Consider the following 54587-nt stretch of genomic DNA (forward strand, 5'->3'; position numbering starts at 1 on the left):
TGCTCGTCCAGGCCATCCAGCCCGGACACGGGGTTCAAGTCCTCAGCGTTCTCCACGCCGGACATCATGTCGGTCATCAGGTGCACTTCCATGATCGGGAATTACACCGCTCGTTTTACAGTCCCACGCGCACGTTGTGGGTCAGTTGTGGGTCAGCACTCGAGCGACAACAGCGAAAGCTCAGCATCAGAGCGAAACAGGCTCTGCCACATTTCGCTGTTGTCGCAGGTCAGCGCCTGACCACAGTTCTGGGGGTCAGGGGGTCGCAGGTTCAAATCCTGTCATCCCGACGGTCGATCATACAGGGCTCGTGAGTCGCGAAACCGCAGCTCACGGGCCCTTTGTATTGTCAGAATGCGTCTTGAGATGTTGATCTACACCGCGCCCAGGTGTGGACCATTTGTGGACCAGAGCCCGCACAGAACCCCGGGGCGCATCATAGTGAGGTTGCGGAGTCCGAGTGCGGAGTCGCGCAGGTGCTCGAGCCAGCCGTCGATGGCCTCTGTCGGGCCGTTGGATGTACCGGGCTGGTCGAAGTCAGCGAGCACGTCAGCTGCTCGCTTGTTCAACGTGCGACCGAGCGTGGTGACCTCGGTGAGCGGCTTGGGGACGCCGGTGCTGTTCGAGTCGATGAGCTTGACCATCAGCTGCCGGGCATGGGCACGGTCGGCTTCGCGGTAGGCGGCGATCATGCGCTGGTAGATCCCCCGGGTCGCTTCGACGTCGACATGGGCGTCGTCAGCGAACAGCGCGGCGAGCCGGTCTTTCTGCTTGTCGGTAAGAAGGCCGGCGTCAGTGTGCAGAGTGCGTCGCACCCGCCGGCCCCACCCAGGTCCAACCTCAGGCGAGCATGAGCAGAGCGAGTCCGCCGAACCCTGCGATGAGCTGAATGAGCGCTATCTGAGCGGTCTGCTTGCGGGTCCGAGCACGCCAGGTTCCGACGATGCAGACCACCACAACCCCCGCGCACAGAAGCGGGAGCACCAGGAACGGGGTCGGGCGCTGCACACCCATCAGCACCACAGCCATGACGATGACGACGACAATGGGGATACCAGAGACCCGCCATCGGAGCGGCGCACGGAACGACTCAGCGTCCGACTGGTCCGTTTCATGTCCCGATGACTGCTGCACGGTCCCCGAATCTCCTTTGGGTAAGGCCTTCGCTACTCAAGTCAACTAGTCTAGCCCGGTCGGTATCCACGATTGCCGGTTTTTATGCTCCGGGAACCATAAAAGGGGGATGATGTCCGGGTTTGACATTGCTCCAGGTGCGCTCGATACATACGCCAAGACTCTCGGCGGTAATACTGGTGCCCTGAGCGCCAAGTACACCGATGATGCCAAACCGTACGTCGATAAGTGGGTCCGCCTTAAGGGCGGCGACGGCAGCCTCATCTTGAAACGCTCTGGTTGGCAAGGTCGGCGAGGTCTGCGACCGGCTCAACTCGGACTTCTCCTCGATCGCGTCTTGTCTGTCCGGTTCTGCGACCGGCCTTACGCAATCCGGTGCTGTCACTCCATTGAATGAAAGCGTTGACGCAAAAGCTCCTCGCGTTGATCCAGCATCGAAACTGAGTGATCCAAGCAATGAGGGTGCTGTGCCAGATATGGTGCAGCAAATCCTCGATGGAGCAGGCTTCTTCAGTGAAAGCGAACTCGTTCTCAAAATCCTCACCGTATGCGGCCTGGACGTGGAAGGGCGGGTCAAGGAACGATTCGTTGGCAACTTCGAAGCCGTCGCGAAGAGCCGAAACGCGCTGAAGAACTTGGGCGAATTCGAAACCGCGGCGGCAACGAACATCGCCGAAGGCGCTGCGGTGATGTTCGTTTCGTGGCGTGGCAACGCGGCCGACGCGGCGCGCAGCTACTTCGACCAACTCGCCAACGGCATCGAGGGCCATGCCAACGCCCTATCCCAGGTCGCGCAACGCTACGACGCGATTCTCATCGCCATTCAACAAGCAGGCTCCGCCATCATGGGCGGTCTCACCGCGCTACTCGACTACGGTGCTGAGGCAGCCGCTGCAATAGCTGCCGCCGGGTGCCTGCAAGAGGTCCCCGGCGTCGACGTGCTGATGGACATCATCGGCGCCTGGCGGGTCACGAAAATCATCACGAAGATCCACGAGATTGCCAGCACCTGGAACTACATCTGGTCCGGGAGCGAGGGCATGATGGGCCTGATCACCGGACTCGTCGGGGGTTTGGCGAGCTTCGACACCTCGGCCACTCTTCCGAAGATCGGTTATGCGAACGCTTCACAGACTCCCCAGCCGATCACCCCGGCGCCTCAGCCCGCGGGAAGGCCCCAATGACCGATTCTCGCGACGACGCCTCGGGCATCACCAATCTCGTCGGCGGAAACCCCGACGACGTCCGCGAACTGCGCGCCAACCTCGCCATCTTCGCCCGCAATGCGGACACCCCCACTCACGTCCGTCGCCTGGTATCCGACGTCCTCGCTGGCCGACGCAACGTCCGGGAAGTATTCCGGACACCCGAATTCGAGAAACTAGTAGGCAGCAGACTGGCCAACATCGAAACCGGTCTAGACCAACTCGGCGACGAGCAACGCGCCGAAGTATGGAACCAAGAACGACCGCGCACCTCTGCCGGAACCCTCGACTCCCTACGCGCTCCCTACAACCCAACAACCGAACCGGAAAACAGCGAACATACCGACGAATGGGATGACGAGGACTTCTCCCGCAACTCATACCTGCGCTGACCACAACCGACCAACGACGGCCCCGCACCTCCACATAGCGTCTCGGACGCAACTGGCCGACCGGAACGCGCCAATCAACACGGCGCCTCGGGGACAGGCTGGGGACAGCGACTCGCGCGACAGCAGCGAAAACCGCAGGCGGCCGACAAAGCAGCAGCGTCCACTTTTGCCGTTTTCGCAGGTCACACGATTGCCATGATCGTGGGGATCAGGGGGTCGCCGGTTCAAATCCTGTCATCCCGACGGTCTTCGAAGCCTCCCGATCCGGGTGAAAGCCCAGGTCAGGGAGGCTTTGTTGTGTCCGGGCAAGACCAGGTTGCCACTGGTTGACGGTTGGGGCTTGTGGGGCAGCCCGATTAGGTCGTGCCGACCCAAGCCGTCGTGTTCATGGCGGGCCGCTGCTGGGCGGTCCTGCGCCGGCCGTTGCGCGCCCTCGCGCATTGCCTGGATGACCTTCTGCACCTCGGGCGCGGTCATCGCGAAATCACCGTTGATCGCGACGCCGAACGTGGGTGGCAGGACGTGCCCGTCGGTGTTGGTCTCCTTTTCGGCGACGGTGAACTTGTAGATCCCGCCATGCGCGGTTCCCCTGCGCCCCAACGCTTTGTCGATACCAGCGGTGTCCAGGTGGATCGGCGGCTGCTGGTCCCGCGGCGTGGCGGCCGGTGGAATCGCTGGGGCCACCAGATCGGCGGGTCTTGTTGCAGCAGGGGCTTGTGCAGTGCGGTCTGCTTGATTCCGTGGGCCTGCAGCGCATCGGTGATCTTCGGTGGGTCCGCCTCCGTGACCACGAGGTCGCCCATGAGCATGACGCCGGCTTGCTCGCCACCCCGTACGACGTGACGTACAAATCGTTGCGCGGCAACGGGATCCGGCAGGTGGTGCTGTTGTCGTCGTTTCCCGCCCGCCTCGGCGCCCAACATCGGGGCCGCCAGCGGTACGGCCGCCCCGGCGATGACGCACGACATGTCGTGTCACTCCTCAGAGGTGTCGGTCGAGCGCACTGGATCAGCCATCGTCGCCGTCAGGGTCGCGGTCGGGAACGCCGGTACCTAGGACGTGGAAGTCCTTGTCGAGAAAGACCTCGACAGTGCCGTGGTCGGGTTTGGTGACCGTGACGCCGTAGGCGGCGTTACCGCCCTCGTTCTCCACCTCGACGGCGTCGGCCGTCCCGCCGGGTACCGTCCGCACCGCCGCTGCGCGGGCCCGGTCGGCCGCCGCGCCGGTGACCTCGTCTCCGTCACCGCCCACCGCGGAGGCAATGCTGACCGCACCGCCGGAGAGGACGAGAACGCCGGCCACGATACCGGCGCCGATCTTCGTCTTGTGGTTCACGTGTCCCTCCTACTCAACGTGCAACCGTGGTTGCATGACATGAGTAGTGAGCGGAGATGAAGCTGCGATGAAGACGTTTTCGTGATCACCCACCCGGGATGCGACCGTGTGCGGGACACGGATCGGAGGTGATGGTGATGCGGGTACTGGTCGTCGAGGACGAGCCGAAGATGGCCGGCCTGCTCCGCCGTGGCCTGGCCGAGGAGGGCTACGCCGTCGACGTCGCCACCGATGGGGCCGAGGGGTTCGGCGCGGCGGCCAGCCGCGACTACGACGCGGTGGTGCTGGACGTGATGCTGCCCGGGCTGTCCGGATTCGAGGTGTGCCGGCGGCTGCGCCGGAACCGGGTATGGGTGCCGGTGCTGATGCTGACTGCCCGCGACGCGCTGCCCGACCGGATCGTCGGCCTGGACGGCGGGGCGGATGACTACCTCACCAAGCCCTTCCACCTGGCCGAGTTGTTCGCCCGCCTGCGCGCGCTGACACGCCGTGGCCCGATCGCCCGGCCCATGACGCTGGCCGCCGGGGACCTGTGCATCGACCCGGCCTCCCAGCGGTGCTGGCGCGGCGAGACCGAGATTCCGTTGACGGCCAAGGAATACGCGGTGCTGGAGATGTTCCTGCGCCAGCCCGGCATGGTGCTCACCCGCGAGGCCCTTCTGGAGCACTGCTGGGATTTCGCCTACGAGTCCCGGTCCAACGTCGTGGACGTCCACATCCGCGGCGTGCGGGAGAAAGTCGACCGCGCGTTCGGGGTGATCTCGCTGGAGACCGTACGTGGCGTGGGCTACCGGCTCCGTGCCGACGGCGGACGTCCGGATCCGAGGCCGCAGTGATGCGGCGCTGGCCCATCCGGATCCGACTCACCGCGGCATTCACCGTGCTGATGGCGCTGGTGCTGCTCGGCGTCGGATTCGCGACCGTGACACATACCCGGTCGTCGTTGGACTCCTCGATCACCGAAGCGCTGACCTACCGGCTACGCGACCTGCAACCCGTCGCCGGCGCACCCGTTCCTGAGCTGTCCGGCATCAGCCGGGACACCGGCGAACAGGTCCTCGACCCGGCTGGGCGGGTCATCGCCAGCTCCCCAGAAGTCGCAGGCACGGCACTTCTGTCCCCCGCCGAGCTGGCCTCGGCCCACGGCGGGCTGCTCCTGGCTGATCACGCCGCAGCCGGGACCGTCGACGGACCCGCCCGGATCGCTGCCGGCCCGACCGGCGACGGCAGCCGGACCGCCGTGGTCGCGGTGACCCTGTCCGACCGTGACACGGCGGTCGCCGGCCTGCGTCGGGAACTGCTGATCGCGTTCCCGCTGGTGCTGCTGGCCGCCGGCGTCGGCGCGTATCTGCTGGCCGCCTTCGCGCTGCGCCCGGTCGAGCGGATGCGGGGCCGTGCCGCCGCGCTCACCGCCTCGACCTCCGAGCGCCTGCCGTTGCCGCCGGCACGGGACAAGATCTCCCGGCTCGGCACGACGTTCAACGACCTGCTCGACCGCCTCCACGCCGCGCTGAAGCGGGAACGGCGATTCGTCGCCGACGCCAGCCACGAACTCCGCACCCCCCTGAGCCTGCTCACCACCGAACTCGAACTCGCTCTCCGCCGCCCCCGCACCGCACACGAGCTGACCACCGCCCTCGGCTCGGCACTGGAGGAAACCGAGCGACTGTCCCGTCTGGCCCAGGACCTCCTGCTGCTCGCCCGCAGCGACCAGACCGACACCCCGGCCCCACCCGACACAGTCGTCGAATTGCGGCCTGCGCTCGAATCCGTCATCACCCGCTACCGCACCGCGGTCCGCGAGCACGACGTGATCCTCGACTGCGCCGCCGGACTGTCGGTGCGCGCCGATCCCGACGACCTGGATCGTGCCGTGAGCAATCTGATCGACAACGCGCTGCGGCACGGCGGGCCCCCGATCATCGTCATCGGCTGCCCGGCATCCGGCGAGGCCGCCGACGCCGTGACGATCACGGTCGGCGATCACGGTCCCGGCTTCGATCCCGATTTCCTACCGCGCGCCTTCGAACGCTTCACCCGCGCCGACAACGCCCGCTCCGGCGGCGGCACCGGGCTCGGGCTCGCCATCGTGGCCGCTCTCGCCGGGCGCAACGGCGGCCACGCCACCGCCGCCAACCAACCCGACCGCGGCAGCGCCGTCACCATCACCCTGCCCGCACCACCCACGTCCGGACGGCCATGATGCGCGGCTTCCTCCTTGACCACGTCACCGTGACCCGCGGCGACGCCCACCTGCTGACGGAGATCACCGCCGATATCCCAGCCGGCCAGTGCACGGCCGTCGTGGGGGCCAGCGGGGCGGGCAAGACCACGCTGCTGCGCCTGCTCAACCGGCTGGACGACCCCAGCGCCGGCCAGGTCCTGCTCGATGACGTGCCGCTCCCCGAGCTGGACGTGCTCGCGCTGCGGCGCCGGGTCGGACTCGTCGCCCAACGACCCGTGCTGCTCACTGATGACGTGGCCACCGACCTGCGCGTCGGGCGCCCAGAGCTCAGCGACGAAGCCGTCGACCAGCTGCTCAAGCATGTCGGGCTCCCCGCCGGTTTCGCGCAGCGCCGCACCAGCGAACTCTCCGGCGGCGAAGCGCAACGGGTCTGCCTGGCACGAGCATTGGCCGTTGAGCCCGAGGTGCTGCTGCTGGACGAACCCACCTCCGCGCTGGACGGCGTCACCAGCGCTGTGATCATCGACGCCGCCCGCGACCACCTCGCTGCGGACGGGACCGTCGTGTTGGTCAGCCACGACCTCGCGATCGTGCGCGGCATCGCCCACACCGTGCTCGTCCTCGACCACGGACACCTCACCGCTGAGGGCCGGCCCGACGAGATCGACTACCTGGAGGCCGGATAGATGACCGGAATCTCCGTACCCAGCTGGCCCGGCGTAGCCGCCTCACTGCTACTGGTCGCCCTCGCCGCCGCGGTGGCCTACCGGCAACGCCTCCACCTCACCCGCGAACTGATCATCGCTTCACTGCGCGCCGGGGTGCAGCTGGTCGCGGTCGGCGCGCTGCTGCTGGTGATATTCGCGCGCACCGGACTGCCGGGCGCGTTCGCCTGGGTCGCGATCATGATCCTCATCGCCGGGCAGGTCGCCGGCCACCGCGGCACCCGCCTGCCGCGCGCACGGTGGGCGGCCACCGCCGGAGTCGCCACCGGCAGCATCCTGACCCTCGGGACGCTGCTCGCGCTCGGCATCATCTCCACCCAAGCCCGCGTCGTCGTGCCGGTCGGCGGCATGATCGTCTCCGGCACGATGCAAGCCGCCGGAGTCACCCTGCGCCGCCTGCGCGAAGACACCTACACGGCACGTCCGGCCATCGAGGCCCGCCTGTGCCTCGGCCTGCCCGCCCGCGAGGCCTTCCTGCCCCACCAGCGCTCCGCGCTGCGCACCGCCCTGCTGCCCGCGATCGATTCCACCAAGGTCGTCGGCCTGATCAGCCTGCCCGGCGCCATGACCGGCCTCATCCTGGCCGGGGTCGACCCGCTGACCGCCATCCGCTACCAGATCGTCGTCATGTACATGCTGCTCGCCGCCACCGCCCTCGCCGCGCTGGCCACCGCCCGGCTGGCCGAACACGCCCTGTTCGACAACGCGCACCGCCTGGTCCCCGTCGCCCAACCACCCCAAGGAGCCCAGTAACCGTGGCCGCACTCGCCCCCATGACCAGCGAAACCCTCGTGAGCGCAGGAACCTTCGGCACCGGCCACATCGCGCTCACCGCGACGATCACCGGCATCCTCACCCTCGCCGCCGCGGCATGGCGACTGCCCCTCCGTGTCTGGCCGGACATCCTGGCGGTCGGCGTGCTCGCCGCCGGATCGGTGTTCCTCTGGCGGATCTCCGCGAACATGCCCCAGCTCAACAGCGACGGCCTACCCGGGTTCTCCGCCAACGACTGGCTCGCTCCCGTCGCGACCTACCTCTTCCTCACCGTCTACGCCGACCTGCGCCCATCCGCCGACCCCCGCCGCTACGGACAAACCCGAGCCCTCGCCGTGATCATCTCTCTCGCCGTCAACGTGATCACAATCTGAACCCGGCAGGCCGGCTCGATTCGCCGGTGATCAGTACCTACAGCAGCCGATACGACGCTCCCGCGGCGCTGGCCGCCGTCCCCGGTGCGGGATATCCTGTCGCATACGACGCGTCGCATACGACGGAATGGAGGGTGCCATGTCTGACATGGTCGTGCGGGCAGTGGTGCTGGCGTGCTGGGGGTTGTTCGCGGTGGTGTGGACGGTGGGCGCCGTGCTGGGTTGGCGCACTGGTGGTCGCGCCATTCGCATCTCGTTTCGGCAGTACGTGGTCGCGGCGCCGTTGATCGTGGCGGGGTGGGCGGTCGCGCGATGGCTGCCGCGATCTTGGTGGGCTGCGGTGACCGTCACGTCGAGGTGGCCGATCGTGCTGGGATTGGCCGTGTTGGTCGTGGGAACCGGCGTGACGTTGTGGGCTCGGCTGGCCCTGGGGTCAATGTGGTCTTCGGAGGTGCGCGTAGCCGAGAATCACCAGTTGCGGACAACGGGACCGTACGGCGTGACTCGCCACCCGATCTACTCTGGCCTGCTGACGATGGTGGTTGGCGCCGTGTTGGCGACGGGGTGGGCCGGGGACTGGTGGTGATCGCGGTCGTGTATCCGTGGATGGTGTTCAAGCTGCGGGAGGAGGAGCGGTTGCTGACAGAGGCGTTCGGCGATGAGTACCGGCGCTACCGCCAGCGTGTGCCGCGACTGATTCCTGGACTGAAAGGGCTTCCGCGTCGATGAGTCAGACGGATCCGCCGGGGCAGGCCGGCCGCCTCGATGCTGATCTCAAAGCGATCCACGAAGCCCTGCACGAGGCGGTCGCTGCCGAAGCCCAACGCTCTGCGGTCCCACTGACGCCGCAGCAGTACTCGGCCATGGAGCTTCTGGTGACCGACCCCGACCCTGCGCGGGGATTGTCGCTCGGTGAACTGGCACAGCGGATGGGACTGGCCCACAGCACGGTCTCCGGCATCGTCGACCGGCTCGCGCGGCGTGGTCTGGTTTCTCGCGCCCAGGCTGTCGATGATCGCCGTGTGACCCGTATTCGGCTGACCGATCGAGTGCGAGATTGGGCCGATCGCGATCGGCCCTCGATCCGACACTCACGGCTCGACAACGCGTTGCGCAAGCTCGACAGGACCACGCGGGAAGGATTGGTGGACGGCCTCACCGCACTCCGGCAAGCACTCGATGCGACCGGCGATGAAGAACACTGAACCACGTACGCCAGTACGAGGCCGGCGGCCGGCCGTCGTGCGGCACGGTCTCCAGCGCGCACGCAGCGAAGCGAGACGGATGTCAGAAAGCAGCGAGCTGGCGGCTACCGATTTTCGAGTACGCCGGCGGGCGGAATCGCGAATGTCCGCGCGTAGTCGATGGCTGCCCCCAAGGCATCTTTCAGCGGGGCGATGTCGCGGGCGACCTGGGCGAGGAGCATGCCGCCCTGAAAAGCGGAAAGCAGGAGAGAGGCCAGTCGAGTGGGATCCGCCTCTGCGCTGAGGCGGCCGAGCCGCTGCATCCGTTCGAGTCCGTCCCGGAAGATGTCTCTCCATTGCTCGAACGCGGTCGCGAGTTCCGTGCGAACGTCGAGGTCGGTCTTGATGATCTCGCTGGCGAGCGAGCCGAGGGTGCAGCCTTGCTGGTAGGAGTGCTCATAGGCGATGTAGAAGTCCGCCCATTCGCGCAGCGAGTCGAGGGCCGAGTTGACTGCGACTAGTGGGCTAGCTAGCCCAAAAAGCGGCACAGAGCCGGCGAACACGGGAAATTTGGAGGCACCAATGAAGGCAATCGTCGCGACGGACCAGGCCGCGGAAGCTGCTGGGATCACGCTCGCGGAACGGCCGGCGCCGACACCGGCGATCAACGACGTCGGCGTCGACGTCCACGCGTCGGGCTTCGTCCCCGCAGAGTGGGAATGGCCCTCGACGTGGGTCGACCGCTCCGGTCACGATCGGGCCCCGGCCATCATCGGCCACGAGTTCGCCGGAGTGGTCTCCTCCCTCGGCTACGGCACGACCGGATTCTCGCTGGGACAGCGGGTGTTCGGGATCACGGACCGGCACCGCGATGGAACCCTGGCCGAGCACACGGCCGTGGAGGCACGCAACCTGGCTCCGCTACCCGGGAACGTCGACTTCACGGTGGGCGCAAGCCTGCCGATCTCCGGCCTGACCGCGTGGCAGGGCCTTTTCCAGCACGGTCGTCTTCAAGCGGGGCAGAGCGTCCTCGCACACGGCGCCGCCGGCGCGGTCGGGTCCATCGTGACGCTAGCTCGCCCGCGAGTCCGGTGCCTACGTCATCGGTACCGGGCGGGCGGCGGACCGCGACGCGGCGGAACGCTGGTATCGGTGGTCGGACCTGCTGAGTCTCGCCCGGTCGATGACCTCGCGATCGACTTCGTCGTCGAGTCCGTTCCCAGTCAGCTGGTGGAGATCGTCGACCGGGTGCGCGACGGGCGCCTTCGCGCGCACATCGGAACCGTCACGACCCTCGACAACGGCGTCCCCGCACTCAACCCGACCGAGCGGCGCAAAGGCAAGACCGTCATTCGCGTGCGTCCCTGAGCGCTCCCGAACAGGCCGATGCACCGCTGCCGTGTGCGCGGCGCCCGGTCACCGAACCTTGCCCACCGGGCATAGAGCCGGCGCACCCACCTGCGTGTGGGTCAGGCGACGCCGATGGGGCCGTTGTAGATGTCGGCCGGGCTCGGCGCGGTCACAGTGAAGGCTTTGTTCCAGTCGATGAAGGTGAGCGCGCCCTGGCTGGTGGGCGGTGCGGTCATCCGAGTAAGGAAGTGGGGGCTGGTCGCCGTGACGTCGAGCGTTGCGCTTTCGTTGTCGTGATAGGCGAGCATCGATACTCCGTCAATCGTCTCCGTGCCGTTATCGGTAATGGGGTTCCTACGGATCGCATTCACGATGTTGCCCATGAAGCCCTGGTAATCGAGCAAAGTGACTACATCGCCGGGCATGTTCTTGAACAGGCTCATCTGGACCTTCGACGAAACCCACTTGCCGATCAGAGCCCGTCCAGCGGGACTGCTGGGCGCCAGTTTCGCTATCTGCACGTCGGCGGCGGTGAACTGAAAATAGTAGTCCCGGCCGGCGCGAACGACCGGCAGCACGAGTTCGCCGAGGGCGAGCGTGCCCGCCGCAGCGTCCCTGCTCAACTGGAGATCAATCGAGACGCTGCCGCCTTTCTGCTTCGGATTCGGCACCGTCCCCCGGACGTGAACCGTCGACGCGGACTGGTAGGCGGCGGTCACCGCATCCGCCACCTGAGCCCCCTGGAGCCGCTCCGTGGTCGCCGCGGCGACCGGCGCCGTCGCTGTCGGCTGTGCCGGGGCGGGCGAGGGCGAGCAGGCGGCACACGCGGCCAGCAGTGCGCACGCGGCAACAACCCGGGCAAGGCGGCGGCGAATCATGGATCTTTGTCCGTTCTAGAAGATTCAGCAGTCCACCTTGGACCCGCCTCGCATATCGTGGCGTGCATCAGTCTGTTACGTACAGCGGATTCGAGGTGATGAATCGGCGGGCCAAGAGCCGCGAAGCTCTCGCAGCAGCGCCGAGGGCGACGCGGCCACGGACCTGTGAAAGCCCGCCGGCAGGGCCCTTGTGGTCTGGACGTTGACCAGGTCAGACCGGCGGCGGCAAGGCGAGACCGGTGAGGGCGTGCTCGGTGTAGCGGGCGGCCAGTTCGAGGAGTTCGCGGGCTTTTTGTGGTGGTGCCTGGAAAGCCTGCTGGACTCCGGCGATGGCTGTGCCGACGGTGAGGCCGGCGACGGCGTGCAGGTCGCAGGCAGGTTCGTGACCGTGTGCGGCGAGCGCGGTGCGGATGAGCTCGGCAATCTTCGTGGTGATGCTCGCGGCGAGTTCGGTCACCACGGCGAGGTGGCCTTCGGCTTCGGTGGTGAAAATGAGCCGGAACCCGTCGGGCTGCTGCTCGGCGTAGTCGAAGATCGCGGCCATCGCCGCGTGGATCTCCTCATGCGGTGGCCGGCCGGCTGCTTCGTCGTACGCGCGGAAAAGCCACGCCTCCAGGCGGTCCACCTCGCGTCGCAGTGCCGCCAGGTAAATCGAGTGCTTCGACCGGAAATGCGCGTAGAGAGTCGGCTTCGTGCACCTGGCCGCGTCAGCGATTTGTTCCATGCTCGCCGCCGCGACCCCGACCTGGGCGAACACGGCACACGCACCGTCGAGTAGCTGGTCATCGCTCGGGCGGGATCCCCGGCTCAGGCGCGATGCGGGTTGCGGGCTCACGGTTGCCATCATCCCCCACCCCCTGTTTTACTACGAGTTAAACACGTCGGAATACCCAATGGGGGGTGGCGATGGCGGCACGCCGGGGCACGCGTCGACCGGTGCGGGCACTACTGGGATCGATCGCGCTGCTGGCTGCGGCGATGGTCGTGCCGGCTTCGGCGGAGGCCGCGCAACCTTGCGGGGCGCCGGCGGCAGGACAGTCGCCACAGCGAGCGGACCCGTCCGCGGTGGGACTCGACCCCGGCAAACTCGCCGAGGCGGTGGCTTTCGCCAGCAGCCGGATGCGATCGAACGTGCAGGTGTACCGGTACAACTGCCTGGTGGGCGAGGGGCCGCTCAACACGGCGACCGGCACGGTGCCGTGGAACATCTGGAGCGCGACGAAGAGCGTCGTGTCCATGCTGGCCGGAATCGCGGTCTCCGACGGAAGGCTCGATCTCGACGCCCCGATCGGACGCTACTTGCCCGCGGGCCAAGGAGATGCGGCGCACCGCGCGATCACCGTGCGGAACCTGTTGACCGAGACGTCCGGCCTGCGCCAGTCGATCGTGACCGAGGCAGCGCCGAGCGTGGCCGGGGCGGACCCGGACGTCGTCGCCCAGTCCCTCGCGCTGCCGCTCGACCACCAGCCAGGCACATACTTCGAGTACGGCCAGCGCACCCCCGATCTGCTCGCCCACATCGTGCAACTCGCGGTCGGCCAGGACCTGCAAACCTTTGCCCAGCAACGATTGTTCGGCCCGATCGGAATCCGGCCCGGCAGCTATTTCTGGCTCCGGGACAGGTCCGGCAACACCTACGGGCACGCCCACCTCTACCTGCCGCCGGACGCCTTCGCCCGGCTGGGCATGCTCATGCTCGGCAACGGCCGATGGAACTCCATCCAGCTCATCGACCCCGGCTACGTGCGGCAGGCAGCTCAGCCCACGACGACGAACCCGTGCTACGGCTACATGTTCTGGACCAACAACGCCCCCTGCGTCGGCCCCTCGGTCCCCTCGAGGCAGACCTTCCCCGCCGCGCCACTGCAAGGCCTGCCCGCCGACAGCTACGCCATGGTCGGATTCCTGCAGCAGAACAACTTCCTCATTCCCAGTCTCGGCCTTCAGGTCACCTGGACCGGCGTGCTCGGCGACGTCTCCCCCGACCCGCAAACCCTGATCTCGGCCAGCCCGAACAGCGAGCTCTACCACGACTTCCTGCGTCTGCTGGCCCAGGCCGTCACCAGCCCCCGCGTGCCCGATCCCGGCCCTTATCAACAGACTTTCAACACCGACGTCCGCCTCGATCAGTTCGCCGATCCCAGCATCCTGCTCGGCACCCTCGGCATCGGTGCGACCGCACCCCCGGACTGCAACATCCTGTTCTGCCACGGCAACATCCCCGTGCAGGGCAGCGTCCAGAACGGTGCGGCCGTCACGCGAACGCTGCTCACCGCCCTCGCCGGCCGGCCAGGCTCGTGACCGCTGCGGCCGGCAGCGGCCCTGCACCGCCACCCCGCACGGATCTGTGACTGGGGTTCGGCACGCGAGCGGACCAACAGAGGACGAATTCCTCTGCCCTCTCACGCGACGTTCAGCCCACAGTCGGAAAGCGCGGGGTGTGACCTCGGTGCCTCGCCGTCACCGACAAGGAGTCGTCATGAGGGTACTGACGATCTATGCGCATCACGATCCACGCTCGTTCTGCCACAGTGTGCTCGAGCGTTTCACCGCCGGACTCCGCGATGCCGGGCACACGAACGAGGTCGTCGACCTGTACGCGGACAAGTTCGATCCCGTGTTCCGCGACCGTGACGGGGCCAGCTACATCAGCGCCGACGTCCCGGCCGACATTCTCGACCGGGTGGATCTGCGTAGCCAGGTCATGGCGTCCTGCCGATGGCCGTTCCAGCGATGGCTCGCCGCACGCGCACTGCGCGGCAAGACCCAGGCGCAGATCGCCGCGCTGATTCGCAGCCGGATGCCCAAAGATGTGCTCGCCCAGCAGGCCAAGGTCGCCGCCGCCGACGCGTTGGCCTTCATCGCCCCGATTCACTTCTGCAGCTTTCCCTCGATTCTGAAGGGCTGGATCGATCGCGTGTGGACCTTGGATTTCGCCTTCGGGCTCACGTCCGAGGGCTGGCACGGAGACGTCAACGGCCGCATTCCTCTGCTCGAGCACCAGCGAGCGCTCATCATGACGTCCACAATCTTCAACAAGGAATCGTACGACGCCGGCGTCCGTGACAGCATCGGCACGGTGCTCGATCAATGGAGTTTCCAGTTTCCCGGAATTCAGGACGTCGAACACGTCTATTTCTACGCGGCCACGTCCGCGTCACCGGAACGGATTGGGGAATATCTGCGACAAGCCTATGACCTCGGCCGTGGCTTCGACCGTTCCCAGCCGGCCGCGGTAAGCGTGGCGGCTGAACACTGACGACGCGGCTCGCGAGCCGTCAGAGGAGTGGGCCGCATGGCAGCTGTTCTCGCCTACGTTGCCGCAGGAATGGTCGGCCTGTGGGGAGTCTCGCATGCGATCCCCACCATGAACGTGGTCGCCGGTTTCGGAGAAATCTCGACGGACAACCGCCGGGTGCTCGTACAGGAATGGCTGGCCGAAGCCGTGGCGATGTGGGCTTTCGCCGCGCTGGTCATCGTCGTTACCGCAACCGGCGTGGGCTTGTCCGTCACCGACTGGGTTTACCGCGCCATCGCCGGGGCGCTGCTCTTGCTCGCGGTGCTCACGGCTTTCACCGGCGCCCGCACCCCCGTCATCTGGTTCAAGATCTGTCCGGGGCTGCTGACCAGCTCGGCCGTGCTGTTGCTCGTGGCAAGCTTCACCTGAACCCCGCGACGGCGGACAGTGACGCAAGTCCCCCGAGTGCCGCGATGACCTGGACGAGTGCGAACACGGCCGTCTTCTTGCGGTTCGGGCACGCCAGACACGCCATCGGAGAGGCGCGCGGAACGGCGCGGTGTCCGACTCGCCTGTTTCATGCCTCGGTGACTTTCGCACGGCGTGCTGTTCTCCTCTGAGTAAGCCTCGACTTCAGGAATGTAGTCCGGGCCGAAGGAGCAGTCCCGGCGATCGTCTCGGCCAGTGCTCGTACTGGTCGGCGGTCCATCCCCGCTCGACGGTCAGAATACGGTGGACATCGGGGGAAAGCGCGGCATAGGTCAGGTCGGCCGCCTCCGCAAAATCCAGGCCGGGATCGAGCGCATCCAAAGAGGACAGTGCTGTCACGATTCGTTCCTGGCCGGTGTGCCGTTGCCGCCGGATGTCCTCCAGCAACTCCGCGGCTTCGGAATCGACCTGGGCGGCGGTCGCGAGCGCGTGCATGATCGAGGAGGACCGTTCCCGGACGGGCGCGAAGTCCGCCGGTGGACCACCTCCGACGCAGTCCGGCCCGGTTCCGGCCGGGCCCTCACCGATGCCCTGCCCTGCTAGCGGGCGCTCACATCCGTCAGCCCGCCGGCACGGGGCTCCAGCATCGATGCCAGCTCGCTGAGACCGTCGCGGAACAGGGCCGGCAGGTCCTGGTGCTCGCGGTCTCCGATCCAGCGGTCGAACGCCGACCGGAACACGACCACGGCGGTGTCCGCGACCAGCGTCGCGGCCGGCTCCGGCGTGCCGCGCTCACGCAGCGCATCGGCCATCGCGGTGGCCAGTTCGGCGTGCTTGCTCAGGTCTCGCTCGCGTAGCTCGGCGTTGGCCGTGACGAGATTGTGCCGGGTCAGTGCGGCGTCCGGGTGCTGCTGGATGATCGCGCAGCGCTGCTCCAGCGCGGCGGCGACGGCGTCGATGGGCGCGGCATCCTCGGGGGCGTCGGCGATGGCCGCCACGGCCTCGCGCTGGGCCGTTTCCACCGTGTAGAAGAACACCTCGCGCTTGTCGGGGAACAGCCGGAAGAACGACCGCTCGTGCATACCGGCACGCGCCGCGATCTGAGCTCCCGTGGTCTGGTCGAAACCCTGCGCGGCGAACAGCTCGACCGCCGCCTTGGCCAGTCTGCCGCGCGAGTTCGGCTCCCATCGACCCATGACCCCAGTCTAGGTGATGGCAGTAACTGCCATGGCGGTGCTATGGTGATAGCAGTAACTGCCATCACGGAGGTTTCGACATGAAGGTGTTCGTCACCGGGGCCAGCGGCGGGATCGGCTCCCTGCTCGTGCCCGAACTGATCTCGGCCGGACACGAGGTGCTGGGCCTGGCCCGCTCCGACGCCTCGGCGAAGAAGGTCACCGACGCGGGCGCGAGCGTGCTCCGCGGCGATCTCACCGACCCGGAAACCCTGCGCGCCGGCGCCGCCGAGGCCGATGCGGTCATCCACGTCGCGTTCAACCACTCCCCCGACATCGCGCAGTCGGTCGCCGACGAGGCCACAGCCGTCGAGACCTTCGGCGCCGCTCTCGAGGGAACCGGCAAGGCACTGCTCATCGCCTCCGGCACCCCGATCGTGCCCGGCCGCCTTGCCACCGAAGACGATTCACCGGTCGCCGACGACCCCATGGCCAAGTCCCCGCTGGGCAGGCGCGGGCTGACCGCCCAGTACACCCTCGCCCTGGCCGGAAAGGACGTCCGGTCGGTGGTCGTGCGGCTGCCCCGGTCGGTCCACTCCCGCGGCCACCGGTACGGATTCGCCTCCGGCCTCATCGCGACCGCCCGCCGCACCGGGGTCTCCGCCTACATCGGCGACGGCACGCAGCGCTGGCCGGCCGTGCACCACCTCGACGCGGTGCGGCTGTTCAGGCTGGCGCTGGAACAGGCCGGGCCGGGCACGGTGGTGCACGCCGTGGCCGACGAGGGCGATCCCATGCGCGACCTCGCCGAGGTCATCGGCCGCGAACTCGGCCTGCCCACCGATTCCGTGCCCGCCGAGCATTTCGGCCCCGTCGGCGCGGTCTACGCCCTCGACCAGCCCGCCTCGGCCGAGCTGACCCGGAAGAAGTTCGGCTGGCTGCCCACCCACCCGAGCCTGCTCGAGGACCTCAAGGCCGGGAACTACCCGGAATGACCACGACGGAAAGGATTCTCTGATGCGCGTTCTCGTGACGGGTGCGACCGGATTCATCGGGTCGGCAGTGGTACGTGAACTGGTGGACAGCGGGCACGAGGTGCTGGGCATGGCCCGCTCGGAAAGCGGCGCGACGGCACTGATCCAGGCGGGCGCCCGGGCACACCGGGGCGACCTGGAGGACCTGGACAGTCTGCGCCGGGGCGCCGCGGAGGCGGACGGGGTGATCCACCTGGCCTACTTCCACGGGATCTCCAACCCCAAGGTGGCGACGCGATTGCGGATCCTGCTGGGCGGCAGCCCACGGCGCATACCCGCGCGGTTCGCCGCGGCGGGCGCGGACACCGACCGGCGCGCGATCGAGACCTTCGGGTCGGCGCTCGCGGCCTCGGGTGGACCGCTGGTGGTGGCGTTCCCGACGATGACGCTGGCGTCCGGGCACCCGGTCACCGAGCGGGAAGCGCCGGACCCGCAGTCCCCCGGAGCGGTGCGCATCGCCTCGGAGGAGGCGACGCTCGCGCTCGCGTCGAGCGGCGTGCGCTCGTCCGTCGTGCGGATTCCGCCGACCGTGCACGGCGACGGGGACAAAGCCATGGTGCCCCGGCTGATCGCGGCGGCGCGGAAGGCGGGATTCGCGGGGTACGTGGGTGACGGCGCCAACCGCTGGCCCGCGGTGCACCGTGACGATGCCGCCCACCTGTTCCGGCTGGCACTGGAGAACGGGAAAGCCGGTGCCCGCTACCACGCCGTGGCCGAGGAAGGCGTGCCCATGCGCCGGATCGCGGAGGTGATCGGGCGGCGCCTGAACCTGCCGGCGACGTCGCTCACCGACCCGGAATCAGCCCGCCGTTTCGGCTGGCTCGCACCGTTCGTGGCCCGGGACAACCACGTCTCGAGTGAACTGACACGTCAGCAACTGGGCTGGAACCCGGCCGGTCCGGAGTTGCTGGCCGACATCGACCGCGCGGAATACTTCACCTCGGCCTGAGAAATGGGGAAAACGTCGCCGCGGCCACCGCTGTCCGCAGGCGGCTCACCGCGTGAAAGCGCGCCGGTAGGCGGTGGGCGTGGTGCCCAGCGCGCGCCGGAAATGCAGCCGCAGGTTGGCGGCCGTGCCCAGCCCGCATTCCCGCGCCACCCGGTCCACCGGATAGGTCGTTGTTTCCAGCAGTTCCCGCGCCCGGGCGAGGCGGGCGTTGAGCAGCCACTGCAGCGGGGTCGTGCCCGTCTCCTCGGTGAAACGGCGCAGGAAGGTGCGTTGGGAGACGCCGGCGTGCCGGGCCAGCACGCGCAGCGTGAGTGGCTCGTCGAGGCGGCTCAGCGCCCAGCCCCGGGTGCCGGAGAGTGATGCCTGCCCGGCCACCGCGACCGGAGCGGGCACGTACTGCGCCTGCCCGCCGTCGCGATGCGGCGCGGCGACCAGACCGCGGGCGACCTCGTTGGCCGGCCCCGCCCCCAGGTCGCGGCGCACGATGTGCAGGCACAGATCGATGCCGCAGCACACCCCGGCCGAGGTGAGCACGTCGCCCTCGTCGACGTAGAGCACATCGCGTTCGACCGCCACCGCGGGAAAATCCCGCTCGAGTTCCTCGATGTGCTTCCAGTGGGTGGTGGCGTGCAGACCGTCGAGCACTCCGGCGGCGGCCAGCGCGAAGGCGCCGGTGCAGATCGACACGACCCGCCGGCCGCGATCACGGGCCTCGGCCAGCACGTCGAGCACGGCCTCCGCGGGCCGCTGGAGGGGCTCGAACCCGGGCACGATCACGGTGTCGGCGGCGCGCACCTGCTCCAGGCCGCCGGAGACGGCCAGGCGGAAGCCCGCGGTGGTGGCCACCATCGGATCGGGCCCGCACAACGTCATCTCGTACGGGGTTTCCGCCCGGGCGCTGAAGATCTGCGCGGGGATCGCCAGGTCGAGCGGGGTGACCCCGTCCAGCGCGAGCACGGCGACCCGATGCACCGACATGGCAATATCCTAACGAAGTACGGCAATTTTGCCACTCACCAGGTCAGAGCCCTGTCGGCCAGTATTGATCCATGATCAGGGACAACCTGACCGCGCTGCCCGGCACTCCGCTCACCGACGCCGTCGTGGACCTCGTCCAGCCCGTGGCGACGCCCTCGGTGTTCAACCACAGCATCCGCAGCTACCTCTTCGCCCGGCTCGTGGCCGCCCGCCGCACCTTGGTCGCCGACCGCGACTACGACGACGAACTGTTGTTCGCCGCCTGCGCGATGCACGACCTCGGCGTGGCACCGGACAGCCCGCACGCGCAGCGGTTCGAGGTCGAAGGCGCAGACCGGGCCGCCGAATTCCTCACCGCACACGGAGTTCCGGCAGCCGACGCCGACCAGGTCTGGCAGGCCATCGCCCTGCATACCTCCGCCGGCATCGCCGAACGCCGCGGCACCCTGTGCCTGCTCGTCCGTGAGGGCGTCGCCGTCGATTTCGGCGGCCCGCTCGGCTCGGCAGACACCGTCACCGACGAGCAGGGCGCCGCCGTGCACGCGGCCTATCCGCGGCTGGACATGATCCGCTCGCTCACCGACGCGATCGTCGCGCACGCCGCGAGAAACCCGGCGAACGCGCCGCGCTACGCGATCCCCGGGGAATTCCTGCGCGAACGCGAAGCCTACGGCCGGACCCGGCTGGAGCACGCCTGCCGTTCGTCCCGCTGGGGCGACTGACCCGTACCGAAGAAAGGAAAAGCACCGCAATGACCACCTATGCCGTCGAAATCCCCGCGGACTCGGAAGTCTTCGGAGAAACCCGCGGCGCCTTCACGCGTTTCGGCTATTCCGCCGCGGTCCGCGCGCACGGCCTGCTGTACATCGCCGGAACGATCGGCCGCCGCGCCGACGGGACCGTCCCGGAATCCATCGAAGAGCAGACCGAAATCGCCATCCGGCGCATCGAGAAAATCCTCCGGCTGGAAAACCTGGACCTGACCGCACTCGTCGACGTCACCAGTTACCACGTCGACATCCACCGGCACCTGCCCGGCTTCAGCGAGGCCAAACAGCGCCTCATCACCCCGCCCTTTCCGGCCTGGTCCATGATCGGCGTCGACGGGCTCGCGAGCCCCGAACTGCTCATCGAAATCCGCGCGACCGCGGCCTATCCCGACGCGTCCCGGTAGACCGCCGCATGAAAGACACCGTGCGTCCCGGCCTTGCGGCCTCGCGCTGCTGACGAACTCGCCGTGCCACGGCACCTGCGCGCTCCCCTGTTCGGAGTCGCGCCGGTGCTGTTCGCGGTGTGGTCGCTGGGCGGCTTCTACAGCTCGCTCGCACCGGCACTCGCGCGTCAACTGTCCGGCTCGGCATCCGCGGTGGTCGGCGGCCGGGTTCTTCGCCGGCACCGCCGCGGCCGGGATCGGCTTCGGCGCCGGCTTCCAAGGCGGGATGCGGACCGTCGTCGCGCTGGTCGCCGAACACGAACGCGCGGGCGTGCTTTCCTCGATCTACGTGGTGTGTTACCTGGGCCTCGGCCTGCCCTCGGTCATCGCCGGGATCCTGGTGGTGCACGGCGGGGGCCTGGCCGTCGCCACGCGCGACCACTCGTTGTTCGTGGCGGCGTCCGCCGTCGCGACACTGATCGCGCTCACCCGCACCGGTCGCCGGGCCGGATTATCCGGCTCGCTGCGGTGACGATCGCGACCGCAGCTCACGACGGGCCAGCGAGCGCTTGTGCACCTCGTCCGGCCCGTCGGCGAACCGCAGGCTGCGGGCCTGCGCCCACAGTTCGGCGAGTGGGAAGTCCTGGCTCACGCCGCCCGCGCCGTGCACCTGGATGGCCTTGTCCAGTATCCACTCCACAGTGGACGGGGTGGCGATCTTGATGGCCTGGATCTCGGTGTGCGCGCCGCGGTTACCGACCGTGTCCATCAGCCACGCGGTCTTGAGCACCAGCAGCCGCAGCTGCTCGATGCGCACCCGCGACTCGGCGATCCAGTCCTGCACCACGCCCTGCTCGGCGATCGGCCTGCCGAACGCGACCCGCTCGACCGCGCGCCCGCACATCAGCTCGACGGCACGCTCGGCCATCCCGATCGCGCGCATGCAGTGGTGGATGCGGCCGGGGCCGAGCCGCGCCTGCGCGATGGCGAACCCGTCGCCTTCCCCGGCGATGAGGTTCTCCGCCGGTACCCGCACGTTGTCGAAGACGATCTCCGCGTGCCCGCCGTGCGAAGCGTCGGAGTAGCCGAACACGCGCATGCTCCGCGTCACCGTCACCCCCGGGGCGTCCCTGGGGACCAGGATCTGGCTCTGCTGACGATACGGTTCCGCGTCCGGGTCGGTCTTGCCCATCACGATCAAGATCGCGCAGTTCGGGTTCATCGCGCCGGAGATGTAGAACTTGCGGCCGTTGACGACGCAGGAGTCGCCGTCGCGGGTGATGCTGGTGGAGATGTTGCGCGCGTCGGAGGAAGCCACCTCCGGCTCGGTCATCGCGAACGCGGACCGGATTTCCCCGTCCAGCAACGGTTGCAGCCACTGCTTGCGCTGCTGCTCGGTGCCGAACATCGCGAGGACTTCCATGTTGCCGGTGTCCGGCGCGGCGCAGTTGAGCGCGACGGGCGCCAAGAACGGGCTGCGGCCGGTGATCTCCGCCAGCGGTGCGTACTGCAGGTTCGTCAGGCCCGCGCCGTGCTCACCGGGCAGGAACAGGTTCCACAGCCCACGCTTGCGAGCCTGCACCTTGAGGTCCTCGATGACCGGCGGTGGAGCCCACGACTCCTCGGTCAGGCTCGACTCCGCGGGGTAGACGTGGGAGGCCATGAAATCGAGGAGCTGGGCGCGAAGCTGCTCGGTGCGCGCGTCGAACGCGAAGTCCATTGTCAGTCCTTGAGTCTTTCGTTGCCGAGCCGGATGAGAGGTTCCACGGCCGCGCCGATCGACTCGAAGCCCGCGCCGACCGTCTGACCGTGGCTGAACCGGTAGAAGATGCCCTCCAGGATCACGGCGAGCTTGAAGAAGGCGAACCCGAGATACCAGTTCAGCGAGGAGATGTCACGCCCGCTGGACCGCGCGTACCTGGCGACCACGTCGTCCGGGCCCGGATAGCCGGGGGCGGCACCGACGTCGGGAACGACCTCGAGGCCGAACTCGCCGGCTTCGGCGTAGGCGATCATCAGCGCGACATCCGTCAGCGGGTCTCCAAGGGTGGACATCTCCCAGTCCAGCACCGCGGCGATGCGGTCGTTCTCGTCGACCAGCGCGTTGTCCAGCCGGTAGTCGCCGTGCACGAGCGCGGGCGCACCCGAAACCGGCAGCGCCGCGGTCAGTTCGCCGTGCAGGAGATCGATGCCGTCGAGGTCCCGGCTGCGCGAGGAGTCGAGTTGCTTCTTCCACCGGCGCAGCTGGCGCTCCAGATACCCCTCGGGACGGCCGAAATCCTCCAGCCCCAGCGCTTCCGGGTCGATCGCGTGCAACGCGGCCAACGTGTCGACGAGGGAGTTTCCGATGTGGATGGTGCGGTGCTCGCCGAGTTCGGCCAGCTCTGCGGCCGCGCGGAAAGACCTGCCCGGAACGAACTCCATCACGTAGAACGGTGCGCCGATCACCGTGGTGTCCCGGCACAGGACGACGGTCGCGGGCACCGGCACCGCGGTGGGGCCCAGCGCGCGCAGCACCCGGTACTCGCGGGACATGTCGTGCGCGGTGGGCAGGACATGTCCCAGCGGCGGACGGCGGACCACCCACCGCGATCGCCCGTCGCTGACGACATAGGTCAGGTTGGACCGGCCGCCCTGCACGACCTGGCCCGTCAGCACGTCCTTGACCAGGCCCGGCACCCGCTCGTCCACATAGGTCCGCAGCCGGCGCAGATCCAGACCGGGTAAGTCCTGCTCGCTCACGGCATTTCTCGCGCCCGTCAATTCCGCGGCCTGCCGCTCAGCGAGTCCAGATAACGCTGCGTCCAGCCGTCGGACACCCGGCGCTGCCACACCGACGCGGCTTCGGCGTCGTCGTCGAGACGATTCAGCCGGTCCATGGCGTCCCGGTGCAGCTGCGCCTTGGTCAGCGCGAAGGTGTCCGGCGGGGTGAACTCGGCCAGGCGTTGTGCGACCTCGATGGCGCGGGGCAGCACCTTCTCGGGGTCGGCCAGCTCGTCGACGAGACCGAGGGCGGCGGCATCCTCGGGCGAATAGTTGTGGGCACCGACCACGACCTTGCGGGCGTTGACCTCGCCGAGGCGGTGGCGCAGGATCTCCAGACCGATCCGCGGGAACGGAACCCCGACCTTGAGCTCGGGGGCACCGATCTTCGTGGCACCGCCGGCCATCACCGTGAAATCCGCGGCGGCCGCGAGCAGGCAACCGCCCGCGATGGCATGCCCGTTGACCGCCGCCACCACGGGCTTGGGCACCGAGAACACCGCACCGAACATGCCGGCGAGGGCGGGAAAGAAGTCATCCACATAGGACGCTCCGCCGCGCAGCAGTTCACGCAGGTCCGATCCGGCGGAGAACGCCGGGCCCGCACCGGTTATCACCAGGGCACGTGCCGGCCCTTCGGCGGCTTCCGCACACAGGGCGGTCACCGTCCGGCACAGCTCGGTGCCCATGGCGTTGACCGGGCCGTGGTCCAGTCGCAGCACGGCGATGCCGGTGTCGATCGTGAGTTCGGTCAACGAAGGTCCTTATCTGGTCGGGTCGAGCAGGACTTTGCCGACGCCGTCGGCCCGCTCCGCCAGCAGGGCATAGGCTCGTGCCCCTTCGGCGAGTCCGAGGCGATGCGTGACGAGCGCGGCCGGATCGAGTCGCCCGGCGGCGGTCAGCGCGAGCAGCGCGGGCAGCTCCCGCTGCGCGGAGCACAGGCCGATGCAGAACTCGAGTTCCTTGGTCTGTGCCGCCTGCATCCGGAACGGGAAGGCGTCGTTCTGGCTCACGCCCACGACGCTGACCCGGCCCGCCGGGCGCACCGCGCTCACCGCGAGTGCGATGGTGGCGTCGGCTCCGACGGCCTCGACGACCGCGTCGACGCCGTCACCGCCGGTGAGTTCTTTCAGGTGTGCCTTCGGGTTGTCGGCGTCGACGGGTTCAGCGCCACGTGCCAGGGCGACCGCGCGGCGATGCGCCACGGGCTCAACGACGAGGACCCTCGCCGCACCCATCGCGAAGGCCGACTGCACCGCGAGCTGACCGACCGGCCCCAGCCCGATGACCGCGACGTTCTCCCCCGGCTGGATCCGCGCGCGCCGGGCGCCGTACCAGGCGGTCGGCGCGTTGTCGGTGAGCAGGACGGCGGCCTCGTCGGACACCGTGTCCGGCACGCGCACCAGGTTGACCTCGGCGTGCGGGACGGCCACCAGCTCGGCCTGGCAACCGGGCAGCCGGTGGCTCATGCCGTAGCAGTACTCCTTCCACGGCTCGCGACGATGCTCACACGCCACCACGTGCCCGCTCGCGCACGCGGCGCACCAGGCGCAGCCCACCGAGGCGGGCAGCAGCACCCGGTCGCCCACCGCGAACCGGCGGACATCCGGCCCGGTCTCGACGACCTCGCCGACCGCTTCGTGCCCGACGCAGTAGCCGATGTCGTCGGAGAACCCGTGCCCGGCGTAGATGTGCAGATCACTGCCGCAGACACCGGCGAGAGTGACCCGCACGACCGCACCCAGCCCGTCGGGAAGCGACGGGTCGGGCACGGTCGTGCAGCGCACATCTCCAGGTGCGTGATACGTCAGGGCCCGCATCACGCGGGCGCCGCACCGGATGGCAGCTCCAGCGCACCCGGGAAGGTGATCGCGAACACGGTTTCGGCGGACTTTTCCCGCAGCGGCTGGACTTTCGCGTACTCACTCGAGGTCCACCACCGCCGGAACTCGTCCTCGTCGGAGAACCGGATCAGCACCAGCATGTTGGCCTCGAGCTCACCCTCCTCGACCTCGATCGCGCTGGTGACGGCGACCGGCGCCATCTCGTAGGCGCTCAGGGTCTGCACGGCTCCGGCCTGGTACTGGGCGAAGGTCTCGGCGTCGTGCTTGTTCATCAGGGCGAGCAGGAAATGTGGCGCGGACATCAGGCGCCCTCCGCCACGTGCAGCTGGGTGCGGACCAGCGCACCGGTTTCGGGATCGGCGTATTCGGCCAGCTCGACCCCATCTCGCGGGGCGCACCACTGGTCCAGTTCGGACAGTCGTGCCGCGGCGGGCCCACGGCGGACCGCGAACTCGCCCTCCCGCGCCCAGCTCCGCCGCTCCTCCCGGATCTCCGCGCGCCGGGCCTGCGTGGCGGCCGCGTCGGGCTGCCCGTCGACCACCACCACGCCGTAGGAAACCCGCGCGGCCAGCTCGCTCACGCGTCCCGCTCGGACGTCCTCGGCCACCAGTGCGGCCTCGCGCTGGATCGGGTCGCCGTAGCCGCCGCCACCGCCGGAGTTGAGCGTCATCACGTCACCGGGCAGCACGATCATCCCGAACTGCTTGCCCTGCAACGATTGCGCCTGCCCGTCCAGCTCCTCCAGCGTGGCCGGAATGCGCCCGCTCGCCAGCGCCTTGTCCGCGCCCGCGCCGTTGGTCAAGGTGAAGTGGCTCGACGAACCGGGATAGCCACCGAACGCCCCGTTGGGCGGGACCTGCCAGCAGGACAGCATCGTGTGCTCCTGCCCGCCGGTGGTGTACCACGGGGTCCAGGCAAGGTCCAGGCCCGCTCCGCCGCGGTACTGTCCGGGGCCGCCGGAGTTCTGGTTGAGGCGCCGCCACAGATACAGCACCGGGTAGGCGAACTCGTTGATCTCGATGTCCGGCAGGCTGTTCTGCGGCTGCGCGAGCGCGCCACCGACGTCCATCCCGTCCGCGATCGGCTGGGCACCGGCGCCGCCGCTGCCGCCGTTCATGTCCGGGAACGGCACGAGCGCGCCGTTCTCGTCGGGCGCGTAGAAGAACCCGGCGCACCAGGAGTCCTGCCAGGCGGCCATGACGTGATCGCGGATGAACGGGTTCCCGCTGGCGGCCTGAACCTCGCCGAGCAGCCGGGTGACCACGCGGCACACCCGCAGGCCGGTTTCCAGGTGACCGGAGGACACCGGCGCCGGCATCTCCACGTGGCAGATGGTGCCGGGTTTGGTGATCACCTCGATCGCCCGCAGCGTGCCCTGGTTGATGGGCAGGTCCGGGAACAACGTCATCAACAGCGGCGAGGCCACACAGCCGAGGGTGATCGCCTGGCTGCAGTTGACGAACCCGTCGGTCTGCGGCGCCGACTCCGACAAGTCGAAGGTCAGCTGGTCGTCGGCGACGGTCATCGTGCACCGGACCGGGTAGATGTCGTTGGTGTGGCCGTTGTGCTCTTCGTACTCCACCGCCGTGTACACACCGTTGGGCAGCTCGCGGATGCGGTCGCGGACCGCCTGCTCGGCGAGGTCCTTGGCCACCTCGATGTAGTGCCGGTAGGTGTCGATCCCGTACTGCTCGACCAGCGCGTTGATCCGCGCGTCACAACGGTTGCACGCGGCGATGAAGCTGCGGATGTCGCCGAGGACGATGTCCGGGACGCGGATGTTGGTCTCGATGATCCGCCAGATGTCGTCGATGATCTCGCCCTCGCTGGCGATCTTGATGCCGGGCAGGCGCAGGGCCTCGCCGTAGGTCTCGGTGGCCATCGGGGCCATCGAGCCGGGCGCGAACCCGCCGAAGTCGTTCACGTGCGCCTCGGCCCAGCACCAGGCGACGAGTTCGTCGCCGGCGAAGATCGGCCGGACCACCCCGACGTCGACCTGGTGGGCGTTGCCGGTGGTGAACGGGTCGTTGCAGATGAACACATCACCGGGGCGGATCTGCTCGCGCGGGGTGGTGGCCAGGATGTGCTTCACGGCCTGGCGGGCGGTGCCGAGGTACATGGTGATGTAGCCGGCGTAGCAGACGATGTCGCCCTCGGCGTCGGCGATGAAGGTGGAGAAGTCCACCGCCTCGGCGATCACCGGGCTGCCCGAGGCGCGCATCATCACCACGCCCATCTCGTGCGCGATGTTCTCCAGCGCCTTCGAGAAGATCTCGATGGTCACCGGATCGTCGGTGGTGATCTCTGGTGCGGTCATGATCAGTTCTCCTCGATCTCGGTCAGCACGTAGTTGCCCCACTCGTCCACCCGCAGCCGCCATCCGCGCGGGACCTGGATCGTGGTGAGGGGGTGTTCGAGCACGGCGGGCCCGGTGATCTCGCTGCCGGCCGGCGCGGCCACCGCGTCGTAAACCTCGAGATCGGCCTCGTCGCCCGACAGCGGCAGGAACACCCGGCGCCGCCCGGTCGGCCGCGGCGCCGGCGGGTTGTCCCGAAGTGGCGCCGGTGTCGGTGCCAGTGCCGCCACCTTGCCGGTCGCGGTCACCCGCACCGACATCAGGATCACCGGGCTGTCGCCCCACGCGGTGCCCTTGCCGTACTCGGCCTCGTACATCTCGGGGAACTTCTGTTGCGCCGCGACGAGATCCGCTTCGGACAGATCCTGCTTGCGCTCGATCGGAACCGACAGCTCCCACTGCTGGCCGAGGTATTTGAACTCGCCCTGCCAGGCGACCTCGATGTCGGATTCGTCGTAGCCGGCGTCCTTGAGCGTGCCGACCAGCTGCGCGTCCAGCTGGCGCAGGCTTTCGGCGATCGCGGAGGCATCGCCGCCGATCCAGGCCGCCGACCGCGCCTGGGTGCGGACGTCGTCACTGTTGAGCAGGCCGTAGGCGGAGAACACCGCGGCGTCGGCCGGGATGACGACACGCCGGATGCCCGCGGTGCGGGCGATGTCGGCGGCGAAGATGCCGAGCGCCCCGCCGTAGGAGACCATCGTGAACTCGCGCGGGTCGTGCCCCTTCTCCACGGTCACGGTGCGCACGGCGTTGCTCATGTTCGCGGTCACCATGCGGTAGATCGCCGCCGCGCCCCGCGCCGCGTCCACGCCCAGCGGCTTGGCCACCTCACGCTCGATCGCCTCGCGGGCGGGTACGACCGAAAGCTCGCGGCGTCCGCCCAGGAATGCCTGCGGGTCGAGCAATCCGAGCACCGCGGAGGCGTCGGTCACCGTCGGCAGGCTGCCGCCCTTGCCGTAGCAGACCGGGCCGGGCTCGGCACCCGCGCTGTGCGGGCCGACCTGCGGCACGCCGCGGGCGTCCAGCCACGCGATCGACCCGCCGCCCGCACCGATCGGCAGCACGTCGATTTTGGACAGTGCGGTCAGGAACTGATCGCGCAGCATGACGCGCTCGGTGATCGCCGGTTTCGTCCCCTGCAGCACCGAAACGTCGAAGGAGGTGCCGCCCATGTCGGCGGTGACCACGTTCTTGATACCCATCCGGCGGGCGAGGGCCTGGGCCCCGATCACGCCACCGGCGGGACCGCTGTCGATCAGCGTGATGGGCTTGTCGCGTGCCTCTTCCGCGGACAGGGTGCCGCCGAAGCCCTGCATGAAGGCGACCGGCACGCGCAGGCCCCGCTCGGCGAGCTCACGCTCGATCCGTCCGGTGTACTCGGCCACCCGCAAGCCGGTGAACGCGTTGAGCACGGTGGTCATCGTCCGCTCGTACTCCCGGATGACCGGGTGCAGCCGGGAGGAGACGCTGACGAAGATCTCCGGGTGCTCGGCCTCGATGAGCGCCGCGATCCGCTCCTCGTGCCCCGGGTCGAGGAAGCTCCACAGCAGGGAGACGGCGATGGCCTCCACGCCCTGGTCGACCAGCTCCCCGATCGCCCGGCGGGCGTCCTCATCGGACAGCGGCACGATCGTCTTTCCCTTGCGGTCGAGGCGTTCGTTCACCTCGGCCACGCGTTCCCTCGGCACGATCTGCGGCAGGTTTAGCTGCTTGTGGTGGTCGCGGTTGGCGTTGCGGGCCGAGCGGGCGATGAGCAGGTTGTCCCCGAAGCCCTTGGTCGTGATCAGCCCGACCTTCGCGCCTCGCAACTCGGCGACCGAGTTGGTGACCACCGTGGTGCCGTTGACGAACCGGGTCGTGCGGGAGAGCACGTCGGTCAGGTCCGCACCGATCCGGCCGGCGAGGTTCCGCAACGCGGCCAGCAGGCCGATGCTGAGGTCGCCGGGGGTGGTGTCGGACTTGTCGGAGTAGACGGTCCCGTTGCTGTCCACGGCGGTGACATCGGTGAAGGTGCCCCCGATATCGCAGCCGATCTGGTATTCCACCGCTGAGTTCACGACGCTGTGTCCTTTCTGGTCAGTTGGGGCCGGTGGTTGCCCACGCGGCTTCGAGCAGGTTCAGCACGTCTGCCTGGGTGACCGGCCGCGGGCAGGCGGCCACCGCCGGGTCGGTCATGACGTGTTCGGCGATCGCGGGCAGCACCTCCCGGCGTCCCCCCGCGGCGGAGATCGTGTTCGTCAGGCCCAAAGAGCCGATCAGGCCGCGCACCGCGCCGATCGCGGCGTCGGCCGCGGCGGCGTCGTCCATTTCCCGGGTGTCGGTGCCGAACGCCTCGGCGATCAGGCGCAGCCGAGGCCCGGTCTGCTCCCGGGTGAACTCCATGACCAGCGGCAGCATGATCGCCGAGGTCAGCCCGTGCAGGATGTCGAACTCCGCGGCGAGCTGGTGCCCGATGCCGTGCGAGAGCCCGACCCCGGCGTTGGTCAGCCCGAAGATCGACAGCCACGTGCCGAGCAGGCAGTTCGTCCTCGCCTCGGCATCGCCGGGGTTTTTCTTGCTGTGCGCCAGGTTCCGCGAGATCAGCCGCAGCGCCTCGGCGCCGAGCCCGTCGGTCAACGCCATGTGCCGGGTGGACAGGATTCCCTCGACGGCGTGGTCGACCGCCCGCATTCCCGAGGCGGCCCACAACCAGTCCGGCGTGGCGGCGCAGACCCACGGGTCGAGCACCACCGCTTTCGGCTGGAATCCCGGATCGGTGTAGGCGCACTTGCGGTGCGTGATCTCGTCGGTCACCCCGAACAGCGCAGTGTGCTCCCCGCCGGAGAGGGTGGTGGGGACGGCGATGTGCGGGATCAGCGTGCCGTGCACCTCGGGAATCTCGTAGGAGTCGGGATAGGTGAACCGCACGCGGTGCTTTTCGAACTGATCGGGCTCGGTGATGTTCTCCGCCAGGCACAGGGTGACCGCCTTGGCGCAGTCGATGGGCGTCCCGCCACCGACGCTGAGCACACTGTCCACACCGGACTCGCGTGCGGCCTCGGCGGCGTGGAGCACCGCGGCCCGCGGAACGTGCTGCGGGATCCCGGAATGCACGGCCACCAGCCGTGCCCCGAGCCGGTCCCGCAGGGCCTGCTCCACCGCGGATCCGGCCAGGGATCCGGAGAGAATGGCCAGCGCCCGGCTGCCACCCACCCGGTCGAGCAGGGCACCGATCTGGTCGAACGCGCCTTCTCCGTAGGTGACGGTGTCGGCGGGCGGGATAGTGAACGTCCTTGCCGGCACGGATCCTCCCGTCTGCGTTGGCAGGAATGTGATGGATCCGACTCTGCCGGGGGCACCGGCGGCGCGGAAGTCACCGTTGCTAGTGGTGGTGACACCACCACCTTCGCCCTCATTGGCAGGGCAGGAAGGTGTGCAGCCGCAGGGCCGCGTCGTCCCCGGTCTGGGTCGCGACGAAGTCGAACCGCAACGGCCCCATCGAGCGGTGCCGGTAGTGCAGCACGCCCACCGGGCGGCGCCGCACCTCGTGCAACGGCCACATCAGACGGAACAGCGCACTGTCGCATTGCAACTGTTCCACCTGCCGTTCGAACGCCGGATCGCCGACGAGGGCCGCGGTGTCGGCCCGGAAGTGGGCGACGTTGAAATGCGCGGCCGCCACCGGGTCGGCGAAGCGCAGCGGGGCGTGGTTGCCGAGCAGCGCGAACCGCAGCGCGTTGCGTTCCTCCGGCGGCACCTCCTCCAGCGGCAGCCCGAACAACATCCCCGCCGCCTCGTTCCAGTCGAGGATGTTCCAGCGCCGGTCGATGAGGTAGGCGGGAGCGTCCCGCAACTGGTGCAGCATGCGGCGCAGGCACTGCTCGTCGGAAGATCCGCCGTCCGCCCCCGAACCGGGCGGGGCATGGCCTGCCAGGCGGAACATGTGATCGCGCTCCGCGGCCGAGAGCCGCAGCGCGGCCGCCACCGAGGCGAGCACGGATTCCGAAACCTGGATCGGGCGGCCCTGTTCCAGCCAGGAGTACCAGCTACAGCTGATGGAAGCCAGTTGCGCCACCTCCTCGCGCAGCAGCCCGGGCGCCCTGCGCCGGGCGCCGACCGCGAGGCCCAGCTCCGCCGGCTTCACTCTTTCCCTTGCCGTGCGCAGAAACCGGGCGAGCTCGCGGCGCTGCGCGACCAGTTTCGTGTCGCGCGGTTTCGGTGCGACTGCAACGGTCATCGGTTTCGCTCCTCGATCAGCCGGCCACGACGTCCCTGCCCAGGACGTCCCTGGCGATGATCAGCTTCTGGATCTGCGCGGTGCCGTCACCGATCTGGTAGCCCGAGATGTCCCGCAGCAGCGCCTGCAGCGGCATCTCCTCCGACCAGCCGACCTGGCCGTGGATCAGCACGGCCTCCTGGATCGCGGCGAAGGCCACCCGGGGAGCCCACCACTTGAGCATCGCCGCCTGGGTGGTGTGCGGTTGTCCCGCCATCCGCAGTCCGAGGGTCTGATACGCCAGCGCCCGCACCGCCGCCAGGTACGTGGTGTGCTCGGCGATCGGGAAGGACACCCCCTGGTTCGCGGCGAGCGGTTTGCCGAACGTGGTGCGTTCGCGGGCGTAGCCCGCCGCCATGTCCAGTGCCCGCTGCGCGGCGCCTGCACACGTCAAGGCGATCAGGGTGCGGCTGAGGTCGAACTCGGCCATGATCTTGCCGAATCCTTGTCCTGGTGCCGAAATCACCCGCTCGTCCGGCACGAAGGTGCCGTCGAGGGTGACCGATCCGCGGCCGAGCGGTTTGAAGCCCGGATCGGCGAAGTTCTGCGAGGACACCGTCGGGTCGTCGCATTCCACGAGGAAACAGCCGATGCCTTTGGCTTTCCGCGCGGGATCGGTCTGTGCCAGCACGATCGCGATGTCCGCGTGCGGCGCCTGGGTGACCGACGTCTTCTCCCCGGTCAGCAGCCAGCCGCCCGCCACCCGCTCCGCTTTCGTGCGGATGCCGCCGGCGTCCGATCCGGCCCCGGGTTCGGTCACGGCCCAGCAGCCGAGTGCGTCGCCGGCGGCCACGAGTGGTGACCAGCGTGCGACCGCTTCACCCGGGTGCTCGGCGAGCAGCCCGACCAGGCTGTTGGTGCTGAACAGGATGTAGCCGCAGTTGGGGTCGGCGTAGGAGATTTCCTCGACCGCCAGCCCCAGCGCGAGCAGATCCGCGCCCTGACCACCGTGCTCCTCGGCGAGGGTCAGGTTGGTCAGCCCGGCTTCGGCGAGCTTTTTCGTTTCGGCGTAGGGGAATTCGGTGCGGTTCGCGCGCTCGTGGTAGGAGTCGAGGAACTCCGCGCGCGCGAACCGCCGCGTCGAGCGCCGGAACTCGGCGTGATCCTCGTCGAGGATGAAAGCGTTTTCGGACAACGGGAAACCTTCCGGTGACTTAGTGAACGAGGCGGTCTTGGGCGGTCCAGTGCGCCGCGCGAAGCGCCTTCTTGTCGATCTTTCCGACCGCGGTGGTGGGCAGTTCGGGTACGAGCTCGACCTTCTTGGGCGCCTGGTGCGGCCCTTTGCGGTCACGGACCAGTTGGGTGAGGGCCGCGGTGTCCACGGTGGCGCCCGGCTTGGCGACGACGAAGGCCGTCACCTGCTCTCCCCACTTGTCGTCGGGCAGTCCGATGACCGCCGCCGCGGACACCGTCGGCACGCTGGTGAGCACGTCCTCGATCTCCTTGGGGAAGACGTTGAAGCCACCGGTGACGATCATGTCCTTCTTGCGGTCGACGATGTGGAAGAACCCGCCGTCGTCGCGCTTGGCCATGTCGCCGGTGTGCAACCAGTTCTCCCGCAGTGCCTCCGCGGATTCCTCCGGCCGCTTCCAGTAGCCGTTCATGACCGCCCTGGAGCGCACACAGATCTCGCCGACGGTTCCGTCCGGCACCGGCGAGCCGTCGTCGTCGAGCAGTTCCACGGTCACCCCGGCGGCCGGGCGGCCACAGGAGGTCAGCAGGTCCGGCCGTCGCACCGGGTCGTGCTCGTCCTTGCGCAGACTCGTGGTCATGCCGACACATTCGGTCTGCCCGTAGACCTGCATGAGAACCGGGCCGAACACTTCCTGGGCTTCCGACAAGCGTCCGGGCGACATCGGCGCCGCACCGTAGACCAGAGTCTCCAGCGACGAGCAGTCGGTCGCGGCCGGATCGCTCTTGTCCAGCATCGTGTAGAGCATGGTCGGCACCACGAAGGCGTAGTTGATCCGCTCCGTCGCGATGGTGCGCAGCCATTCCTCCGGGTCGAAACCCTGATGCAGCACCACGGTTCCGCCGCGCGCCAGCGTGGGCACGAGCGGCAGCACCGCGGCGTGCGTGATCGGCGAGGAGGCCAGGTACCGGGGATTCTCCGGCAGTCCCCAGGAGATGGTCAGCGTCTGTGCCTCCTGGACCAGGGCGCGGTGGGACAGCATCGCGCCCTTCGGCCGCCCGGTGGTGCCGCCGGTGTACTGCAGCCAGGCCACGGTTTCCTCGCCCACCGCCGGCGCCCGCAGCCCCTGCGCGGACACCTTGTCGCACAGGGCAAGCAGATCGGGACCCGCTTCGGTGGACCCCAGAGTCAGCACGTGGCGGACCGAGGCCGATCGTGCCGCGACGGCCGCCCCGGTTTCGGCGAACTTGGGGTGCACGACCAGCACCTCGATCTCCGCGTCGTCGCAGAGGAAGGTGTGATCGTCGACCGAGCCCATCGGATGCAGGCCGCTGTAGCGCGCCCCGGTCAGGAAGGTGGCCGCCTGGACCAGGAAGACCTCGGGCGCGTTGGGGCTGAGCACCGCGACCCCGGCGCCCGGCCGCACCCCGTGCTGGACGAGCACCTGCTGGATCCGGCTCGTGAGGTCGGCGGCCTGCGCGTAGGTCATCCGGCGATCGCCCAGAACGAAGGCTTCCCGCTGCGGATATCGCGTCAGGGCCTCGACGATCACGTTCCCGTAGGTGGGCCCGGCCAGGTGGGCCGGAGCGCCCGAAGTGGTCTCGAGAGCCACGTCGCTCTCCTCTCTCCGCGCTTCACAGCGCCACTCGTGTTCATCCTCGGGCCAATCTTGACTTATCAGTTAGTATTCTGCAAGAGTCGATCGCGGATCGCAGTGCGGCATCGATGTGAACGCGAGAGGTGAACCTGGTGCGCGAAGTGAGTATCACCGGAGCCGGCATGACCGGTTTCGGGAAGTTTCCGGAAGTTTCGCTGCGCGAGCTGGGAACCTCCGCCATCCGCGAGGCGCTGGACGACGCGGGCCTCGCCGAGTCCGATGTCGACCTGGTGGTGCATGCCAACGCCGTCGCGGGCCTGCTCACCGGCCAGGAGATGACCCGTGGGCAGGTCGTGGTCTCGGGCACCGGGCTGACCGGGATCCCCATGATCAACGTGGAGAACGCGTGTGCCGGCAGCTCCACCGCGGTACACGTGGCGCTCGCGGCCATTCGCTCGGGTGCCTACCAGACCGCGCTGGTCGTCGGCACCGAGAAGATGAGCGGCCGGGGCACGGCCGAGGCGCTCGGCGCGCTGACCACGGCCGCCGACGTGGAGCGGCTGGCGGAGTTCAACCGCGAGCTGACCGGTAGCGACGGACCGGTCGACTCGTTCTTCATGGAGATCTACGCGCGCACCACCGCCGACTACATGGCACGTTCCGGCGCGACGGCCCGCGATTTCGCCGAGGTCGCGGCGAAGAACTCCGTGCACGGCTCGCTCAACCCGAAGGCCCAGTACCGCACGGCGCGCACGCCGGAAGAGGTACTGGCCAGCCGCGCCGTCGCGGGCCCGCTGACCATGCTGATGTGCTCGCCGATCGCGGACGGGGCCGCGGCGCTGGTCCTGCAGGCGGGCGAACGCGTGCGAGACCGCGCCTCGGCGGTGCGTATCCGCGCCTCGGTGCTGCGCAGCGGGATTCCCGGCGGCGGCGCGGTGCCGCTGGAGCAGCGGACCATCGACGCCGCCTACGCCGAGGCCGGCATCGGGCCCGACGACCTCGACCTGGCCGAGGTGCACGACGCCGCGTCACCGAACGAACTCGTCGTGTGCGAGGAACTCGGCCTGTGCTCCCCCGGCGACGGCCCGAAGCTGCTGGCCACGGGAGCGACCCGGCTCGGTGGCCGGATCCCCGTCAACACCAGCGGCGGCCTCGTCTCGCGCGGGCATCCCGTGGGCGCGACCGGTGCCGCGCAACTGGTCGAGCTCGTCACCCAGATCCGTGGCCGGGCGGGGGCCCGTCAGGTCGAGGGGGCCCGGATCGGAATCGCCGAGAACGCCGGTGGCTACACCCATCCCGAGGCCGCGGCCTGCGCGGTCACCATTGTGAGCAAGGACTGAAAACATGACCACCATCGAAGTCCGCGAGGTGCTCGTGCGCCGCCGCGGCGCCGCGCTCTGGTTGCGGCTGAACCGTCCCGACACGCTCAACGGGCTCAACCAGGCCATCCTCGACGGCCTCAACGCGGGACTCGACGAGGCGGAATCCGACCCGGGCGTGCGGACGGTCGTGATCACCGCCGAAGGACGGGCCTTCTGCGCGGGCGCGGACCTTCGTTACGTCCGCACGCTGAACTCCTCGCCCGCTCCGGACGGCGCCTACAGTGCCGGGCAGCTGTTCCTGCGCCGGGTCGCGCCGCTGCTCAACCGGATCGAGTCCTTCCCCAAGCCGGTGCTCGCCGCCGTCAACGGGCTTGCCATCGGTGGCGGGCTGGAACTGTTGCTGTGCTGCGATTTCGCGATCGCCGCCGAGTCCGCGCGCATCGGTGACGGGCACGCGGTCTACGGCCAGATCCCCGGCGGCGGTGCGTCCGTGCGCCTTACCCGCAGGCTCGGCCTGGCCCGCGCCAAGCAGCTCATGTTCACCGGTGAGCTGCACCCGGCGGCGCATTTCCGCGGCACCGACCTGATCACCGAGGTCGTGGCCGACGACGAGCTGGACGAGCACGTCCAGCGCATCGCGGACGTGATCGCCCAGCGCAGCCCGGTGGGCGTCGCGCGGATGAAGGCACTCGCCAACGACGGCCTGGAAGTCCCGCTGCCCGTCGGCGTCCGCATGGAGCTCGAAGCCTCCGCACTGCACGAGAAAAGCGAGGACTGGCGCGAAGGCATCACCGCCTTCGCCGAAAAGCGCGCCCCCGAATTCCGGGGACGGTGAACGATGGAGACAGCGAAGGTGGACAACATCCTTGATATGACGGGCAAAACCGTGCTCGTCACCGGCGGCGGCCAGGGCGTCGGCCGCCAGGTCGCGCTGCACTGCGCCGGCCAGGGCGCGGCGGTGGTCGTCAACGACTACCACACCGACCGCGCCGAAGCCGTGGCCGCGGAGATCACCGCGGAAGGCGGCTCCGCGCTGGGGCTCGGCTGCGACGTGACCGACTTCGACTCGGTCACCACCATGGTCGAGCGTGCGGGCAAAGACCTCGGCCCGATCGATGTGCTGGTGAACAACGCGGGCAACGCCGGTCCCACCAAGGACGCGCTGAGCGGGATCCCGCCGTTCTGGGAGACCGGCCCCAAGGACTGGGAACCGTGGATCGGCACGAACTTCTACGGCGTGCTCAACGCCTCCCGCGCGGTCCTGCCGGGAATGGTGGAACGCTCCTACGGCCGCATCGTCTCGGTGATCTCCGACGCCGGCCGCACCGGGGAACCGAATCTGGCCGTCTACGGCGGGGCCAAGGCCGGCGCGGCGGGCTTCTCCCGCGGCCTGGCCAAGGCGGTGGGCCGGTACGGGATCACGGTCAACTGTGTCGCGCTCTCCACCGTCAACACGCCGGGTGTCGCCTCCGCGCTGGCCAACCCGGAGACCGTCAAGAAAGCCCTGCGCGGCTACGTGATCCGCCGGTTCGGCGAGCCGGCCGACGCCGCCAACGCGGTGCTGTTCCTCGCCTCCGACGCGGCTTCGTGGGTCACCGGGCAGACGTACCCGGTGAACGGCGGCTACGCCATCACGCCATGAGCACCCCACCGCTGTCCGGTTACCGCGTCGTCAGCCTCGCCGAGCAGTATCCCGGCCCCTTCGCGACGCTGCTGCTCGGCGACCTCGGCGCGGACGTCGTCCAGGTGGAACGTCCCGGCGGCGGCGATCCGTCGCGGATCTTCCCCGGGCACTACGAGGCGCTCAACCGCGGCAAGCGTTCCATCGCGCTCGACCTCAAACACCCCGATGGCCTGGCCGCCTGCCGGGCGCTGATCGAGCGCACGGACATCCTGCTGGAGGGTTTCCGCCCCGGGGTGATGGACCGGCTCGGTCTTTCCGCCGACGCGCTCGCCTCGGCCAATCCCGGCCTCGTGCAGGTGTCGATCTCCGGCTTCGGCCAGTCCGGCCCCTACCGGCACCGGCCCGCCCACGACCTGACCTTCCAGGGCCTGGCGGGGCTGCTCGACGCGCAGGCGCCGGTCGTGCCGCCGCTGGCGCTGGCCGATCTGGCCGCCGGGATGTTCGCCGCCATCGCCGCGCTCACCGGCATCGCCGGGCGCGCGAACAGCGGCCGCGGCGGGCGCTACGACGTGAGCATGTTCGACACGCTCGCGTCGTTCATCGCCACCAGACTCGTGCCCGTCGCCAACGGCATGCCGCCGGACACCCTCGGGCTGGACCCGGGTTACGGGCTCTTCGCCACCGCCGACGCACGCTGGATCTCGCTGAGCATCGCCTTCGAGGACCACTTCTGGCGGGCCCTGTGCCTGGCGCTCGAACTACCCGAACTGGCCACGGTCCCCGGACCGGAACGTGTCGAACGCCGCGAGGAACTGCGCGCCGCCGTCGCCGTGCGCATCTCGGCGAAGGATCTGGCCCACTGGGAACAGGTCCTCGAACCGGCGGGCGTCGCCTACGGCGCCGTCCACGACCTGCGGGAGGTGCTTGCCGACCAGCACGTGCAGGCACGGGAGCTGCTGCAGACCGTGGCGGGAAGGACGGTCTTCCGCCAGCCCTTGCGGGTGGACGGCGACGCGCCCGGCCCCCGTTCGGGCGTGCCGCGGCTCGGCGAGCACACCGTCGAGGTGCTGCGCGAAGCCGGGTGGTCCGCCGAAGCGGTCGACGATCTGCTCGGTTCGGGGGCGGCCGCCCAATCGCGACTCACTGGTCAGTATTAATCTGATCCCTGACTCACGGACCAGGGACCCACATGGCACGAGAACGAGCAACCGACACGACCGCTTTGGTGGCCGCGGCCGCGGAGGCATTCCGCAGCAAGGGGTACCGCAACGCGACCATCGACGACATCGCCGAGGCGGCGGGAATCTCCCGCCCCACGGTGTACAAGTACACGCGCAGCAAGCAGCAGCTGCTGGATCTCATGGTAGAGCAGGTCACCGCTGACCTGGCCGCCCGGCTCAAGGAAGTCCTGGAGAGCGGGGAGCCCGCACCGGTCCGGCTGCGCGCGGTCATCAGGGCGCACATCGACGCGGCGGTCGCGCATCGCACCTTCTACGCGATCATCTTCAGCGAGGAGGTGGAGATCTCCGACGAGGCACGCGCGCTGTTCCAGAAATGGGCGCACCGGCGCAACCACGAGTTCCAGTCCCTGCTCGACGAATGCCTTGCGGCACAACGGAAACCGCCGCCCATCGACACCCATGTCGCGGCGAACCTGGTGCTGTCGATGCTGACGACGGTCTACCGGTGGTACGAGCCGGGCGGCCCGGTCACCCCTGAACAGCTCACCGAGCAGATCACCCTGCTGCTGAAAGGCCTGTTCCCCCCGCGTCGTTAGCGGATGTCGACGATCACGTTCCCGTTTCCGGTGCCCTGTTCGACGGCCTCGTGCGCGAGCGCGATGTCCTCCAGGGCGAAGCGCTTGCCGATCCGCATCTTCAGCTCCCCCGCCGCCGCCCAGCGGTTGACGTCGTCCGCGGCCCTCCGGTGCTCTTCGTAGGGCAGGTTGTACAGCAGCACGAAGTTGACCGCGACGCTCTTGTTCATCAGAAGCCACACCGGGACCACCGGCTTGTGGCCACTGTCCGTGCCGTACACCGCGATCGTCCCGTTGACGGCGCAGACCCGGGCGTCCAGTTCCATGTTCGCGGCGAGATCCACCTCGACGATCCGGTCCACGCCGCGCCCGCCGGTGAAGTCGAGAACGGCCTGCCGCACATCGTCGCGGCGCCGGTCGAGCACCAGGTCACAGCCTGCGGCTTCGGCGATCTCGCGGTTCTCGTGCCTGCCGACGGTACCGATCACGGTGGCCCCGCCCAGTTTCGCCTCCTGTACGGCCGCGTGTCCCACCGCGCCGGCCGCACCGGCGACCAGCACCGTCGAGCCGGCGATCGATCCCCGGTCGAAAAGGCACAGATGCGCCGTCCGGCCGGGCGCGCTGAGGCTCGCGCCCTGCGCGAAGTCCACGGTGGACGGCAGCGGTTCGGTATTGCGGGCGGGCAGGCACACGTATTCCGCGGCGCTTCCGGCCGGCCGCCCCACCCGGGTGTCGAAAAGCCAGACACGCTCGCCGATCCGCGCCGGATCGACACCGTCGCCGACCGCGTCGATCACGCCGGCCCCGTCGTCGTGCGGAATCTGGCGGGCGAAGTCCATCGTGAGCCGGGCCCAGCCGCTGCGGCGCTTGGCGTCCGCGGGGTTGGGGCCGGACGTGTGGACGCGGACGCGCACCTCGCCGGGGCCCGGCTCGGGATCGGGAAGCTCACCGACGATCAGCACCTCGCGTGCCGGCCCCATGCGCTCGTACCATGCCGCGCGCATCAGCCACGCTCCGGCAACAGTGCACGCACGCACTCGACCTGACCGGCCGCGGCGATGCGGAGGCTGCGGGCCCCGTCCGGCTCGTAGGTCGCCGCTTTCGCGTGTGCCAAGGCCGCGCGGGGCGCCTTGGCCAGAGAACGGGCGTAGTTCATGGATTCCTCCTCCAGGTTTTCGGCGGGGACGCATCGCAGCGCCAGCCCCAGCCGGACGGCTTCCGCGCCGTCGATTCGCCTGCCGGTCAGGATCAGCTCCAGCGCCCGCTCCATGCCGATCAGGCGGGGCAGCGTGCTGGTGGCACCGAGGTCCGGGACGAGGCCACGCGGCATTTCGGCCAGGGCCAGCCGGGCGTCCTCGGTGACGATCCGGAAGTCGCAGGCCAGCGCCAGCTGGAAGCCCGCGCCGAGTGCGTTGCCGTGCACGGCGGCGATCACCGGGAACGGCGCGGACTCGATCCAGGTGAACGCCTCCTGCGCCGCCCGGATCGCGGCCATCGCCTCCTCGGCGCTCAACCCCGGCATCCTGCCGAGGAAACCGTCCGGGGCCAGTTCGCCGAGGTCGAGCCCGGAGCTGAAGGACGGGCCGTCCCCGGCGAGCACGACCACCCGCACCGACTCGTCGCCGGCCAGTCCGGCTCCCGCCGCCCGCAAGTTCCGCCACATGTCCGGGTTCTGTGCGTTGTGCCGTTCCGGCCTGCTCAGCACGATCCGCGCCACCGCGTCGTGCCGTTCGATCCGCAGGGTCACATCGCCCCCACGATCGTCACCGAAGCCACGGCGGCGTCGGGCCCGATGTAGCCGCCGGCGTTTTCCGCCAGCCCGATCCGCGCGCCCTCGACCTGCCGGGAACCGCAGCGTCCGCGCAGCTGGTCGACCAGCTCGACCAGCTGCCCGATGCCGGTGGCACCGACCGGATGTCCCTTGCTGCCAAGGCCTCCGCTCGGATTGACCGGTATCCGGCCACCGAGTGTCGTCGCACCGGAGCGCAGCAGCCGGGTCGCGCCGCCTTCCGCGCACAACCCCAGTTCCTCGGTCACGATCAGCTCGGCGGGCGACGCGGCGTCGTGGCACTCGACGACGTCGACGTCCTGCGGGCCAAGGCCCGCCATCGCGTACGCCCGCCGCGCGGTCTGCGGCACCAGCTCGCCGTAGATACCCGGCCGGCCGGAACCGAGCACGGTGGCCAGCAGGCGCACCGGCTCGGCGCCCCACCGTGCGGCGATCTCCGGTGTGGTGAGCACCGCGGCCGCCGCACCGTCGGACATCGGCGCGCACATCGGCAGCGTGAGCGCCCCGCTGATCGGCCGGGCCGCGAGCACCTCCTCGACGGTGAGCGTGCCGCCGTACTGGGCCTTCGGGTTGAGCGCGCCGTGCGCGTGGTTCTTCACCGCGACGCGCGCGAAATCCTCCGGCGTGGCGTCCGTCCGCTCCGCGTACCACTGGGCGAACCGCGCGTAGACGTCCATGAAGATCGAGCCGGTGCCCGCGGTACCCAGATCCTCGCGGATCTCCGGCAGCCGGTCCTGGTCCAGCGCGGCCTGCATGACCGCGAACGCGCGCGATCTGTCGCTGTGGTTGAGCTTTTCGGCGCCGATGGCCACCGCGACGTCGACCTGCCCGGCGGCCACCGCGAGCCAGGCCTGGTTGACCGCGGTGGACCCGGACGCGCACGCGTTCTCCACGTTGATCAGCGGGATGCCCTCCAGCCCGGTACCGCGCACGGCGTGCTGCCCGCGCACGGATTCCTGGCCGTGGATCAGCCCGGCGCCGCTGTTGCTGTAGTAGACGAGCCCGACCTCCTTGGCCGTCGCGCCGGAGTCGTGCAAGGCTTCCGCGGTCGCCTCGCCGACGAGCGAGCAGAAGGTGCGGTCGAGGAACTTCCCGAACCCGGTCATGCCGGCCCCGGCGATCACGACATCCCGCATCAGTGGCTCTTTCCGTTGGGCGCCAGGGCTTTCAGGAGAGCGGGACGGTCTCCGAAAGGAGTGACGACGAGGGTGTCCACTCCGGCGGTCTCGTAGGCGGACAACTTCTTCTCCAGCGTGCCTGAGGTCGCGGTGAGGGCGACGAGATCCAGCAGTTCGGGGCTGAGCGCGGCCGCGGCGCCCTTCCGGTCACCCGCCAGGAACCGGTCCTGGCAGGCGTGTGCCGAGGCGCCGTGGCCGTAACGCTCGGCCAGCTCGACGTAGAAGTTCTTGTCCTTGGCGCCCATCCCGCCGAGGTAGAAGGCGACCATCGGCCGCACGAGGTCACGGGCGGTGTCGAGGTCGTCGTGGAGGGCGGCCGGAACGGTGGGCGCCATCACCACGTCGGACCGGCGCCGCCCCGCCTTCTCGATGCCCCGGATCAGCGGGGCGGTGAGCATGTCGGCGTGCTCCGGGCTGAACAGGAACGGCAGCCAGCCGTCGGCGAGCGCCCCGGCCTGCTCGACGGTCTTCGCGCCGCCGACGCCGAGGTAGATCGGAATCCGGTTCTGCACCGGGGCGCCGAGCAGCTTCAGCGGCTTGCCGAGTCCGAGCCCCTCGCGCACCGGGAGTGTCCATTCGCGACCCTCGTACTCCAGTGGCGCACCGGACAAGGCCTGCCGGATGATGTCGATGTACTCACGGGTCCGCCGCAACGGGGCGGTGAAAGGCACGCCGTACCAGCCTTCGGACACCTGCGGTCCGGAAAGCCCGAGTCCGAGCAGCATCCGGCCGCCGGACAGCCGGTCCACAGTGGACGCCGCCATCGCGGTGGTCGCCGGCTGCCTCGCCGGAATCTGCAGAATTCCGGCGCCGAGGCCGATCCGTTCGGTCACCGAGCTCAGCGCGCCCAGCAACGCGACGCCATCCTGCCCGTAGCCCTCGGCCACCCACAGCGACTCGAAGCCGAGCCGGTCGGCCAGCTTCGCGAGCGTGAACTGCTCCTCGATCTCGAACCACGGCCAATAGGCCAGCGAAACTCCCAGCCGCATACCGGCTACCTCCACTTTCCGGGGCGAAGCACGATTTTGCCCAGCGCGCGGCGCTCGTCCACCGCGGCAAGCGCCTTTTCCACATCCTCGAACGGGAACGTCTCGCCGATCGGCGGGAGCAGCCGCCGCGATTCCCACCACGGCAACAACTCTGCCCACTGCTGCGCGGCATATCCGGGACGGCCGAGGCCATAAGCGCCCCAGCCCACCCCGACGACCTCGGTATTGGTCAGCAGCAAGCGGTTCACCTTGACGGCCGGGATCTGGCCCGCGGTGAAGCCGACCACCAGCAGCCGGCCTTCTCCACTGAGACACCGCAGCGAATCGGTGAACCGGTCGCCGCCCACGGGATCGACGACGACATCGACGCGCCGTCCCGCCAGTTGCTGCCGAAATTCCTTGGCAGGCAATACTTCGTGTGCGCCCGCCCACCGGGCAAGCGCGGCCTTCGCGGGGGTCGAAGTCACGGCGAACACCGTGGCGCCCAGCGCCACGGCGAGCTGCACGCAGGCGATCCCCACCCCGCCCGCCGCCCCGTGCACGAGCACGGTTTCGCCGGCGCGCAACCGGCCGCGTACCGACAGGGCGAAATGCGCGGTCAGGTAGTTGACCGGAAGGCAGGCGCCTTCATCGAAGGAGACCTCGTCCGGCAAGGGCAGCACCCGGTCGGCCTCGGCCACGACGGTCTCCGCGAACGCCCCGATGTCCAGCAGCGCCGCGACCCGGTCCCCCACGCGGAAGGACGAGCGCTCCGGTGCCCACCGCACGACGCCGGCGCACTCCTGCCCCAGCACGAAGGGGAACTCGAACCGGGTCTGGTAGCGCCCCCAGCTCTGCAGCACGTCGGGGTAGACCACCCCGGCCGCCCGCACGTCGATCAGCACCTGGTCGGGGTCGCACACAGGTTCCGGCAGGTCCCGGACGCGCACCGCGCCCGGGCCACCGGCACTCGTCACCACCACCGCGCGCACGCGACCACCTCGCCTCCGACGCGGCCCAGCCTGACACATTACTAACTAGTCAGTCAAGATTGCCAGGTGAGGCATACCGGGCGCGGCGCCGGCGTTTCAGCTATTTCGAGTCGAGCTTGCCCAGCGGATCGGCGGTCGCCGCCAGTGCCGCCCGGAACTGCGGCCACGCACCGTCTTCGAGCCCCAGCGCGGTGCGCAGATACGCCAGCGTGGCGCGCTGCACGAGCGCGACGCGTTCGGGGCTTTCGTCGGTGGTGCGCGTGTCGTGGGCGCCCTGGATGCCGCCGAGTCCGTGTTCCGCCCCGAAAAGGGTCAGCAGATCGGTGGCCCCCGGGGCCAGGCGGAAGCCGTCGGTGAACCAGTCCGGGCCGCGCACCGTCAGCGGGGACTGGTCGGCGTCACCGGCGACGAGCAGGCTCGGCGCCTTCATCTCGGCGAACTCCGGGCTCATGAAAGGGAAGTACTCGGCGGCCATCGGGGTGAGGTCGGCGCCGCCGGTGCCGGGCAGGCAGAGCAGCATCGCCGCCCTGACCCGAGGGTCGGCCATGCTCTCCCCTGGCGTGCCGTCGGCGTCGATGACCCGCGCACCTCCGAGCGTGCTCGCCGTCTGCGCGCCCCACGAGTGACCGGCGGCCGCGATACGGTCGCGGTCGATGCGCCCGGCCAGTCCGGGCACCTCGGATTCGACGACGTCGAGCCGGTCGATGATCCGGGTCAGGTCGGCGGTGCGGATGCGCCAGATGAGCGGGGTGCGCGGGTCGTCGGGAGCGAGCCCGAGCGAGTCGAGGTGAGTGGGCTGGATGACGACGAACCCGTGGGCCGCCCAGAAATCGGCGAGCGGTGCGTAGTCGTCCATGCCCAGGGTCATGCCGTGCGAAAAGACGATGACCGGCAGGTCGCGGCCCGTCGTGGGTGCGGTGACGCGCACCTGCAGGTCCTGCCCGCGATCAGGGTCCGAGAGCGAGACCGGCCGGACCGAGATGACGGGGGTCGTGGTGTCGTTCATGTGATGAAGACCTTTCCGACGAAGATGTGCCGAGCCCCCGATCCGGTCCCAGATCTGAGACCATGGACTAATCCGGATCGAGGTTCCACATCAGCATAGCGGAACATTGATCCGCTTAACAGGGAGGAGGGAGGCACCTCGCATGACGACGGCTGACACAACGCCGCCCGGCAGGCGCAGGCGGTCCGACGCCCGCCGCAACGAGCAGACACTCCTGGACGCCGCCGCCACCGTGTTCGTGCGCGCGGGGGTGGAAGCGCCCGTGCGCGACATCGCCGCCGAAGCGGGTGTGGGCATCGGCACGATCTACCGGCACTTCCCCACCCGGGCAGACCTGGTGGTCGCGGTGTTCCGGCACCAGGTCGACGCGCTCGCGGCCCCCACCGCCGAGGCAGGCGAATCTCCCGAGGACGCCCTGCGGAGCTGGGTGCACCGCTTCGCCGACTTCCTGGTCACCAAGCACGGCCTCGCCGAGGCGCTGCGCTCGGATCAAGCGGGCTTCGAGAGCCTGCACTCGGAGTTCGTCGAGCGTCTCCTGCCCGTGCTCGACCAGTTGCTCAAAGCGGCGGCCGCGACCGGCCGGACCCGCGACGACGTCCGGGCCTTCGACCTGATGCTCGGCGTCGGCAACCTCTGCATCGGAGCCGACACCTTCCCCGACTACCGGGCGCGGCACATGATCGACCTGCTACTGGCAGGTCTCGCCCGGACGGATTCTTGAGGGCCGTCAACACCGGCGCCAAGAACCTCGAGTCACCACAGAGGACGAAGTGTCGTCGGCGGCCGTGGTCGTGGTGGGCGGTAGCCGCATGCCGGGGCCATATCGTTACGAGGAGTGGCGCCGCGTGATCGATACTTAGGCCGTCAGGCGCGGTAGGTTCTGTCCCGCGTGGACACACGGAAGGCGGGGGTGGGCAGTGGTTCTCGCGGCAGACCAACTCGCCGGGAAGGCCTGGATGACCGCCGGAACCGTCGCCGGTCTCCTCCTCATGATCACGGCTTTACTAGTGTGGTATCTGCGCCGACGGGCCTGTATCCGTCGTGTTGGCAGCGTGCACAGCCGTCTGCGGATCGCCCATTCGCTCCGCGAGGCGGGCCATTTTCAGCAGGCCGAGGATGCCTACCGAGCAATGCTCGGCGAGCACAGGCGAACCACGCGAGATCAGGGCTTCGCGCTCGATGCGGCCACAGGCCTATACCTCACTCTCCTCGATCGCGGCGATTGGCCGGGCGCGGAAACGCTGCTGCGCGAAATTGTCGCCACCTACGACCCGATGAGCCCTCCGTTTCGGATGGGTTTGCTGCACGCGCGACGTGAGCTAGCGCATATACGACTGCACCGCGGCGAGTACTCCGACGCAGTCGATGAGTTGCGCGCGATCGAGAGAGAGAGTGTCACCAACGTTGGGGAGACACGAGCCGGCACACCCTTCGCGCTCGTATCCTCCTGGCCGAAGCACTGACCGCCGCAGGACAAGCGGCCGACGCGGTGCCCCTGGCGCGACAGGTGATCGAATGCACTGATCGTGTACCGGGAATCAGCCCCCGACAGACCGTACTCCTGCGGATCGCGCTCGCCGAAGCTCTCGTGAAGGCCGGCAAACTCGACGATGCTGAGCGCGAGCTTTCCTCGGCCGCGCTGACCTGTGAAGCCGCGGAAATGGACACGAGAACGTCCCTGACCTTCCGCTCCACATTAGCCGCGGCGGCGACTGAACGGGGACAGCACGAAGACGCCATGCGCCACTGGGCCGAACTGCTTCCCGAATTCGCGGCACGACATGGCGAGCAACACCCGTGGACACTGGACATCCGCTACGAGATGGCCCAGCTGCGGCACCGGCTCGGCGACTCCGCCGCCGCGGTGGCCGACCACCGAGCGGTACTCGACGCTCGGCGGCGAATACTCGGCGAGACGCACCCCCACACGATCGAAAGCCGTGCCGCCCTCGACGACGCGGCAAGAGGCGACGCGGCCACCACCGAACCTTAGGGCCGACGCGGGCGAGTCGAGGAGTGGCGCCACTCCAGGCTGCTCGCCGCAGCCGGCTCGACACCCCCATTCAGCTAACCGGCGTTGGTCATATTCAGCCGTGAGAGGCATGTACGCAGCTCGTAGCATGCTTTTAACTAGGTGGACCGTCGGCTTGGCCTTAATGTGGGCGGCGTGAGTGGTCTTGAAGACGAGGCCCTGGACGCTGTCGCCGTCCTGGGAGAGAAGCTGCGCCGCAGCCTGTACACATTGGTGCGCGATGCCCGGCGGCCGGTCACCAGGGACGAGGCCGCCGACGCTGCGGGGATTTCGCGCAAGCTCGCGGCGTTCCACCTGGACAAACTCGTCGACGCCGGGCTCCTGCGGTCCCGGTTCGAAAGCGGACGCCGGGTTGTCGGCCGCAAGCCCAAGGTCTACGAGCCGGTCGAGAACGCGATCCAGGTCAGCATCCCGCCGCGCAACTACAAGCTGCTCGCCGACATCCTCGTCGAGGCGCTGCTGGCCGCCAACGCCGACGTGGATGCCCGCGACGCCACGATGCGCGTCTCGCACGAGCGGGGAGTCTCGCTGGGCACCACGGAGCGGGAACGCCGGCGCCCCGGCCGGCTCGGTCCGGAGCGGGCGCTGACGTTGACCGAGGAAATCCTCGACCAGCACGGTTTCGAACCCGTCCGGCCCGCCCGCGACTGTCTCCGCCTTGGCAACTGCCCCTTCCACCCGATCGCCGCCAGGGAACCCGAGTTCGTCTGCGGGCTCAATCTCGCCTTCGTCAACGGGCTGACCGAAGGACTGCAGGTCGAGCGCACACTCGACGCGGTGCTCTCGCCCGCGGCCGGCGAATGCTGCGTCGAACTCCGCCACCGCACCTCCGCGACCGCACGGGAGCCCGGATGAACTGGCGAGACATCCTCCGAAGCGACGTCGGCGAGATACTCAACGATCTCGGCGACCAGTACGGCTGCCCGTCCCTGTGCTGGGACCTCGACCGCGGCCTCGTCGGCAGCCCCGCCAACGGCGATCCGTCCACCGCTGGAAAATGGGCCGAACTGCTCGGCCTCGAACCACGGTGCGCGGCCCCGGACGGCCGCGTCGAGTACTGCGGGCACCTCGGGGAAATCCCGCTCACCATCCGCGCTCAGCGCCACCCTTCCGGGGGCACCGCGTGACGGCCGGCAGCTGAGCACAATGGACCACTGAGCGCTGGCGAATCGCTCACCCGAACGGTTCCGGAATCGTGCATGAATCCCGGGGAACGAACTGCGGCACCCGAACGGGTGAGATGCGCGTTGACGCCGAAAATGGTGGGTCCACACTGGAACCCTGGCAGGCCACCATTGGTCCACATGGCACCGTCCATTAACACCCATTCGGTAAGAGAATTTCCCCTAACAGATCGCGAAGAATGTGAGATCATTTTCCGGTCGTGCGCCGGCAGTGTCTGCCGGGCTGTCTTCGAATCGGGGGCCGGCGAGAAAGAAGGAATGATCACATGAAAAAGCGACTTCTGGTGATCCTCGGCCTGCCGCTGCTGCTCGCGCTACTGACCACGCTGCCCGCGCAAGCCGTCAGTCCCCACTTCATCAGAGCCGACGGCACGCTGAATTCCGACGGCACCCTGACTGTGGCGTTCAAGGAAGCAGGACTGGGTACGAACCAGAACATCGATTATCTGCTCACTGCCGACGCGAGAGCCACCTACGTCTGTGTCAACCACGGTGGCGCCAACCCCTCCGCGTCGAACAAGACCGAGGCCGCGGGACCGGTCACGGCCCCCGGCACCTTCAACTCGGGCAAGAACGGCCAGGTCACAGCCTCGTTGACCGTGTCGCCGCCGTCCACCACGCTGACCTGCCCGCCCGGGCAGAGCCTGCAGGTCGCCCAAGTGAGCTACACCAACGTCACGCTCACCGACACGACCAACGATGTGAGCACACCCGTCACCGGAACATTCAGCTCGGGATGCCTGCTGCCCAACGTCCGGGGCGCCTGTTAGCCGCAGCCCGCTGGAGTGACGCCGAGCGCGCCGCTCCAGCGTTCGGTTTCGAAGGCATAATCCACAATGGACAGCTGAGTCAACTGGCGGTGAGTCGGCAAACACGCAAGGGAAGCGGCGCCGAGAGGCGGGTCGCGCCGCCAGAGGAAAGGAGCACCTCGTTTCCTCCCACGTGACAACGGCACTGCGCCAGCTACTTTTCGTGTGTTCCGGATCGTCGCTACCGCGGCAGGGCGGGAGTACTGTCGTTGCATAGCCGGTCAGGCCCACGTCGAAGGAGGCTGACCATGAGCATCCGACGCGCCGCGCGGCACGGGGCTCACGCCCTGGCTATCGGGACGGCCGCCGTTTTCGCCGCCGCCTGCGGGGGCACCACGCCGTCGAGTCCTCCCACGTCGGCGGCGGCCCCGGCGGGAACGTCGGTCACCGCGACGATGACGGACTACCACATCGCCCTGTCCCAAACGTCGTTCACGCCCGGTAAATACACGTTCAACGCCGTCAACTCGGGCAAGACGCCACACGCGCTGGAGATCAACGGGCCCGGCGTGGTGAACCAGCGCACGCCGGGAACCCTGCAGCCCGGTCAGTCCGCCACCCTGACCGTCACGCTCGGCACGGGCAGCTACGAGCTGTGGTGCCCCATCGACGGGCACAAGGGTCTCGGCATGGACCTGACCGTCACCACCGGCGGAGGACCCGCACCGTCCTCGCCCAGCGGCTATTAGCGGGCGCCGGTCAGCATTGGCTCTTGGGTATGTAGCCCTGCTGACAACCCCATTGACGCTGGATATCGCCCGAGGTCGGCCCTCTGCCCGCGCCTCCGGGATCGAGGTAGCCCTGGTACTCGGCACACCGCGGGTTGAACTTGCCCGCGTTGACCGCCCGTAGCCCACATCCCGGTCCGTTGTCCACGGTCGACCGGCGCTGTGTGGTGGGCGGTTTCGATGTCGCGGTCGAGACCCGCGTGCGCGAAGTGGCCGGCGCGCTGCTCGACGACGGCGATGGTGCTACCGATGTCGTCGGAGCCGGTGGCGCAACTGACGACGTCGCGACTATCGGCTGCGCAGGCGGAGCACCACCGGGCGAGGAACCGCACGCGGCCGCGCCGAGGATCAGCACGGCTCCCGACAGCGTGCACCACATTTTCCTCCACACATTTACTGCAGTCGCACCAACGGCCTTCTCCGTTATCGCCGCTCGCGAGCATTCGCGTGTCCGATATCGAGATGGTCACGGCCGTTAACGCGTGCCGCGATCGGCTCGATCGTTCACGCGACACTCACCCGGGATTTCAGCCAGGAGCACCAATCCCATGGCCGCAGCTCTGTATCTAGTCCTCACCGTGCTGGCCGCGATCGTCGCGGTATTCGTTCCCTCCGTGCGCCGCTGGTTCCGTGGCCGCCGCCGTCCGCTGCGTGCGGTAGGCATGATCGCCCTCGCGTGGCTGGTCGTCTTCGTCGCGCTCGCCGTCGCGAGCGCCAGGACGACCCAGCAACGCGCGAACGTCGCCGCCCCCACACCCAGCACCACCACGAGTGCGCCGGCGCCGACGCCGAGCTGTCACGCGCGAAGCGACAACGGCCAGCCGTTGCCCGACGCGACTTGCACTCCAGGCTCGACCAACGCCGACGTCACGCCGGACAGCATCGCCGACACCATCTGCGCGCCCGGCTGGACCGACAAGGTGCGGCCACCCGCGTCATACACCGACCCGCTCAAAGCCCGGCAGATCGTCGCCTACGGCTACCCCGACGGGCAGCCGGCCGATTACGAGGAAGACCACCTCATTCCGCTCGAACTCGGCGGCAACCCCACCGATCCCCAGAACATGTGGCCCGAGTTCGGCAACGGCCAGAGCCCCAACGCCAAGGACGCGGTGGAGAACGCGCTCAACCACGCCGTCTGCGGCCACCAGATCACCCTCGCCGCCGCCCAGCACGCCATCGCCACCGACTGGACCACCGCCGAAACCGTACTCGGGCTCAACACCCCGGCCACGACTGCAAGCACACCGCCGCCCGCACCGACCGCGGCACCGACCCAGGCGCCGGTCCAGCAGAACACCCCGGCGCCGAGCGACCCGCTCGCGGGCAGGTACCACGCCGGGGAGTTCTGCAGCAAAGCCAACCTCGGCGTCACGACCACCGCGACCAACGGGGCCATGATCACCTGCCAGCGCGACGGCAGCTACAACCGCTGGAAGTACTAGAACGCGCTCAGGTCACGAGACCGAGCACGGCGCACAGCACCGCACCCAGCAGACCATCGCAGGCGGGCGCGGGTTCCGGCGAAGGAGCCGGTGCGGGCGGCTCGCTGGTGACCGGCGCGGACGGGTCTTCCGGCATCGAGGTCGGCGGCGGTTCGGCCGTGGTCGGGGCGGGCACCTCCGGGCTTGTCATCGGCACGGTCTCACTCGGCCCCGGGAACGGGAGCGGCACCGCAGGCGCGGGAACCGAGGATCTGCCCACGGGGACGGGACTTGCGACGCCGCGAGCGGCACTCGGCGCCGCCGGAGAAGCCGGGTTCACGAAAGCCGGCGGCGGTGGTGGCGTCACGATCGGCGGTGCCGGGGCGACGGGGCGCGCCGCGCCGGGCAGCGGCACGGCGGCCTCGATCGCCTGCGCCCCGGGCTCCGCGCCTTCCCCGCGCACCACGGTGCCCAAAGCCCACACACACGACGCCGCCGCGAGAAGAGCCGCCGTGGATGTTCCCGCCTTCGCTATCACACTCATTGCCCTGTCTTTCTCACTTGATCCGGCCAGCGGGCGCACAGAAATTGGCAAGCGGGGCCATCCTGGCACGACGCCCCAGTAGTTGACCAGTCCGCGATCGACCGGCCCGAAATGCGGCCGCCATCATGTTTTACATTCGAGAAACAGGCGGATTCCCGGACGTCCGGTGAAATAGGTTACGCGCTCGCCGCACCGGAAACCCTACACGTGCAACATACCTGGCCTGCGGCGAGCGCCCCCAGGAGACGACCGCGAACACCGGTGGGATTGTGGTACATTTCCCTCAGCGCTCGAGCGGAACGCGTCGACCCCACCGGGAAATCACCGTTTCGAAATCCTCTTCGGCGCTTCCGGTAATCCGTATTGAACGAGCGCTTCATTTCTCGGTTACACCTACACCGGTGGTCCGCGGACCCGGCGCTTGAATGCGACGAGTACGCCGTCGAGAGTGACGAAACTCAGCAGCCTCGCGCCGAACACCGGCATCGGCAGCGCCAGCGCGGCGACACCGAGCAGAGTGAGTATCAGCGGTAGGCGTGGGCCCACGCCTACCGCGCTCGCGGTGAAGGCTCCTTCCACGAGCGCAAGCGTGGCCTCCGGTCGGGCGAACAGACGGCGTTGTCGGTGACACAGCAGGCAGAGGTCGTGCGGATCACGACCACATCGACACCGGCCGCGATCGGCCCAAGTATGGAGCCGGCAGGCGGTCACGGACCTGATCAACCGCAGATTCCAGATTCGTCGCCGGACTCGGCCGCCGTCCGGACGGGCCGGGGCTCCCACCGCCCGAGCAGCCCGATGTCGCCGCGCTGACCGAGACCAGCCGCCGGTACGGAATCGAGACGCTGGGAGCTCCGCCGGCCTGAGGCTTCCCTCCGGCGTTCAGGTCGTCACGCTGCTGTCGAGACGGCGCGCGATGTCCTGCCGCAGAGCCTTTTTGTCGATCTTGCCGACCTTCGTCATCGGGATCCGGTCGACGATCTCCAGGTGTTCGGGCAGCTTGAACCGGGCGACGCCGGCGTGGTCCATCGCGTCCCGGATCTCGTCGAGGGTCACCGTCGCCGACGGGCGGGGCACGACGTAGACGCAGACGCGTTCGCCGAGGGCCGGGTCCGGCATGGCGACCGCGGCGACCTGACTGACGGCGGGCAGCTGATAGATGAGGTTTTCCACCTCCTCGGCCGAGATCTTCTCGCCGCCGCGGTTGATCATGTCCTTGTCGCGGCCTTCGACGATGAGATTGCCCTCCGCCGTGCGGCGGCAGACGTCGCCGGAGCGATACCAGCCGTCGGGGGTGAAGGCCCGCGCGTTCTGTTCGGGTGCCCGGTAGTAGCCGCGCGGGGTGTAGGGGCCGCGGGTGAGCAGGGCACCCGGTTCACCGCCGGGCACGTCCTGACCGAGTTCGTCGACGATCCGGACCTCGTCGGCGGCACACAGCGGGCGGCCCTGCGTGGTGCACACGACCTCGTCGGGATCGTCGAGGCGGGTGTAGTTGAGCAGCCCTTCGGCCATGCCGAACACCTGTTGCAGCCGCGCCCCGAGTACCGGTTCGATCCGCCGGGCCAGTTCGTCGGCCAGGCGCGCTCCCCCGGCCTGCAGCACACGCAACGTCGCCAGTTCGGCGGCGCCGTGCTCGGCGGCGTGCTCGAGCCATCGTCCCGCGACGGCCGGGACCACGGCGGTGTGGGTGACACCTTCGGCGGCGATGGTGGCGAAGGCGCGGACGGGTTCGGGTGAGGGCAGCATCACGACGCACCCGCCCGCGAGCAGGGTGCCGAGAATGCCGGGGCAGGCGAGCGGGAAGTTGTGGCCGGCGGGCAGGCTCACCAGATACACCGAGGTGTGGTCGACCCCGGCGATCTCGGCGCTGGCACGCGCGTTGTAGGCGTAGTCGTTGTGGGTGCGCGCGATGAGTTTGGGCAGCCCGGTGGTGCCGCCGGAGAGCAGGAACACGGCCACGTCACGGCCGTCCGGCGGCGCGGCGCCGAGCCGCTCCCCGCCGGCCGGCGGCCCGCAGAGCGCGCGCAGATCCACGCTGCCCGGAGCGAGCTCGTCCCCGGCGACGAGGACGTGCCACGCGGCCCCGGTCACCGCCTGGACCTCGCCCGCGAGGTCGTGGGCGAGCGCCTGATGGTCGAAATCGCGCATCCGGTCGGGCACCGCGATCCCGACCGCCTCGGCGTGGGCGGCGAGGTAGGCCAGTTCGGTCCGCCGATGCGCGGGCAGCGCCATCACCGGCACGATCCCGGCCCGCAGGCACGCCAGGGTCAGGACGACGAACTCCCACCCGTTGCCGAGCTGCACGATGATCCGGTCGCCGCGGCCGATGCCGAGGCCGTGCAGCCGGGCGGCCGCGGCGTCGGCGCGGTCGGCCAGTTCCCGGTGGGTCAGGCGGATTCCGGCCACCGGGTCGGCGAGCGCGGGCGCGTCGGGGGCACGGTCGGCGACCTCGCGCAGCAGCTGTCCTAACGGGACACCCGCCCAGTATCCCTCGGCTTCGTACCGGCGCGCTTCGGCTTCCGGCCAGGGCACAACGTGGTCAGTGATCGGGCTGGGCATCGTCGGCCTCCCTGGTGATGACGACGGCGTCGAGCGCGACGAGACCGTCCGCGGTCAGGCGCAGTGGGTTCACTTCGATCTCGTCCAGCGCGGGGTTGGCGTCGAGCAGGTCGCCGAGCGCGGCCGCGGCCTCCCCGAGCGCGAGCGGCGCGAGCACCGGGCCGCCGCGCCAGCCCTCCAGCAGGGCGTGGCCCGCGAGTTCGCCGGGCATGGCGGCGGCCTCGTCCGGCGGG

Annotated in this window: 62 protein-coding genes and 3 pseudogenes (1 of these 65 running past the window's edge); 33 read left to right on the forward strand and 32 right to left on the reverse strand. The window is 69.2% G+C overall.

Annotated features, from left to right (window positions below; all coding sequences use genetic code 11):
* Positions 1 to 374: 374 nt before the first annotated feature.
* A pseudogene (locus HFP15_RS29025) lies at positions 375 to 812 on the reverse strand (transposase); the annotation flags it as partial.
* 28 nt (positions 813 to 840) lie between these two features.
* Positions 841 to 1134 carry a hypothetical protein gene (locus HFP15_RS29030; protein ID WP_168519954.1) on the reverse strand — a complete coding sequence of 98 codons (294 nt, stop codon included), beginning with the start codon at positions 1132 to 1134 and terminating at the stop codon, positions 841 to 843.
* Between the two features lie 476 nt (positions 1135 to 1610).
* Between HFP15_RS29030 and HFP15_RS29035 the strand changes: the two genes are divergently transcribed.
* Positions 1611 to 2318 (forward strand): hypothetical protein, encoded by a 708-nt coding sequence (locus HFP15_RS29035; protein ID WP_168519955.1) that lies wholly within the window; start codon positions 1611 to 1613, stop codon positions 2316 to 2318.
* Positions 2315 to 2731, forward strand: a complete 417-nt coding sequence (locus tag HFP15_RS29040; protein ID WP_168519956.1) for a hypothetical protein — start codon at positions 2315 to 2317, stop codon at positions 2729 to 2731. The genes HFP15_RS29035 and HFP15_RS29040 overlap by 4 nt, the downstream gene beginning before the upstream one ends.
* Positions 2732 to 2965: 234 nt before the next feature.
* Here the strand turns inward: HFP15_RS29040 and HFP15_RS42300 are convergent, their stop codons facing one another.
* The 3 genes and pseudogenes from HFP15_RS42300 to HFP15_RS29050 all read right to left on the reverse strand — a co-directional run bounded on the left by HFP15_RS42300 (position 2966) and on the right by HFP15_RS29050 (position 4066).
* On the reverse strand, positions 2966 to 3415 hold the full coding sequence (locus HFP15_RS42300) for a DUF1259 domain-containing protein (protein WP_246272130.1): 450 nt from the start codon (positions 3413 to 3415) through the stop codon (positions 2966 to 2968).
* A gap of 56 nt (positions 3416 to 3471) precedes the next feature.
* Positions 3472 to 3699: pseudogene (locus HFP15_RS44195) on the reverse strand (hypothetical protein); the annotation flags it as partial.
* Between the two features lie 40 nt (positions 3700 to 3739).
* A complete protein-coding gene (locus HFP15_RS29050; protein ID WP_210718022.1) occupies positions 3740 to 4066 on the reverse strand; it encodes a PepSY domain-containing protein in 327 nt (108 codons plus the stop codon).
* 137 nt (positions 4067 to 4203) lie between these two features.
* Here HFP15_RS29050 and HFP15_RS29055 point away from each other — a divergent pair, with 137 nt between their 5' ends.
* The 8 genes from HFP15_RS29055 to HFP15_RS29090 all read left to right on the forward strand — a co-directional run bounded on the left by HFP15_RS29055 (position 4204) and on the right by HFP15_RS29090 (position 9329).
* Positions 4204 to 4902, forward strand: coding sequence for a response regulator transcription factor (locus HFP15_RS29055; RefSeq protein ID WP_168519957.1), 699 nt, complete (start codon positions 4204 to 4206; stop codon positions 4900 to 4902).
* Positions 4902 to 6269, forward strand: coding sequence for an ATP-binding protein (locus HFP15_RS29060; RefSeq protein WP_168519958.1), 1368 nt, complete (start codon positions 4902 to 4904; stop codon positions 6267 to 6269). Before HFP15_RS29055 ends, HFP15_RS29060 begins: the two co-directional genes overlap by 1 nt.
* A complete protein-coding gene (locus HFP15_RS29065; RefSeq protein ID WP_168519959.1) occupies positions 6269 to 6937 on the forward strand; it encodes an ABC transporter ATP-binding protein in 669 nt (222 codons plus the stop codon). The genes HFP15_RS29060 and HFP15_RS29065 overlap by 1 nt, the downstream gene beginning before the upstream one ends.
* Positions 6938 to 7729, forward strand: coding sequence for an ABC transporter permease (locus HFP15_RS29070; protein WP_168519960.1), 792 nt, complete (start codon positions 6938 to 6940; stop codon positions 7727 to 7729).
* A 2-nt stretch (positions 7730 to 7731) separates the two neighbouring features.
* Positions 7732 to 8124: a hypothetical protein gene (locus HFP15_RS29075; RefSeq protein WP_168519961.1), complete on the forward strand. Its 393-nt coding sequence runs from the start codon at positions 7732 to 7734 to the stop codon at positions 8122 to 8124.
* A gap of 139 nt (positions 8125 to 8263) precedes the next feature.
* Complete coding sequence (locus HFP15_RS29080; RefSeq protein ID WP_168519962.1) at positions 8264 to 8710, forward strand: methyltransferase family protein; 447 nt, start codon at positions 8264 to 8266, stop codon at positions 8708 to 8710.
* Complete coding sequence (locus tag HFP15_RS29085) at positions 8707 to 8853, forward strand: methyltransferase family protein (RefSeq protein ID WP_168519963.1); 147 nt, start codon at positions 8707 to 8709, stop codon at positions 8851 to 8853. The genes HFP15_RS29080 and HFP15_RS29085 overlap by 4 nt, the downstream gene beginning before the upstream one ends.
* The gene (locus HFP15_RS29090) at positions 8850 to 9329 is read left to right on the forward strand and encodes a MarR family winged helix-turn-helix transcriptional regulator (protein ID WP_168519964.1); all 480 of its coding nucleotides are present in this window, start codon (positions 8850 to 8852) and stop codon (positions 9327 to 9329) included. Before HFP15_RS29085 ends, HFP15_RS29090 begins: the two co-directional genes overlap by 4 nt.
* 104 nt (positions 9330 to 9433) lie before the next feature.
* Here the strand turns inward: HFP15_RS29090 and HFP15_RS29095 are convergent, their stop codons facing one another.
* The gene (locus tag HFP15_RS29095; protein WP_312871799.1) at positions 9434 to 9871 is read right to left on the reverse strand and encodes an LmrA/YxaF family transcription factor; all 438 of its coding nucleotides are present in this window, start codon (positions 9869 to 9871) and stop codon (positions 9434 to 9436) included.
* Between the two features lie 19 nt (positions 9872 to 9890).
* Here HFP15_RS29095 and HFP15_RS29100 point away from each other — a divergent pair.
* Positions 9891 to 10676: pseudogene (locus HFP15_RS29100) on the forward strand (NADP-dependent oxidoreductase).
* A 101-nt stretch (positions 10677 to 10777) separates the two neighbouring features.
* Here the strand turns inward: HFP15_RS29100 and HFP15_RS29105 are convergent.
* Together HFP15_RS29105 and HFP15_RS29110 are read right to left on the reverse strand one after the other, a co-directional pair.
* Complete coding sequence (locus HFP15_RS29105; RefSeq protein ID WP_168519965.1) at positions 10778 to 11536, reverse strand: hypothetical protein; 759 nt, start codon at positions 11534 to 11536, stop codon at positions 10778 to 10780.
* A gap of 211 nt (positions 11537 to 11747) precedes the next feature.
* Positions 11748 to 12383, reverse strand: coding sequence for a TetR/AcrR family transcriptional regulator (locus HFP15_RS29110; protein WP_312871800.1), 636 nt, complete (start codon positions 12381 to 12383; stop codon positions 11748 to 11750).
* A gap of 59 nt (positions 12384 to 12442) precedes the next feature.
* Between HFP15_RS29110 and HFP15_RS29115 the strand changes: the two genes are divergently transcribed.
* The 3 genes from HFP15_RS29115 (at position 12443) to HFP15_RS29125 (ending at position 15203) form a co-directional block, all read left to right on the forward strand.
* Positions 12443 to 13837: a serine hydrolase domain-containing protein gene (locus tag HFP15_RS29115; RefSeq protein WP_168519967.1), complete on the forward strand. Its 1395-nt coding sequence runs from the start codon at positions 12443 to 12445 to the stop codon at positions 13835 to 13837.
* 178 nt (positions 13838 to 14015) lie between these two features.
* Positions 14016 to 14795, forward strand: a complete 780-nt coding sequence (locus HFP15_RS29120) for an NAD(P)H-dependent oxidoreductase (protein ID WP_168519968.1) — start codon at positions 14016 to 14018, stop codon at positions 14793 to 14795.
* A gap of 36 nt (positions 14796 to 14831) precedes the next feature.
* Positions 14832 to 15203 carry a hypothetical protein gene (locus tag HFP15_RS29125; RefSeq protein ID WP_168519969.1) on the forward strand — a complete coding sequence of 124 codons (372 nt, stop codon included), beginning with the start codon at positions 14832 to 14834 and terminating at the stop codon, positions 15201 to 15203.
* 204 nt (positions 15204 to 15407) lie between these two features.
* Here HFP15_RS29125 and HFP15_RS29130 read toward each other — a convergent pair whose 3' ends face one another.
* Together HFP15_RS29130 and HFP15_RS29135 are read right to left on the reverse strand one after the other, a co-directional pair.
* The gene (locus HFP15_RS29130) at positions 15408 to 15698 is read right to left on the reverse strand and encodes a hypothetical protein (protein ID WP_168519970.1); all 291 of its coding nucleotides are present in this window, start codon (positions 15696 to 15698) and stop codon (positions 15408 to 15410) included.
* A gap of 104 nt (positions 15699 to 15802) precedes the next feature.
* Positions 15803 to 16399, reverse strand: a complete 597-nt coding sequence (locus tag HFP15_RS29135) for a TetR/AcrR family transcriptional regulator (RefSeq protein ID WP_168519971.1) — start codon at positions 16397 to 16399, stop codon at positions 15803 to 15805.
* 80 nt (positions 16400 to 16479) lie between these two features.
* On the opposite strand from HFP15_RS29135, the gene HFP15_RS29140 reads away from it, so the two are divergent.
* On the forward strand, positions 16480 to 17373 hold the full coding sequence (locus tag HFP15_RS29140) for an SDR family oxidoreductase (RefSeq protein WP_168519972.1): 894 nt from the start codon (positions 16480 to 16482) through the stop codon (positions 17371 to 17373).
* Positions 17374 to 17395: 22 nt separating this feature from the next.
* Complete coding sequence (locus tag HFP15_RS29145) at positions 17396 to 18361, forward strand: SDR family oxidoreductase (protein ID WP_168519973.1); 966 nt, start codon at positions 17396 to 17398, stop codon at positions 18359 to 18361.
* Positions 18362 to 18406: 45 nt separating this feature from the next.
* On the opposite strand, the gene HFP15_RS29150 is transcribed toward HFP15_RS29145, so the two are convergent.
* Positions 18407 to 19339, reverse strand: coding sequence for a GlxA family transcriptional regulator (locus HFP15_RS29150; protein ID WP_168519974.1), 933 nt, complete (start codon positions 19337 to 19339; stop codon positions 18407 to 18409).
* A 71-nt stretch (positions 19340 to 19410) separates the two neighbouring features.
* Here HFP15_RS29150 and HFP15_RS29155 point away from each other — a divergent pair, with 71 nt between their 5' ends.
* The 3 genes from HFP15_RS29155 to HFP15_RS42305 all read left to right on the forward strand — a co-directional run bounded on the left by HFP15_RS29155 (position 19411) and on the right by HFP15_RS42305 (position 21024).
* Complete coding sequence (locus HFP15_RS29155) at positions 19411 to 20061, forward strand: HD domain-containing protein (RefSeq protein WP_168519975.1); 651 nt, start codon at positions 19411 to 19413, stop codon at positions 20059 to 20061.
* 29 nt (positions 20062 to 20090) lie between these two features.
* On the forward strand, positions 20091 to 20513 hold the full coding sequence (locus HFP15_RS29160) for a Rid family hydrolase (protein ID WP_168519976.1): 423 nt from the start codon (positions 20091 to 20093) through the stop codon (positions 20511 to 20513).
* 265 nt (positions 20514 to 20778) lie between these two features.
* Complete coding sequence (locus tag HFP15_RS42305; RefSeq protein WP_210718025.1) at positions 20779 to 21024, forward strand: hypothetical protein; 246 nt, start codon at positions 20779 to 20781, stop codon at positions 21022 to 21024.
* Here the strand turns inward: HFP15_RS42305 and HFP15_RS29170 are convergent.
* The 11 genes from HFP15_RS29170 to HFP15_RS29220 form a co-directional block, all read right to left on the reverse strand.
* Positions 21004 to 22212 carry an acyl-CoA dehydrogenase family protein gene (locus HFP15_RS29170; protein WP_168519977.1) on the reverse strand — a complete coding sequence of 403 codons (1209 nt, stop codon included), beginning with the start codon at positions 22210 to 22212 and terminating at the stop codon, positions 21004 to 21006. The two genes, HFP15_RS42305 and HFP15_RS29170, sit on opposite strands and share 21 nt — an antisense overlap.
* Positions 22213 to 22214: 2 nt before the next feature.
* Positions 22215 to 23234, reverse strand: a complete 1020-nt coding sequence (locus HFP15_RS29175; protein WP_168519978.1) for a phosphotransferase family protein — start codon at positions 23232 to 23234, stop codon at positions 22215 to 22217.
* Between the two features lie 17 nt (positions 23235 to 23251).
* Positions 23252 to 24010 (reverse strand): enoyl-CoA hydratase/isomerase family protein, encoded by a 759-nt coding sequence (locus HFP15_RS29180; protein WP_168519979.1) that lies wholly within the window; start codon positions 24008 to 24010, stop codon positions 23252 to 23254.
* Positions 24011 to 24019: 9 nt separating this feature from the next.
* Entirely contained in the window at positions 24020 to 25042 is a 1023-nt protein-coding gene (locus HFP15_RS29185; RefSeq protein ID WP_312871801.1) for a zinc-binding dehydrogenase, read from the reverse strand.
* Positions 25043 to 25074: 32 nt separating this feature from the next.
* Positions 25075 to 25401 carry a DUF1330 domain-containing protein gene (locus tag HFP15_RS29190; RefSeq protein WP_168519980.1) on the reverse strand — a complete coding sequence of 109 codons (327 nt, stop codon included), beginning with the start codon at positions 25399 to 25401 and terminating at the stop codon, positions 25075 to 25077.
* Positions 25401 to 27416, reverse strand: a complete 2016-nt coding sequence (locus HFP15_RS29195; RefSeq protein ID WP_168519981.1) for a hydantoinase B/oxoprolinase family protein — start codon at positions 27414 to 27416, stop codon at positions 25401 to 25403. Before HFP15_RS29195 ends, HFP15_RS29190 begins: the two co-directional genes overlap by 1 nt.
* 2 nt (positions 27417 to 27418) lie before the next feature.
* Positions 27419 to 29512, reverse strand: a complete 2094-nt coding sequence (locus tag HFP15_RS29200) for a hydantoinase/oxoprolinase family protein (protein WP_168519982.1) — start codon at positions 29510 to 29512, stop codon at positions 27419 to 27421.
* A 19-nt stretch (positions 29513 to 29531) separates the two neighbouring features.
* Complete coding sequence (locus tag HFP15_RS29205) at positions 29532 to 30737, reverse strand: iron-containing alcohol dehydrogenase (RefSeq protein WP_168519983.1); 1206 nt, start codon at positions 30735 to 30737, stop codon at positions 29532 to 29534.
* A gap of 109 nt (positions 30738 to 30846) precedes the next feature.
* Entirely contained in the window at positions 30847 to 31671 is an 825-nt protein-coding gene (locus tag HFP15_RS29210) for a helix-turn-helix transcriptional regulator (protein WP_168519984.1), read from the reverse strand.
* Positions 31672 to 31687: 16 nt separating this feature from the next.
* Entirely contained in the window at positions 31688 to 32845 is a 1158-nt protein-coding gene (locus tag HFP15_RS29215; protein ID WP_168519985.1) for an acyl-CoA dehydrogenase family protein, read from the reverse strand.
* A 19-nt stretch (positions 32846 to 32864) separates the two neighbouring features.
* On the reverse strand, positions 32865 to 34454 hold the full coding sequence (locus HFP15_RS29220) for an AMP-binding protein (RefSeq protein ID WP_312871803.1): 1590 nt from the start codon (positions 34452 to 34454) through the stop codon (positions 32865 to 32867).
* A gap of 137 nt (positions 34455 to 34591) precedes the next feature.
* Between HFP15_RS29220 and HFP15_RS29225 the strand changes: the two genes are divergently transcribed.
* From HFP15_RS29225 to HFP15_RS29245, 5 genes are read left to right on the forward strand one after another with little or no spacing between them, the layout of a single operon-like run.
* Positions 34592 to 35779 carry a thiolase family protein gene (locus HFP15_RS29225; protein WP_312871804.1) on the forward strand — a complete coding sequence of 396 codons (1188 nt, stop codon included), beginning with the start codon at positions 34592 to 34594 and terminating at the stop codon, positions 35777 to 35779.
* A 4-nt stretch (positions 35780 to 35783) separates the two neighbouring features.
* Complete coding sequence (locus HFP15_RS29230) at positions 35784 to 36596, forward strand: enoyl-CoA hydratase/isomerase family protein (protein WP_168519986.1); 813 nt, start codon at positions 35784 to 35786, stop codon at positions 36594 to 36596.
* A gap of 36 nt (positions 36597 to 36632) precedes the next feature.
* Positions 36633 to 37403 (forward strand): SDR family NAD(P)-dependent oxidoreductase, encoded by a 771-nt coding sequence (locus HFP15_RS29235; protein ID WP_246272132.1) that lies wholly within the window; start codon positions 36633 to 36635, stop codon positions 37401 to 37403.
* Positions 37400 to 38542, forward strand: a complete 1143-nt coding sequence (locus HFP15_RS29240; RefSeq protein WP_168519987.1) for a CaiB/BaiF CoA transferase family protein — start codon at positions 37400 to 37402, stop codon at positions 38540 to 38542. Before HFP15_RS29235 ends, HFP15_RS29240 begins: the two co-directional genes overlap by 4 nt.
* Before the next feature lie 32 nt (positions 38543 to 38574).
* The gene (locus tag HFP15_RS29245; protein ID WP_168519988.1) at positions 38575 to 39162 is read left to right on the forward strand and encodes a TetR/AcrR family transcriptional regulator; all 588 of its coding nucleotides are present in this window, start codon (positions 38575 to 38577) and stop codon (positions 39160 to 39162) included.
* Here the strand turns inward: HFP15_RS29245 and HFP15_RS29250 are convergent.
* The 6 genes from HFP15_RS29250 to HFP15_RS29275 form a co-directional block, all read right to left on the reverse strand.
* Complete coding sequence (locus tag HFP15_RS29250) at positions 39159 to 40145, reverse strand: NADPH:quinone reductase (RefSeq protein WP_168519989.1); 987 nt, start codon at positions 40143 to 40145, stop codon at positions 39159 to 39161. The genes HFP15_RS29245 and HFP15_RS29250 overlap by 4 nt on opposite strands.
* On the reverse strand, positions 40145 to 40888 hold the full coding sequence (locus tag HFP15_RS29255; RefSeq protein ID WP_168519990.1) for an enoyl-CoA hydratase/isomerase family protein: 744 nt from the start codon (positions 40886 to 40888) through the stop codon (positions 40145 to 40147). The genes HFP15_RS29250 and HFP15_RS29255 overlap by 1 nt, the downstream gene beginning before the upstream one ends.
* On the reverse strand, positions 40885 to 42066 hold the full coding sequence (locus HFP15_RS29260; RefSeq protein WP_168519991.1) for a thiolase family protein: 1182 nt from the start codon (positions 42064 to 42066) through the stop codon (positions 40885 to 40887). Before HFP15_RS29260 ends, HFP15_RS29255 begins: the two co-directional genes overlap by 4 nt.
* Positions 42066 to 43097, reverse strand: a complete 1032-nt coding sequence (locus tag HFP15_RS29265; RefSeq protein WP_168519992.1) for an LLM class flavin-dependent oxidoreductase — start codon at positions 43095 to 43097, stop codon at positions 42066 to 42068. The genes HFP15_RS29260 and HFP15_RS29265 overlap by 1 nt, the downstream gene beginning before the upstream one ends.
* Before the next feature lie 5 nt (positions 43098 to 43102).
* Entirely contained in the window at positions 43103 to 44068 is a 966-nt protein-coding gene (locus tag HFP15_RS29270) for an NADPH:quinone oxidoreductase family protein (RefSeq protein WP_168519993.1), read from the reverse strand.
* Positions 44069 to 44168: 100 nt separating this feature from the next.
* Positions 44169 to 45074: an alpha/beta hydrolase family protein gene (locus tag HFP15_RS29275; protein WP_168519994.1), complete on the reverse strand. Its 906-nt coding sequence runs from the start codon at positions 45072 to 45074 to the stop codon at positions 44169 to 44171.
* 142 nt (positions 45075 to 45216) lie between these two features.
* Between HFP15_RS29275 and HFP15_RS29280 the strand changes: the two genes are divergently transcribed.
* The 9 genes from HFP15_RS29280 (at position 45217) to HFP15_RS29320 (ending at position 51272) form a co-directional block, all read left to right on the forward strand.
* Positions 45217 to 45795 (forward strand): TetR/AcrR family transcriptional regulator, encoded by a 579-nt coding sequence (locus HFP15_RS29280; RefSeq protein ID WP_168519995.1) that lies wholly within the window; start codon positions 45217 to 45219, stop codon positions 45793 to 45795.
* 235 nt (positions 45796 to 46030) lie between these two features.
* On the forward strand, positions 46031 to 46537 hold the full coding sequence (locus tag HFP15_RS29285; RefSeq protein WP_168519996.1) for a tetratricopeptide repeat protein: 507 nt from the start codon (positions 46031 to 46033) through the stop codon (positions 46535 to 46537).
* A gap of 44 nt (positions 46538 to 46581) precedes the next feature.
* On the forward strand, positions 46582 to 47067 hold the full coding sequence (locus HFP15_RS29290) for a tetratricopeptide repeat protein (protein WP_168519997.1): 486 nt from the start codon (positions 46582 to 46584) through the stop codon (positions 47065 to 47067).
* A gap of 174 nt (positions 47068 to 47241) precedes the next feature.
* Positions 47242 to 47961 carry a helix-turn-helix transcriptional regulator gene (locus HFP15_RS29295; protein WP_312871805.1) on the forward strand — a complete coding sequence of 240 codons (720 nt, stop codon included), beginning with the start codon at positions 47242 to 47244 and terminating at the stop codon, positions 47959 to 47961.
* A complete protein-coding gene (locus tag HFP15_RS29300) occupies positions 47958 to 48233 on the forward strand; it encodes a hypothetical protein (protein ID WP_168519998.1) in 276 nt (91 codons plus the stop codon). The genes HFP15_RS29295 and HFP15_RS29300 overlap by 4 nt, the downstream gene beginning before the upstream one ends.
* 323 nt (positions 48234 to 48556) lie before the next feature.
* Entirely contained in the window at positions 48557 to 49060 is a 504-nt protein-coding gene (locus tag HFP15_RS29305; RefSeq protein WP_210718030.1) for a hypothetical protein, read from the forward strand.
* 287 nt (positions 49061 to 49347) lie between these two features.
* The gene (locus tag HFP15_RS29310) at positions 49348 to 49788 is read left to right on the forward strand and encodes a copper-binding protein (protein ID WP_168519999.1); all 441 of its coding nucleotides are present in this window, start codon (positions 49348 to 49350) and stop codon (positions 49786 to 49788) included.
* 179 nt (positions 49789 to 49967) lie between these two features.
* Positions 49968 to 50306, forward strand: a complete 339-nt coding sequence (locus HFP15_RS29315) for a hypothetical protein (RefSeq protein ID WP_168520000.1) — start codon at positions 49968 to 49970, stop codon at positions 50304 to 50306.
* 69 nt (positions 50307 to 50375) lie between these two features.
* Entirely contained in the window at positions 50376 to 51272 is an 897-nt protein-coding gene (locus HFP15_RS29320; RefSeq protein WP_168520001.1) for a hypothetical protein, read from the forward strand.
* Between the two features lie 7 nt (positions 51273 to 51279).
* Here the strand turns inward: HFP15_RS29320 and HFP15_RS29325 are convergent, their stop codons facing one another.
* The 4 genes from HFP15_RS29325 to HFP15_RS29340 form a co-directional block, all read right to left on the reverse strand.
* Positions 51280 to 51795 carry a hypothetical protein gene (locus HFP15_RS29325; protein WP_168520002.1) on the reverse strand — a complete coding sequence of 172 codons (516 nt, stop codon included), beginning with the start codon at positions 51793 to 51795 and terminating at the stop codon, positions 51280 to 51282.
* A 393-nt stretch (positions 51796 to 52188) separates the two neighbouring features.
* Positions 52189 to 52374, reverse strand: coding sequence for a hypothetical protein (locus tag HFP15_RS29330; protein WP_168520003.1), 186 nt, complete (start codon positions 52372 to 52374; stop codon positions 52189 to 52191).
* A 303-nt stretch (positions 52375 to 52677) separates the two neighbouring features.
* Positions 52678 to 54354 (reverse strand): (2,3-dihydroxybenzoyl)adenylate synthase, encoded by a 1677-nt coding sequence (locus tag HFP15_RS29335; RefSeq protein WP_168520004.1) that lies wholly within the window; start codon positions 54352 to 54354, stop codon positions 52678 to 52680.
* On the reverse strand, positions 54335 to 54587 hold the 3' portion of the coding sequence (locus HFP15_RS29340) for an acetate--CoA ligase family protein (RefSeq protein ID WP_168520027.1). 1814 nt of this gene lie beyond the right edge of the window; 253 of the gene's 2067 nt are visible here — the last part of the coding sequence; the start codon falls outside the window, past its right edge; its stop codon occupies positions 54335 to 54337. Before HFP15_RS29340 ends, HFP15_RS29335 begins: the two co-directional genes overlap by 20 nt.

This window comes from Amycolatopsis acididurans (assembly GCF_012328925.1).
GTDB classification, from domain to species: domain Bacteria; phylum Actinomycetota; class Actinomycetes; order Mycobacteriales; family Pseudonocardiaceae; genus Amycolatopsis_E; species Amycolatopsis_E acididurans.

Coding starts and splice junctions, on each gene's coding strand:
- HFP15_RS29320 (WP_168520001.1), top strand. CDS start 50,376: ATGGCCGCAGCTCTGTATCTAGTCCTCACCGTGCTGGCCGCGATCGTC.
- HFP15_RS29125 (WP_168519969.1), top strand. CDS start 14,832: ATGGCAGCTGTTCTCGCCTACGTTGCCGCAGGAATGGTCGGCCTGTGG.
- HFP15_RS29110 (WP_312871800.1), bottom strand. CDS start 12,383: ATGATGGCAACCGTGAGCCCGCAACCCGCATCGCGCCTGAGCCGGGGA.
- HFP15_RS29250 (WP_168519989.1), bottom strand. CDS start 40,145: ATGCGCGCGGCATGGTACGAGCGCATGGGGCCGGCACGCGAGGTGCTG.
- HFP15_RS29275 (WP_168519994.1), bottom strand. CDS start 45,074: ATGAACGACACCACGACCCCCGTCATCTCGGTCCGGCCGGTCTCGCTC.
- HFP15_RS29230 (WP_168519986.1), top strand. CDS start 35,784: ATGACCACCATCGAAGTCCGCGAGGTGCTCGTGCGCCGCCGCGGCGCC.
- HFP15_RS29070 (WP_168519960.1), top strand. CDS start 6,938: ATGACCGGAATCTCCGTACCCAGCTGGCCCGGCGTAGCCGCCTCACTG.
- HFP15_RS29170 (WP_168519977.1), bottom strand. CDS start 22,212: ATGGACTTCGCGTTCGACGCGCGCACCGAGCAGCTTCGCGCCCAGCTC.
- HFP15_RS29120 (WP_168519968.1), top strand. CDS start 14,016: ATGAGGGTACTGACGATCTATGCGCATCACGATCCACGCTCGTTCTGC.
- HFP15_RS29245 (WP_168519988.1), top strand. CDS start 38,575: ATGGCACGAGAACGAGCAACCGACACGACCGCTTTGGTGGCCGCGGCC.
- HFP15_RS29210 (WP_168519984.1), bottom strand. CDS start 31,671: ATGACCGTTGCAGTCGCACCGAAACCGCGCGACACGAAACTGGTCGCG.
- HFP15_RS29160 (WP_168519976.1), top strand. CDS start 20,091: ATGACCACCTATGCCGTCGAAATCCCCGCGGACTCGGAAGTCTTCGGA.
- HFP15_RS42305 (WP_210718025.1), top strand. CDS start 20,779: ATGCGGACCGTCGTCGCGCTGGTCGCCGAACACGAACGCGCGGGCGTG.
- HFP15_RS29135 (WP_168519971.1), bottom strand. CDS start 16,399: ATGGGTCGATGGGAGCCGAACTCGCGCGGCAGACTGGCCAAGGCGGCG.
- HFP15_RS29060 (WP_168519958.1), top strand. CDS start 4,902: ATGCGGCGCTGGCCCATCCGGATCCGACTCACCGCGGCATTCACCGTG.
- HFP15_RS29325 (WP_168520002.1), bottom strand. CDS start 51,795: ATGAGTGTGATAGCGAAGGCGGGAACATCCACGGCGGCTCTTCTCGCG.
- HFP15_RS29115 (WP_168519967.1), top strand. CDS start 12,443: ATGGCGGCACGCCGGGGCACGCGTCGACCGGTGCGGGCACTACTGGGA.
- HFP15_RS29190 (WP_168519980.1), bottom strand. CDS start 25,401: ATGTCCGCGCCACATTTCCTGCTCGCCCTGATGAACAAGCACGACGCC.
- HFP15_RS29310 (WP_168519999.1), top strand. CDS start 49,348: ATGAGCATCCGACGCGCCGCGCGGCACGGGGCTCACGCCCTGGCTATC.
- HFP15_RS29065 (WP_168519959.1), top strand. CDS start 6,269: ATGCGCGGCTTCCTCCTTGACCACGTCACCGTGACCCGCGGCGACGCC.
- HFP15_RS29305 (WP_210718030.1), top strand. CDS start 48,557: ATGAAAAAGCGACTTCTGGTGATCCTCGGCCTGCCGCTGCTGCTCGCG.
- HFP15_RS29130 (WP_168519970.1), bottom strand. CDS start 15,698: ATGCACGCGCTCGCGACCGCCGCCCAGGTCGATTCCGAAGCCGCGGAG.
- HFP15_RS29150 (WP_168519974.1), bottom strand. CDS start 19,339: ATGTCGGTGCATCGGGTCGCCGTGCTCGCGCTGGACGGGGTCACCCCG.
- HFP15_RS29080 (WP_168519962.1), top strand. CDS start 8,264: ATGTCTGACATGGTCGTGCGGGCAGTGGTGCTGGCGTGCTGGGGGTTG.
- HFP15_RS29300 (WP_168519998.1), top strand. CDS start 47,958: ATGAACTGGCGAGACATCCTCCGAAGCGACGTCGGCGAGATACTCAAC.
- HFP15_RS29035 (WP_168519955.1), top strand. CDS start 1,611: ATGGTGCAGCAAATCCTCGATGGAGCAGGCTTCTTCAGTGAAAGCGAA.
- HFP15_RS29145 (WP_168519973.1), top strand. CDS start 17,396: ATGCGCGTTCTCGTGACGGGTGCGACCGGATTCATCGGGTCGGCAGTG.
- HFP15_RS29240 (WP_168519987.1), top strand. CDS start 37,400: ATGAGCACCCCACCGCTGTCCGGTTACCGCGTCGTCAGCCTCGCCGAG.
- HFP15_RS29265 (WP_168519992.1), bottom strand. CDS start 43,097: ATGCGGCTGGGAGTTTCGCTGGCCTATTGGCCGTGGTTCGAGATCGAG.
- HFP15_RS29260 (WP_168519991.1), bottom strand. CDS start 42,066: ATGCGGGATGTCGTGATCGCCGGGGCCGGCATGACCGGGTTCGGGAAG.
- HFP15_RS29235 (WP_246272132.1), top strand. CDS start 36,633: ATGACGGGCAAAACCGTGCTCGTCACCGGCGGCGGCCAGGGCGTCGGC.
- HFP15_RS29055 (WP_168519957.1), top strand. CDS start 4,204: ATGCGGGTACTGGTCGTCGAGGACGAGCCGAAGATGGCCGGCCTGCTC.
- HFP15_RS29335 (WP_168520004.1), bottom strand. CDS start 54,354: ATGCCCAGCCCGATCACTGACCACGTTGTGCCCTGGCCGGAAGCCGAA.
- HFP15_RS29155 (WP_168519975.1), top strand. CDS start 19,411: ATGATCAGGGACAACCTGACCGCGCTGCCCGGCACTCCGCTCACCGAC.
- HFP15_RS29105 (WP_168519965.1), bottom strand. CDS start 11,536: ATGATTCGCCGCCGCCTTGCCCGGGTTGTTGCCGCGTGCGCACTGCTG.
- HFP15_RS29280 (WP_168519995.1), top strand. CDS start 45,217: ATGACGACGGCTGACACAACGCCGCCCGGCAGGCGCAGGCGGTCCGAC.
- HFP15_RS29195 (WP_168519981.1), bottom strand. CDS start 27,416: ATGACCGCACCAGAGATCACCACCGACGATCCGGTGACCATCGAGATC.
- HFP15_RS29040 (WP_168519956.1), top strand. CDS start 2,315: ATGACCGATTCTCGCGACGACGCCTCGGGCATCACCAATCTCGTCGGC.
- HFP15_RS29090 (WP_168519964.1), top strand. CDS start 8,850: ATGAGTCAGACGGATCCGCCGGGGCAGGCCGGCCGCCTCGATGCTGAT.
- HFP15_RS29140 (WP_168519972.1), top strand. CDS start 16,480: ATGAAGGTGTTCGTCACCGGGGCCAGCGGCGGGATCGGCTCCCTGCTC.
- HFP15_RS29285 (WP_168519996.1), top strand. CDS start 46,031: ATGACCGCCGGAACCGTCGCCGGTCTCCTCCTCATGATCACGGCTTTA.